This is a genomic window from Bradyrhizobium monzae, assembly GCF_021458635.1.
Lineage (GTDB): Bacteria > Pseudomonadota > Alphaproteobacteria > Rhizobiales > Xanthobacteraceae > Bradyrhizobium.
Window position 1 is genome coordinate 1,464,102 of record NZ_JAIRDQ010000001.1, and the last position, 56,781, is coordinate 1,520,882.

The 56,781-nt window shown below is 64.7% G+C and carries 54 protein-coding genes (2 of these 54 running past the window's edge); 21 read left to right on the plus strand and 33 right to left on the minus strand.

Features of this window, described 5'->3' with window-relative positions; translation table 11 throughout:
• On the plus strand, nt 1-1,590 hold the 3' portion of the coding sequence (gene treY, locus K3F49_RS07100) for a malto-oligosyltrehalose synthase (protein WP_234680166.1). It extends 1,197 nt beyond the left edge of the window; the window shows 1,590 of its 2,787 coding nt (coding positions 1,198-2,787); its start codon lies beyond the left edge, outside the window; it ends in the stop codon at nt 1,588-1,590.
• Between the two features lie 3 nt (nt 1,591-1,593).
• On the opposite strand, the gene K3F49_RS07105 is transcribed toward treY, so the two are convergent.
• Complete coding sequence (locus K3F49_RS07105; RefSeq protein ID WP_234680167.1) at nt 1,594-1,911, minus strand: polyhydroxyalkanoic acid system family protein; 318 nt, start codon at nt 1,909-1,911, stop codon at nt 1,594-1,596.
• Nucleotides 1,912-2,093: 182 nt separating this feature from the next.
• Here K3F49_RS07105 and K3F49_RS07110 point away from each other — a divergent pair, with 182 nt between their 5' ends.
• Complete coding sequence (locus tag K3F49_RS07110; RefSeq protein WP_007595743.1) at nt 2,094-2,258, plus strand: DUF3309 family protein; 165 nt, start codon at nt 2,094-2,096, stop codon at nt 2,256-2,258.
• 92 nt (nt 2,259-2,350) lie between these two features.
• Here K3F49_RS07110 and ligD read toward each other — a convergent pair whose 3' ends face one another.
• Nucleotides 2,351-5,023, minus strand: coding sequence for a DNA ligase D (gene ligD, locus K3F49_RS07115; protein ID WP_234680168.1), 2,673 nt, complete (start codon nt 5,021-5,023; stop codon nt 2,351-2,353).
• 118 nt (nt 5,024-5,141) lie between these two features.
• Between ligD and ku the strand changes: the two genes are divergently transcribed.
• Entirely contained in the window at nt 5,142-6,026 is an 885-nt protein-coding gene (gene ku / locus K3F49_RS07120; protein WP_234680169.1) for a non-homologous end joining protein Ku, read from the plus strand.
• Nucleotides 6,027-6,154: 128 nt separating this feature from the next.
• On the opposite strand, the gene K3F49_RS07125 is transcribed toward ku, so the two are convergent.
• The 6 genes from K3F49_RS07125 to K3F49_RS07150 form a co-directional block, all read right to left on the minus strand.
• Nucleotides 6,155-6,844, minus strand: a complete 690-nt coding sequence (locus K3F49_RS07125) for a response regulator (RefSeq protein WP_234680170.1) — start codon at nt 6,842-6,844, stop codon at nt 6,155-6,157.
• Complete coding sequence (locus K3F49_RS07130; protein ID WP_234680171.1) at nt 6,841-9,564, minus strand: sensor histidine kinase; 2,724 nt, start codon at nt 9,562-9,564, stop codon at nt 6,841-6,843. Before K3F49_RS07130 ends, K3F49_RS07125 begins: the two co-directional genes overlap by 4 nt.
• 40 nt (nt 9,565-9,604) lie before the next feature.
• Nucleotides 9,605-10,210, minus strand: a complete 606-nt coding sequence (locus K3F49_RS07135) for a K(+)-transporting ATPase subunit C (RefSeq protein ID WP_234680172.1) — start codon at nt 10,208-10,210, stop codon at nt 9,605-9,607.
• A 107-nt stretch (nt 10,211-10,317) separates the two neighbouring features.
• Nucleotides 10,318-12,432: a potassium-transporting ATPase subunit KdpB gene (kdpB, locus tag K3F49_RS07140; protein ID WP_234680173.1), complete on the minus strand. Its 2,115-nt coding sequence runs from the start codon at nt 12,430-12,432 to the stop codon at nt 10,318-10,320.
• A gap of 33 nt (nt 12,433-12,465) precedes the next feature.
• Nucleotides 12,466-14,169 carry a potassium-transporting ATPase subunit KdpA gene (gene kdpA / locus K3F49_RS07145; RefSeq protein WP_234680174.1) on the minus strand — a complete coding sequence of 568 codons (1,704 nt, stop codon included), beginning with the start codon at nt 14,167-14,169 and terminating at the stop codon, nt 12,466-12,468.
• Between the two features lie 112 nt (nt 14,170-14,281).
• On the minus strand, nt 14,282-14,371 hold the full coding sequence (locus tag K3F49_RS07150; RefSeq protein WP_035698142.1) for a K(+)-transporting ATPase subunit F: 90 nt from the start codon (nt 14,369-14,371) through the stop codon (nt 14,282-14,284).
• A 408-nt stretch (nt 14,372-14,779) separates the two neighbouring features.
• Between K3F49_RS07150 and K3F49_RS07155 the strand changes: the two genes are divergently transcribed.
• The 9 genes from K3F49_RS07155 to K3F49_RS07190 all read left to right on the plus strand — a co-directional run bounded on the left by K3F49_RS07155 (nt 14,780) and on the right by K3F49_RS07190 (nt 20,207).
• Nucleotides 14,780-15,244 (plus strand): hypothetical protein, encoded by a 465-nt coding sequence (locus tag K3F49_RS07155; RefSeq protein ID WP_234680175.1) that lies wholly within the window; start codon nt 14,780-14,782, stop codon nt 15,242-15,244.
• A 132-nt stretch (nt 15,245-15,376) separates the two neighbouring features.
• Nucleotides 15,377-15,625, plus strand: coding sequence for a hypothetical protein (locus K3F49_RS07160; RefSeq protein ID WP_234680176.1), 249 nt, complete (start codon nt 15,377-15,379; stop codon nt 15,623-15,625).
• A gap of 25 nt (nt 15,626-15,650) precedes the next feature.
• A complete protein-coding gene (dapA, locus tag K3F49_RS07165) occupies nt 15,651-16,568 on the plus strand; it encodes a 4-hydroxy-tetrahydrodipicolinate synthase (RefSeq protein WP_234680177.1) in 918 nt (305 codons plus the stop codon).
• Nucleotides 16,569-16,595: 27 nt separating this feature from the next.
• Complete coding sequence (locus tag K3F49_RS07170; protein WP_234680178.1) at nt 16,596-16,988, plus strand: hypothetical protein; 393 nt, start codon at nt 16,596-16,598, stop codon at nt 16,986-16,988.
• 112 nt (nt 16,989-17,100) lie between these two features.
• Nucleotides 17,101-17,292 carry a hypothetical protein gene (locus K3F49_RS07175; protein ID WP_234680179.1) on the plus strand — a complete coding sequence of 64 codons (192 nt, stop codon included), beginning with the start codon at nt 17,101-17,103 and terminating at the stop codon, nt 17,290-17,292.
• A 16-nt stretch (nt 17,293-17,308) separates the two neighbouring features.
• On the plus strand, nt 17,309-17,665 hold the full coding sequence (locus tag K3F49_RS07180) for a hypothetical protein (RefSeq protein WP_234680589.1): 357 nt from the start codon (nt 17,309-17,311) through the stop codon (nt 17,663-17,665).
• Nucleotide 17,666: 1 nt separating this feature from the next.
• The gene (locus K3F49_RS39150; protein ID WP_276575352.1) at nt 17,667-17,795 is read left to right on the plus strand and encodes a hypothetical protein; all 129 of its coding nucleotides are present in this window, start codon (nt 17,667-17,669) and stop codon (nt 17,793-17,795) included.
• Nucleotides 17,796-17,969: 174 nt separating this feature from the next.
• The gene (upp, locus tag K3F49_RS07185) at nt 17,970-18,605 is read left to right on the plus strand and encodes a uracil phosphoribosyltransferase (protein ID WP_234680180.1); all 636 of its coding nucleotides are present in this window, start codon (nt 17,970-17,972) and stop codon (nt 18,603-18,605) included.
• Nucleotides 18,606-18,638: 33 nt separating this feature from the next.
• On the plus strand, nt 18,639-20,207 hold the full coding sequence (locus K3F49_RS07190; RefSeq protein ID WP_234680181.1) for an AMP-binding protein: 1,569 nt from the start codon (nt 18,639-18,641) through the stop codon (nt 20,205-20,207).
• 26 nt (nt 20,208-20,233) lie between these two features.
• Here K3F49_RS07190 and K3F49_RS07195 read toward each other — a convergent pair whose 3' ends face one another.
• Genes K3F49_RS07195 through K3F49_RS07220 form a run of 6 tightly spaced genes read right to left on the minus strand, consistent with a single transcriptional unit; the run spans nt 20,234 to nt 27,177 of the window.
• Nucleotides 20,234-21,487: an acetyl-CoA hydrolase/transferase family protein gene (locus K3F49_RS07195; RefSeq protein WP_234680182.1), complete on the minus strand. Its 1,254-nt coding sequence runs from the start codon at nt 21,485-21,487 to the stop codon at nt 20,234-20,236.
• 6 nt (nt 21,488-21,493) lie between these two features.
• On the minus strand, nt 21,494-23,047 hold the full coding sequence (locus K3F49_RS07200; RefSeq protein WP_234680183.1) for an AMP-binding protein: 1,554 nt from the start codon (nt 23,045-23,047) through the stop codon (nt 21,494-21,496).
• A gap of 24 nt (nt 23,048-23,071) precedes the next feature.
• The gene (locus tag K3F49_RS07205) at nt 23,072-24,238 is read right to left on the minus strand and encodes an acyl-CoA dehydrogenase family protein (protein WP_234680184.1); all 1,167 of its coding nucleotides are present in this window, start codon (nt 24,236-24,238) and stop codon (nt 23,072-23,074) included.
• A gap of 29 nt (nt 24,239-24,267) precedes the next feature.
• Nucleotides 24,268-25,557, minus strand: a complete 1,290-nt coding sequence (locus tag K3F49_RS07210; RefSeq protein WP_234680185.1) for a TRAP transporter large permease — start codon at nt 25,555-25,557, stop codon at nt 24,268-24,270.
• A gap of 12 nt (nt 25,558-25,569) precedes the next feature.
• Complete coding sequence (locus K3F49_RS07215; RefSeq protein ID WP_234680186.1) at nt 25,570-26,124, minus strand: TRAP transporter small permease; 555 nt, start codon at nt 26,122-26,124, stop codon at nt 25,570-25,572.
• Between the two features lie 27 nt (nt 26,125-26,151).
• On the minus strand, nt 26,152-27,177 hold the full coding sequence (locus tag K3F49_RS07220) for a TRAP transporter substrate-binding protein (RefSeq protein ID WP_234680187.1): 1,026 nt from the start codon (nt 27,175-27,177) through the stop codon (nt 26,152-26,154).
• A 229-nt stretch (nt 27,178-27,406) separates the two neighbouring features.
• Here K3F49_RS07220 and K3F49_RS07225 point away from each other — a divergent pair, with 229 nt between their 5' ends.
• Genes K3F49_RS07225 through K3F49_RS07240 form a run of 4 tightly spaced genes read left to right on the plus strand, consistent with a single transcriptional unit; the run spans nt 27,407 to nt 30,716 of the window.
• Nucleotides 27,407-28,609, plus strand: a complete 1,203-nt coding sequence (locus K3F49_RS07225) for a CaiB/BaiF CoA transferase family protein (protein WP_234680188.1) — start codon at nt 27,407-27,409, stop codon at nt 28,607-28,609.
• Nucleotides 28,610-28,648: 39 nt separating this feature from the next.
• Complete coding sequence (locus K3F49_RS07230; protein WP_346657305.1) at nt 28,649-29,107, plus strand: MaoC family dehydratase; 459 nt, start codon at nt 28,649-28,651, stop codon at nt 29,105-29,107.
• A complete protein-coding gene (locus tag K3F49_RS07235; RefSeq protein WP_234680189.1) occupies nt 29,107-29,958 on the plus strand; it encodes an HpcH/HpaI aldolase/citrate lyase family protein in 852 nt (283 codons plus the stop codon). The genes K3F49_RS07230 and K3F49_RS07235 overlap by 1 nt, the downstream gene beginning before the upstream one ends.
• A gap of 17 nt (nt 29,959-29,975) precedes the next feature.
• Nucleotides 29,976-30,716 carry an IclR family transcriptional regulator gene (locus K3F49_RS07240; protein WP_234680190.1) on the plus strand — a complete coding sequence of 247 codons (741 nt, stop codon included), beginning with the start codon at nt 29,976-29,978 and terminating at the stop codon, nt 30,714-30,716.
• Nucleotides 30,717-30,723: 7 nt separating this feature from the next.
• Here the strand turns inward: K3F49_RS07240 and K3F49_RS07245 are convergent, their stop codons facing one another.
• Nucleotides 30,724-31,140, minus strand: coding sequence for a hypothetical protein (locus tag K3F49_RS07245; RefSeq protein WP_234680191.1), 417 nt, complete (start codon nt 31,138-31,140; stop codon nt 30,724-30,726).
• Nucleotides 31,141-31,312: 172 nt separating this feature from the next.
• On the opposite strand from K3F49_RS07245, the gene K3F49_RS07250 reads away from it, so the two are divergent.
• The gene (locus K3F49_RS07250) at nt 31,313-32,212 is read left to right on the plus strand and encodes a LysR substrate-binding domain-containing protein (protein ID WP_234680192.1); all 900 of its coding nucleotides are present in this window, start codon (nt 31,313-31,315) and stop codon (nt 32,210-32,212) included.
• 75 nt (nt 32,213-32,287) lie between these two features.
• Here the strand turns inward: K3F49_RS07250 and K3F49_RS07255 are convergent, their stop codons facing one another.
• The 8 genes from K3F49_RS07255 to K3F49_RS07290 all read right to left on the minus strand — a co-directional run bounded on the left by K3F49_RS07255 (nt 32,288) and on the right by K3F49_RS07290 (nt 41,835).
• Nucleotides 32,288-33,751 (minus strand): amidase, encoded by a 1,464-nt coding sequence (locus K3F49_RS07255; RefSeq protein WP_234680193.1) that lies wholly within the window; start codon nt 33,749-33,751, stop codon nt 32,288-32,290.
• Nucleotides 33,752-33,767: 16 nt separating this feature from the next.
• A complete protein-coding gene (locus K3F49_RS07260) occupies nt 33,768-34,565 on the minus strand; it encodes an FAD binding domain-containing protein (RefSeq protein WP_234680194.1) in 798 nt (265 codons plus the stop codon).
• Between the two features lie 14 nt (nt 34,566-34,579).
• A complete protein-coding gene (locus tag K3F49_RS07265; RefSeq protein ID WP_234680195.1) occupies nt 34,580-36,967 on the minus strand; it encodes a xanthine dehydrogenase family protein molybdopterin-binding subunit in 2,388 nt (795 codons plus the stop codon).
• A gap of 2 nt (nt 36,968-36,969) precedes the next feature.
• A complete protein-coding gene (locus tag K3F49_RS07270; RefSeq protein WP_234680196.1) occupies nt 36,970-37,461 on the minus strand; it encodes a (2Fe-2S)-binding protein in 492 nt (163 codons plus the stop codon).
• Between the two features lie 20 nt (nt 37,462-37,481).
• Complete coding sequence (locus tag K3F49_RS07275; RefSeq protein WP_234680197.1) at nt 37,482-38,588, minus strand: ABC transporter ATP-binding protein; 1,107 nt, start codon at nt 38,586-38,588, stop codon at nt 37,482-37,484.
• 13 nt (nt 38,589-38,601) lie between these two features.
• A complete protein-coding gene (locus tag K3F49_RS07280) occupies nt 38,602-39,492 on the minus strand; it encodes an ABC transporter permease (RefSeq protein ID WP_234680198.1) in 891 nt (296 codons plus the stop codon).
• A complete protein-coding gene (locus K3F49_RS07285) occupies nt 39,489-40,391 on the minus strand; it encodes an ABC transporter permease (RefSeq protein ID WP_234680199.1) in 903 nt (300 codons plus the stop codon). Before K3F49_RS07285 ends, K3F49_RS07280 begins: the two co-directional genes overlap by 4 nt.
• Nucleotides 40,392-40,473: 82 nt before the next feature.
• Nucleotides 40,474-41,835 (minus strand): ABC transporter substrate-binding protein, encoded by a 1,362-nt coding sequence (locus K3F49_RS07290; protein ID WP_234680200.1) that lies wholly within the window; start codon nt 41,833-41,835, stop codon nt 40,474-40,476.
• Nucleotides 41,836-42,063: 228 nt separating this feature from the next.
• Between K3F49_RS07290 and K3F49_RS07295 the strand changes: the two genes are divergently transcribed.
• On the plus strand, nt 42,064-43,569 hold the full coding sequence (locus K3F49_RS07295; RefSeq protein WP_234680201.1) for a glycosyl hydrolase family 79 N-terminal domain-containing protein: 1,506 nt from the start codon (nt 42,064-42,066) through the stop codon (nt 43,567-43,569).
• 6 nt (nt 43,570-43,575) lie between these two features.
• Here K3F49_RS07295 and K3F49_RS07300 read toward each other — a convergent pair whose 3' ends face one another.
• Nucleotides 43,576-44,877, minus strand: a complete 1,302-nt coding sequence (locus K3F49_RS07300; protein ID WP_234680202.1) for an MFS transporter — start codon at nt 44,875-44,877, stop codon at nt 43,576-43,578.
• Nucleotides 44,878-45,116: 239 nt separating this feature from the next.
• On the opposite strand from K3F49_RS07300, the gene K3F49_RS07305 reads away from it, so the two are divergent.
• Genes K3F49_RS07305 through K3F49_RS07315 form a run of 3 tightly spaced genes read left to right on the plus strand, consistent with a single transcriptional unit; the run spans nt 45,117 to nt 48,890 of the window.
• Nucleotides 45,117-46,331: an ABC transporter substrate-binding protein gene (locus K3F49_RS07305; protein ID WP_234680203.1), complete on the plus strand. Its 1,215-nt coding sequence runs from the start codon at nt 45,117-45,119 to the stop codon at nt 46,329-46,331.
• A gap of 8 nt (nt 46,332-46,339) precedes the next feature.
• Nucleotides 46,340-48,073, plus strand: coding sequence for an FAD-dependent oxidoreductase (locus tag K3F49_RS07310; protein ID WP_234680204.1), 1,734 nt, complete (start codon nt 46,340-46,342; stop codon nt 48,071-48,073).
• A gap of 22 nt (nt 48,074-48,095) precedes the next feature.
• Entirely contained in the window at nt 48,096-48,890 is a 795-nt protein-coding gene (locus K3F49_RS07315; RefSeq protein WP_234680205.1) for an IclR family transcriptional regulator, read from the plus strand.
• Between the two features lie 3 nt (nt 48,891-48,893).
• Here K3F49_RS07315 and K3F49_RS07320 read toward each other — a convergent pair whose 3' ends face one another.
• The 9 genes from K3F49_RS07320 to K3F49_RS07360 form a co-directional block, all read right to left on the minus strand.
• The gene (locus K3F49_RS07320) at nt 48,894-49,673 is read right to left on the minus strand and encodes an SDR family NAD(P)-dependent oxidoreductase (RefSeq protein ID WP_234680206.1); all 780 of its coding nucleotides are present in this window, start codon (nt 49,671-49,673) and stop codon (nt 48,894-48,896) included.
• Between the two features lie 57 nt (nt 49,674-49,730).
• Nucleotides 49,731-50,321, minus strand: coding sequence for a thiamine pyrophosphate-dependent enzyme (locus tag K3F49_RS07325; protein ID WP_234680207.1), 591 nt, complete (start codon nt 50,319-50,321; stop codon nt 49,731-49,733).
• 5 nt (nt 50,322-50,326) lie between these two features.
• A complete protein-coding gene (locus K3F49_RS07330) occupies nt 50,327-50,857 on the minus strand; it encodes a thiamine pyrophosphate-binding protein (RefSeq protein WP_234680208.1) in 531 nt (176 codons plus the stop codon).
• A 264-nt stretch (nt 50,858-51,121) separates the two neighbouring features.
• Complete coding sequence (locus tag K3F49_RS07335) at nt 51,122-51,826, minus strand: GntR family transcriptional regulator (protein WP_234680209.1); 705 nt, start codon at nt 51,824-51,826, stop codon at nt 51,122-51,124.
• A 103-nt stretch (nt 51,827-51,929) separates the two neighbouring features.
• Nucleotides 51,930-52,673: an aspartate/glutamate racemase family protein gene (locus K3F49_RS07340; RefSeq protein ID WP_234680210.1), complete on the minus strand. Its 744-nt coding sequence runs from the start codon at nt 52,671-52,673 to the stop codon at nt 51,930-51,932.
• 9 nt (nt 52,674-52,682) lie between these two features.
• On the minus strand, nt 52,683-53,948 hold the full coding sequence (locus tag K3F49_RS07345) for an NAD(P)/FAD-dependent oxidoreductase (RefSeq protein ID WP_234680211.1): 1,266 nt from the start codon (nt 53,946-53,948) through the stop codon (nt 52,683-52,685).
• A 3-nt stretch (nt 53,949-53,951) separates the two neighbouring features.
• Entirely contained in the window at nt 53,952-55,613 is a 1,662-nt protein-coding gene (locus K3F49_RS07350; protein ID WP_234680212.1) for a thiamine pyrophosphate-binding protein, read from the minus strand.
• Nucleotides 55,614-55,742: 129 nt separating this feature from the next.
• Nucleotides 55,743-56,096: a RidA family protein gene (locus K3F49_RS07355; protein WP_063681069.1), complete on the minus strand. Its 354-nt coding sequence runs from the start codon at nt 56,094-56,096 to the stop codon at nt 55,743-55,745.
• A gap of 16 nt (nt 56,097-56,112) precedes the next feature.
• Nucleotides 56,113-56,781, minus strand: the 3' portion of a protein-coding gene (locus K3F49_RS07360) for an NAD(P)-dependent oxidoreductase (protein ID WP_234680213.1). The gene runs 249 nt beyond the window's last position; the window shows 669 of its 918 coding nt (coding positions 250-918); its start codon lies off the right edge, out of view; the stop codon is at nt 56,113-56,115.

Here is a 56,781-nt window from a genome sequence, read left to right on the forward strand (position 1 = left end):
ACCTGGCGGCAGATCAGCAACCGGCCGCCGCGACTCGCGCCCTACGTCAAGGACGCCAAAAGGCGCGTGTTGGAGACGCTTCTGACCAGCGAATTCACGGTGCTGACGCGCTTGCTCGCGCGGATCGCCAACGGGCACTACTCGACCCGCGATTTCTCCGCCGACAGCCTGCGGCAGGCGCTGGAATTGTACGTGCTGCATTTCCCGGTCTATCGAACCTATTTGACGCATAGCGGCCCGACCGCGCTCGACCGAAAACTGATCGACGACACCATCGCGCGCGCTCGCGCCGAATGGTTCGCTGCCGACGAAGGCATTTTCGACTTCCTGCGCGATGCGCTCACCATGGACTTGCTCAAGTCCGGCCGCCCGCCACACAGCGCCCCGCGCGTGCGCCGTTTTGCATTGAAGGTGCAGCAATTCACCGGCCCGATGATGGCGAAATCGCTGGAGGACACTGCGTTCTACCAGTTCCATCGGCTACTGGCGCTGAACGAGGTCGGTGGCGATCCCGCAAGCCACGGCCTCACCATTCCCGCCTTCCACGAGGCGATGCGGGCTCGCGCCAGGGAATGGCCGCAAGGGATGACGGCGACGGCCACCCACGACACCAAGCGCGGCGAGGACGCGCGGGCCCGGATTGCGGCGCTGAGCGAAATTCCCGGCGAGTGGACCAGCGCGGTTTCGCGCTGGAAAGTCCTGAACGCGCCCCACCTCGCGCTCCACGGCAATCTGCGCGCGCCGTCGGCGACGTTCGAATACATGCTCTACCAGACCCTGCTCGGCGCCTGGCCGCTTGAAGAGGCGGTTGATGTCGGCTTCGTCGAGCGCATCCAGGCCTATGCGCTCAAGGCGGCGCGCGAGGGCAAGGAAGAAACGAGCTGGCTCAATCCGCATGAGGCGTATGAGAACGGCGTCAACAGCTTCATCGAGAAAATCCTCGATCCCGCGCTGTCAGGCGAATTCCTTGGGACGCTCCAGACCCTCGCCCGCCGCGTCGCGCTGCTTGGTGCACTGAACTCGCTGAGCCAGCTTACACTGAAGGCGACGCTGCCCGGCGTGCCCGATTTCTACCAGGGCACTGAATATTGGGACCTGTCGCTGGTCGATCCCGACAACCGTCGCCCAGTGGATTTTGCCGCACGGCGGGCGGCGCTGGGTTCGCTGGAAGCGCCGGACTGGGGTGGCCTGATCAAGACCTGGCCGGACGGACAGCTCAAGCTGGCCTGGACGCGGCACCTGCTCAAGCTGCGCAACGCACTCGCTGACGTCTTCGCACAGGGCGATTATCAGCCGCTGGACGTCCGTGGCGAACACGCGGACCATGTCATTGCCTTTGCCCGCAGCCGCGGCCGCGCGGCCGCGGTCGTCGTGGTCGGACGGACATTCGCGCCCTTCACGCAAGCGGGGCGGGAATGGCCCGTGCTCGAAGGCCTTGACGCAACCGTCGACATCAGCGGCTATGCCGCGCCGAGCCTTGCGGGCAACGAATTGCCGCTCGCGCAGGCCTTTCGTGACTTTCCCGCTGCGGTCATCGAGGCCCGCGCGGCAAGCACCATCAGACATGCACGGAAACCCGCACGCGCTTGAGGCCTATTTTCCTTCGTCCTTGGTCAGCAGCAATTGCCCGCGCTTGCGGATGGTCGCCTGCGCCATCTCGGCAAAGCGCTGCAACAGCCAGGGCAGCACCACCTGCACCTTGACGTGATCGTCGGCGACGTCGACCTGGCCGCTCGCGATCTGCCCGAGCGCGCGGATGCGAAAGGTCATGCTGTCGCCGCTCCAGCGCTGCTCCTCGACCTGCATCACGGGAATGCTCGCCGCGGCGCGGCCGAGCCCGGACTTGAGCCGGCGCACGGCTTCCTCGCGGCCGAGACGATGCGGAATGGAGACGACAAGCGGTGCTGACATGGCCCTGCCCTGCGGTGATCGATCCTCACATAGTCATGCCGGGCGGACAGGCAAAGGTTCCATGCACGTTGAACGTGTTCGCCGTGTTTCAATGACGGAACTTTAAAACCTGCGGCAAGTTGCCCTCGCACAACGGGACAGGTTGCAACGACCCTTTCAACAAAGGGCTGGAGGAGACTAGCATGTCTATCGGTACGATCATTCTGATCATTTTGGTCATCGCGCTGCTTGGCGGCTTTAGCGGCATCGGCGGCGGGCCGTTCTACGGCACCGGCTATTACGGCGGCGGCGGCCTCGGGCTCGTCATCGTCATCCTGCTGATATTGCTATTGCTGGGACGGATCTAACGACACAACGAGGATCTCATAGGGTGGGCCAAGGCGCAACGCGCCGTGCCCACCCTCTTCGGCCCGAAAGTAAAGTGGGTGGGCACGCCACCCTACTTCGTTTTCGCCGCCAGCTTCTTCATCGACGCCTTGATCGACGCGGCGGCATCATCATAGCCATCCCACGCCTTCGATCTCGCCAATAGTTCCGGCACACTCCGCACCGTATATCGCTTCGGATCCAAGTCGCCCTTTACCTGCGCCCAGGTCACCGGCATCGACACGGTCGCGCCATCGCGTGCACGCGGCGACAGCGGCGCTACCGCCGTCGACAGGCGATCGTTGCGCAGATAATCGAGAAAGATCTTCCCGTTGCGCAGCTTCTTGGACATGTTGAGCAGATAGCGCTCGGGATCGTCATCGGCCATCCACTGGCAGACGCCTTGCGCGAACGCCTTGGCCTCCTTCCAGCTCACTCTGTCGCGCGCGCCGTGAAGCAGCGGCACCACCACATGGAGGCCCTTGCCGCCAGTGGTCTTGCAAAAGCTCTCCATGCCGACATCGGTGAGCCGCTGGCGCATCTCCTTGGCGGCCTCGACGACATCGGTAAACTTCACGTCCGGCGCGGGATCGAGATCGAACACCAGTCGGCCCGGCGTGTCATAGGCGTCCGGCGCACAATTCCAGGGATGCAGCTCGACACCGCCGATCTGCGCAACCGCGGCAAGCCCCTCGACGCGGTCGATCTGCAGATATGGCTTGCGATCGCCGGACACCTTTGCGAGCTCAAGCAGGTTCGACGTGCCCTGCATGGCATGCCGCTGGAAGAATTTTTCACCGCCGATGCCATCGGGCGCGCGCAGGATCGAGCATGGCCGGCCCTTGATATGCCCGATCATCCAGGGGCCGACCGCCTCGAAATAACGCGCGAGATCGAGCTTTGTGACGCCCTCGCCGTCGCCGCCGTCCGGCCATAGCTGCTTCTCCGGCTTCGAGATGACGACGCCCATCACCTCGGCGGCCCCTTTCGCTTTGGCAGGCTTTGCGACGACGGGCTTTCTGGCGGAAGGCTTGGCGAGCTCGGTATCCGCAGGCGTTTCCGCCTCGACCTCCTCGGCCGGCTTATCTTGCCGCAGACCCTTGAACGCGGCCTGGCGAATGTTGCCATCGGCGGTGAAGCCGGCGAATTCGATCTCGGCGACCAGCTCCGGCTTGACCCAGTGCACATCGCGCGTTTTCTTCGGTGCATTCTTGCCGCCGAAAGGACTTTCACTCGACGCCGCCTCTTTAAGGAACGGCATGATGCGCTTGACTTTGTCGGCGCCAAAGCCGGTGCCGACAATGCCGACGTAAGCGAGATGATCGCCGCGATAGACGCCCGCCATCAGCGAGCGGAATTTCCCGGCTGTCGTCTTCCAACCGCCGATCACCACTTCATGCCCGGCGCGGCACTTTGCTTTTGTCCAGCTCTCGGTACGACCCGACCGGTATGGCGCTTCGAGCTTCTTCGAGACAATACCCTCAAGCTCGAGCTTGCAGGCCGATTGCAGCACGGCGTCGCCGCCGCTCACGAAATGCTCAACATAGCGGATCTGGCTCGATTTCTTCTTGCGCGTCTCCAACAGTTCCTTGAGACGGTCCTTGCGCTCGCCGAGCGGCAGACGGCGATAGTCGAGGCCCTCGGCGAACAGCAGGTCAAAGGCGAAGAAAATCAAATCCTCGGTCTTGCCGTCGGACAGTGCAGCCTGGAGCGAGGAAAAATTCGGCGCACCGTTTTGATCGAGTGCGACGATCTCGCCGTCGATCAGCGCGTCGGGCAACGCAATGGCCTCTTTCGCGATCGCCGCGAACTTGTCGGTCCAGTCGAGGCCCTTGCGCGTCTTCAGTGTCGCCTCGCCATCCTCGACGCGGAGCTGCACGCGGTAGCCGTCGAACTTGATCTCGTGGCACCAGCCATCGGCGGCCGGTGGTCGCTCGACCGGGGTGCAGAGCTGCGGCGCTACGAAGTCCGGCATCTCCGAGACCTTCTTGGCCGTCGTTGCGGTCGTCGCCTTCTTTTTGGGGGTCTTGCCCCTTGCAGCCGTGCTGGCCTTCAATGCCGCGCGAGGCGCCGGCTTGACGGTCCGTCCCTTGGTCTCCTCGGCGCGGTTGGACTGCCAGACCGCGTCCGCCTTTCCCTTGCCCTTCGCCAGCATGAACGGCTTTGGTGCGCGGCCCTTGCCGCCGGCGATCTGCTCCATCGCGCGGCCGGAGGCGACGGACTTGTCTTCCGCCAAAATGTCCTCGCTTTCGCTGGCATATTCGTCGCGGTGCTTGATCAGCAGCCAGTTGGTGCGTTTGCCGCCGCTGCGGTCATGCCGCATCCGCACCAGCACCCAGCTTCCATGCAGCTTCTCGCCGTGGAGGGTTAACTTGAGATCGCCTTTCTTGAAACCGGCCTGGGGATCATCGGATTCCCAGGTGCCGCGGTCCCACAGCATCACCGTGCCGCCGCCATACTGGCCTTCCGGAATCGTCCCTTCGAAATCGCCGTAGTCGAGCGGATGGTCCTCGACCTCGACAGCCAGCCGCTTGTCGCGCGGATCAAGCGAGGGGCCTTTCGTCACCGCCCAGGACTTGAACACGCCGTCGAACTCAAGGCGCAGATCGTAATGGAGACGTGTGGCGTCATGCTTCTGGATCACAAAGCGCCGCTGCTCCGAGGGCGCCACGGCCGTTTGGCCAGACGGCTCCGGCGTCTTCTCGAAATCCCGCTTTTGTCGGTAGGTGGAGAGTTTTCGCAGCACGAACGGTCCCGCATTCTCTGATCGCGTTGAAGCCTATCACGGCAAAAGTCCCGCCCGGAACCAAAACCCTGCCGGACGGTTGGAGTTCCAAAACGCCTTGAAATCACTGGAGAATGGAATGGCCCCGCGCGCCTATTGGAAGGGAACGTTGAAGCTGTCGCTGGTCAGCTGCCCGGTCGTGCTCTATCCCGCGACCACCGCGGCCGAGAAGACGCGGTTTCACATGATCAACCGCGACACCGGCAACCGGCTCAAGCAGCAGATGGTTGATGCCGAGACCGGCGACGTCGTCGAGAGCGACCAGAAGGGCCGCGGCTACGAGCTGCGCAAGGGCAAATATGTCGAGATCGAGCCGGAGGAGCTCGAAGCCGTCCAGATCGAGAGCAACCACACCATCGACATCGAAAGCTTCGTGCCAAGCGAGGAGATCGACCAGCGCTATCTCAATCATCCCTATTACATCGCGCCCGAAGGCAAGGCCGCGGCGGATGCGTTTGCGGTGATCCGCGACGCCATGAAGGACCAGGACCGCGTGGCGCTCGCAAAAATCGTGCTGACCAACCGCGAGCACATCATCGCGATCGAGCCGCTCGGCAAGGGCCTGCTCGGCACCACGCTGCGCTTCCCTTACGAGCTGCGCGACGAGGATGAGTTTTTCGACGACATCAAGAGTCCGAAGATCACCAAGGACATGGTCGAGCTCGCCGGCCACATCCTGCACACCAAGGCGGCGCATTTCGACCCGAGCAAGTTCAAGGACGAGTACGAGACTGCGTTGAAGGCGCTGGTGAAGCGCAAGGCGAGCGGCAAGACAATCGAGCTGCCCGAGCCGGAGGAGCGGCCGAGCAACGTCATCAGCCTGATGGATGCGCTGAAGCAGAGCCTGAAGGGACGCGGCGGCAAGAAGACGGCGGCGAAGTCGCATGCAAGGCGGGCGACCGGCGGGCGGCGAGCTGCGAAGAAGACGCAGCGGTCGACGGTGCGGCACAGGAAGGCGGGTTGATTTGCTCCGTCATTGCGAGGAGCTCTCGCGACGAAGCAATCCAGTCTGCCCCCGCGGAGAGACTCTGGATTGCTTCGCTCCGCTCGCAATGACAATGTGGATGACCGATCGCGCCCTTAAGAGGGGTGTCAATCCCCGGCCTTGAGCCGGTATCCGATCCCCGTCTCCGTCAGCACGTATTGCGGCCGCTCCGGATCGGCTTCGATCTTCTGGCGGAGCTGACGGACATAGACGCGGAGATATTGCGCATCGGTGAGCTCATCCCATAGCTCTTTCAGCAGGAAACGATGAGTCAGCACCTTGCCGGCGTGCTGCACCAGCACACGCAGCAGGTCGTATTCCTTTGGCGAGAGTTTAACGTCGCGCTCGCCGAGCTTGACGATGCGGCGCACGAGATCGACGGAGAGATCGCCGGTGCGGAACACGGGGCGTTCGCCCTGCACCTGCAACTGGTGCCGCAGCGCGGCGCGCAGGCGTGCCAACAGCTCGTCCATGCCGAAGGGCTTTGTCAGATAATCATCGGCACCGAGATCGAGCGCCTGCACCTTGCCCGCCTCGTCACCGCGGCTCGACAGCACCACGATCGGCACGGCTTCATTGCGGGCGCGGATGGTACGCAGCAACTCGTGGCCCTGGATGTCGGGCAGGCCGAGATCGAGGATGATCAGCGCGGGATCTTCGATAAGCTTCTCCAGCGCGATCTTGCCATTCGACGCTTCCAGGATCTCGTAGCCCTGCGTCGAAAGGCCCATCCGCAACAATTTGCGGATCGGCGGCTCGTCGTCGATCACCAAGACCTTGATCGAAGCAGCACTCATGCGGCGGTATCCAATGCTTTGGTCTGTGCCGGAACAGGCAGACGGATGGTGAGGACCGCACCTGTCCGGTCGCTGCGGTTGGCGGCCGCAATCGTGCCGCGCATCGCCTCGACGAAGCCGCGCGAGATGGCGAGCCCGAGCCCGGTGCCGGGACGAACGTGGTCGCCCTTCTGCACGCGATAGAACTTGTCGAACACGCTTTCGAGCTCGTCAGGCGGGATGCCGGCGCCCTCGTCGGCGATCTCCAGCACCACCTGATCACGCTCGCGCCGGCTCTTGATCACAATCGTGGTCTCGGGCGACGAGTATTTCGCGGCATTGTCGAGCAGGTTGAACAGCACTTGCTCGAACAGCACGGCATCGAGTTCGAGCATCGGGAGATCCGCGGCCAGAACCAGCTCGACCTTGTGCGCGGTCAGGATCTTTGATGCCCTCCGCAGCGCGCTGCCGACGATCTCGCCGAGATCGTGCAGCGCCGTGTTGGGCACGATGGCGCCGGACTCCAGTTTGGTCATGTCGAGCAGATTGGCGATGAAGCGGTTGAGCCGCTCGGATTCGTCGATCACGGTGGCGAGCAGATCGCGTTTCTCGGTGTCGGACAGCGCGCCGGCGAGATCGCGCATGGTCGAAGCCGCACCGAGCACGGAAGCGAGCGGCGTCTTCAGATCGTGCGAGATCGAGGTCAACAGCGCGGCGCGCAGCCGTTCGGATTCGACGGTGCGCTTGACGCGGTCCATGTCCTCGACCAGCAGCACGCGCTCGATCGCCAGCGCGCCCTGGTCGACCAGCGCGTCCAGCAGCCGGCGCTGGTCCGGCGTCAGCAGCGGCCCGGTGCGGTCGTTGTCGATGCCGATGACGCCGGTCGCGCCGCGCCCGGTGCGCATCGGCAGGAACAGGCGCTTGGCTCCCGGCAGCGTATCCGAACCGCGGCCGGCGGAGCGATCGTTGCTCCAGGCCCAATTGGCGGCGGCGAGATCGGCCTGGTCGAGCTGGTCCTCCGGCGGATAACCTGACTTCACCGTCAGAAGCCCATCCTCCGGCAGCAGCAGCACGACGCGAACCTTCAGCATCAGCGCGATCTGATAGGCCGAGGCCCACAGCACGTCGTCGAGTGTCGCGGTGCCGGCGAGCTTGCGGCTGAACGCATAGAGCTGCTCGGTGGTGCGGATGCGGCCGATCGCGGTGTCGGCTTGCGTGCGGACGCGCGCGGCGACATTCGACACCAGGATCGCGATCAGCATGAAGAAGAAGAACGCCGCGACGTTGGTCGGATCCGTGATGGTGAAGGTGTAGACCGGCGGCAGGAAGAAGAAATTATAGGCGAGCGAGGCTGCGAGGCTCGCGAGCAGCGACGGCCACAAGCCGTAACGTACCGCAACGGCCACCACTGCGGTGAGCAGCACGAGGTCCACGTTCTCGATGCCGAAGCGCGGCTGCAGCAGTACCGCGGCGCCGAGGCCGACCAGCACGATTCCGAGCGCCTTGAGATAAGGCAGCGGATTGAACGGCTCGGACCGCGCCGCGGTCTCCACCGCCGTTTTAGGCGCCACCTCGTCCGGCAGCTCGTCGCCGGGGATAACGTGAACGCTGATATTGCCGGCACGGCGCACCAGATCATGCACGACGGATCCGCGCGCCATCTCGAACCAGCGCGAGCGCGTCGACTTGCCGATCACGATCTGGGTGACGTTGTTGCCTTGCGCGAAGTTGATGACGTCGTCGGCGATGCGCCGGCCGACGGCCGGAATGGTCAGCGCCTCGCCGCCGAGCGACTCCGCGAGCCGCAGCGTGTCGGCGAGCCGGTCGCGCTCCTGGTCCGAGAGCTGCAGCGAGCGCCGCGTCTCGATCGAGATCGCGGTGAACGGCGCATGCAACCGGTCGGCCAGGCGCTTGGTGTAGCGCACGAGCCCGGCCGCACGCGGGTCCTCGCTGACGCAGACGAGAATGCGCTCGCCCGCGGCCCAGGGACCGGCAATGGCGTTCGCCTGCATGTGAGTGAGCAGCTGCTCGTCGACCCGCTCCGCCGTGCGCCGCAGCGCGAGCTCGCGCAGCGCAGTCAGATTGCCCGGCGAGAAATAATGCTCCAGCGCCCGCTCGGCCTGCTTGGGGACGTAGACCTTGCCTTCACGCAGGCGCTGGATCAGGTCGTCGGGCGTGAGGTCGATCAGCTCGATCGCATCGGCGCGGTCGAAGATCGAATCCGGCACGGTCTCGCGCACCCGCACATGGGTGATCTGGGTGACGACATCGTTCAGGCTCTCGATATGCTGGATGTTGACGGCGGTGTAGACGTCGATGCCGTGGGAGAGCAGTTCCTCGACGTCGAGATAGCGCTTGGGGTGGCGACTGCCGCCCGCGTTGGTGTGGGCGAGCTCGTCGACCAAGGCGATCTTCGGGCGCCGCGCGATCACCGCGTCGAGGTCCATCTCCTCGACGACCTGGCCGCGGTAATCGAGCCGCTTGCGCGGGACCACTTCAAGCCCGCGCACCAGCGCCTCGGTCTCGGCGCGGCCATGGGTTTCGACGAAGCCGACCACGACATCGATGCCGGCCTTGCGTCTGGCATGGGCGCTCTGCAGCATCTCGTAGGTTTTGCCGACGCCGGGGGCGGCGCCGACGAAGATTTTCAGCTTGCCGCTCGCGCTCTCCTCCCGGCGCGCGGCTTCCAGCAGCGCCTCGGGAGACGGACGTTGTTCGGGATCGCGGCGCTGTTGAACCATCAGGCCAATATAGTCATCCGGGCATTCCCAGCCTAGGGCGCTACTTCGTGGACGCACGATCCAATGCTAGGTTCAGGGCAAGAACGTTAACCCGGGGTTCGCCGAGCAAGCCGAGCAGACGGCCCTGGGTGCTGGAGGCGACGATCTGCCTGAGCTGATCCTCCGAGATACGTCGTGCCTTGGCCACGCGAGGCACCTGGAATTGCGCAGCTTCGGGGGAAATGTCGGGATCGAGACCGCTGGCCGAGGCCGTAACCAGATCGACCGGAACGGCAGCGTTCGGGTTCTCGGCTTTCAGTCTATCGACGTCCTCCTTCAGCCGGTCGGCCAGCGCCTTGCTGGTCGGGCCGAGATTGGAGCCGCCCGAATTGGCGGCGTTGTAGGGCGCCGAGACCGTCTTGGTCGAATCATTCGGGTCCGGCGCCAGCGTCGCCGAGGGACGGCCGTGGAAATATTTGTCGTCCTTGAATTCCTGCCCGATCAGGGCGGAGCCGACCACCTTGCCGTCTTTCTCGATCAGGCTGCCTTGCGCCTGAGCGGGGAAGATCGCGCCGGCAATGCCGGTCATGGCGAGCGGATAGGCCAGGCCCGTTATGGCGGTGAGCACCAGCAGGAGGACGATGGCGGGGCGGATTTCTCTGAGCATGTGTATCTCCTAATTCTCCGTCATTGCGAGGAGCGAAGCGACGAAGCAATCCAGGCTTCCAGCCGAGGAGGCATTTCTGGATTGCTTCGCTTCGCTCGCAATGACGATCACGCAAGATGCAGGGCAGTCACGACGAGGTCGATCGCCTTGATGCCGATGAAGGGAATGACGATGCCGCCGAGGCCGTAGATCAGCAGGTTGCGCCGAAGCAGCGCGCCGGCACCGACGGCGCGATAGGCGACGCCCTTCAGCGCCAGCGGGATCAAGCCGATGATGACGAGCGCGTTGAAGATGATCGCCGACAGGATGGCGCTCTGCGGGCTCGACAGGTTCATGACGTTGAGCACGTTCAGCTGCGGATAGAACGCCAGGAACATCGCCGGGATGATCGCAAAATATTTTGCGACGTCGTTGGCGATCGAGAAGGTCGTCAGCGCGCCGCGCGTCATCAGCAGCTGCTTGCCGATTTCGACCACCTCGATCAGCTTGGTCGGGTTGGAATCGAGGTCGACCATGTTGCCGGCCTCGCGCGCGGCCTGGGTGCCGGTGTTCATGGCGACGCCGACATCGGCCTGCGCCAGCGCCGGCGCGTCGTTGGTGCCGTCGCCGCACATGGCGACCAGCTTGCCCTTGGCCTGCTCGTCGCGGATCAGCTTGAGCTTGTCCTCGGGTGTGGCCTGGGCGAGGAAATCGTCGACCCCCGCCTCTGCTGCGATCGCGGCCGCCGTCATCGGGTTGTCGCCGGTGATCATGACGGTGCGGATGCCCATGCGCCGCAATTCGGCAAAGCGCTCGCGGATACCGCCCTTGACGATGTCCTTGAGCTGGATGACGCCGAGCAGCCTGCCATCCCTGGCCACCGCGAGCGGCGTACCGCCGGCCTTCGAGATCTCATCCGCGATGGTCTGGATCTCACGGCCGATATCCGAGAGCCCGGCGGGCTGAATGGCGCGCGCGGTGTTGCCGGAAGCAACGGCCAGCGGCGCACCGCCGCCGACATAGTTGAGCATCGCGTCGACCGCGCCCTTGCGCACCGACGAGCCGCCGGCGTCGACGCCGCTCATGCGGGTCTGCGCCGTGAACGGGATGAAGGTGGCGCCGAGCTCGGCCATGTCGCGGCCGCGAATGCCGTACTTCTCCTTGGCCAGCACGACGATGGAGCGGCCTTCCGGCGTCTCGTCGGCGAGCGAGGCAAGCTGGGCGGCATCGGCGAGCTCCTGCTCGCTGACGCCACGCACCGGGCGGAACGCGGTCGCCTGCCGATTGCCGAGCGTGATGGTGCCGGTCTTGTCGAGCAGCAGCGTGTCGACGTCACCGGCGGCCTCGACCGCACGGCCGGACATCGCCAGCACGTTGAACCGGACCAGGCGGTCCATGCCGGCGATGCCGATCGCCGAAAGCAGCGCGCCGATCGTGGTCGGGATCAGCGTCACGAACAGCGCGACCAGCACCACCACCGAGATCGAGCCGCCGGCGTACGCCGCATAGCTCGGAATGGTGACGGTAGCGAACACGAAGATGATGGTGAGGCCGGCGAGCAGGATGTTGAGCGCGATTTCGTTCGGCGTCTTTGCCCGCTCGGCACCCTCGACCAGCTTGATCATGCGATCGATGAAGGTCGAGCCTTGCGCCGCCGTGATGCGGACGCGGATCCAGTCGGACAGCACTTGCGTGCCGCCGGTCACCGCCGAGCGGTCGCCGCCGGACTCGCGGATCACCGGCGCGGACTCACCGGTGATGGCGGCTTCGTTGACGGAGGCAACACCCTCGATCACCTCGCCGTCGGACGGGATGGTATCCCCCGCCTCGACCAGCACGATGTCACCGACCTTCAGGCTCGTACCCGGCACGAGCTTGAAGTCCTGGCCCGCGCCGGTCAGGAGCTTCGCCTGGCTTTCGGTGCGGGTCTTGCGCAGCGAATCGGCCTGTGCCTTGCCGCGGCCTTCGGCCACCGCTTCGGCAAAATTCGCAAACAGCACCGTGAACCAGAGCCAGAGGATGATCTGGAAGGTGAAGCCGAGGTTGGCGCCACCCGTGACGAGGTCGCGCAGAAAAATCACGGTGGTGAGCGCGGCCACGATCTCGACCACGAACATCACGGGGTTCTTGATCATCAGCCGCGGATCGAGCTTGGTGAAGGATGCGCGGATGGCGGGCACGACGATCTTGGGATCGAGCATTGCCGAGACCGAGGCGCGCTTTTGCAGTTTCATGGTATCCATGGAGATCGCTCCAAACAATCAGAAGACGTTCGATCAGAACACTTGGCTTGCGTTCATCGCGAGATGCTCGACGATCGGGCCGAGTGCGAGCGCCGGGAAGAAGGTGAGGCCGCCGATGATGAGGATCACGCCGACGACGAGACCGACGAACAGCCCGCCGGTGGTCGGGAACGTGCCCGCCGACGGCGGAATGGATTTTTTCGCGGCCAGCGAGCCCGCGATCGCCATCGCCGGTACGATCATGAAGAAGCGACCGACGAACATCGCGCTGGCGAGCGTGAGGTTGTAGAACAACGTGTTGCCGGTGAGGCCCGCGAAGGCCGAGCCGTTGTTGCCGGTCGCAGACGTATAGGCATAGAGCACCTCGGTGAAGCCGTGCGGACCGGCATTGGCCATGGAGGCGACGGCGGGCGGATAGACCACGCCGACCGCAGTCCAGCCGAGATACATCAGCGGCAGCACCAGGATCGCGAGCATGGCCATCTTGACCTCGCGTGCCTCGATCTTCTTGCCGACATATTCCGGCGTGCGACCGACCATCAGGCCGGCGACGAAGATCGCGAGCACGACGAACAGCAGCATGCCATAGAGGCCGGCGCCGACGCCGCCGATGATGATCTCGCCAAGCTGCATGTTCATCAGCGGAATCATGCCACCGAGCGCGGTGAAGCTGTCGTGCATGGCATTGACCGCGCCGCAGGAGGCGGCCGTGGTGATCACGGCGAACAGTGAGGATGCGACGATGCCGAAGCGGACTTCCTTGCCCTCCATGTTGCCGCCGGTCAGACCCAGCGCATGCATGGTCGCAGTGCCATTGGCTTCCGCCCAATAGGTAACGGCGACGCCGGCGACGAACAGCACGCCCATCACGGCCAGGATCGCCCAGCCCTGGCGCTGGTTACCGACCATGCGGCCGAACACGTTGGTCATGGCCGCGCCGATCAGGAAGATCGACAGCATCTGCACGAAATTCGACAGCGCGGTCGGGTTCTCGAACGGGTGCGCGGCGTTGGCATTGGAGAAGCCGCCGCCATTGGTGCCCAGCATCTTGATTGCGACCTGCGAGGCCACCGGACCGACCGCGATGGTCTGCTTGGCGCCTTCGAGCGTGGTGGCCTCGACATAGTCGCCGAGCGTCTGCGGCATGCCCTGCGAGATCAGGAACAGCGTGTAGACCACGCAGATCGGCAGCAGCACATAAAGCGTGGTGCGGGTGACGTCGACCCAGAAATTGCCGACGGTGCGCACCGAGGCGCGCGAGAAGCCGCGGATCAGGGCGACCGCAAGCGCAATGCCGGTGGCCGCCGACAGAAAGTTCTGGTGCGTGAGGCCGACCATCTGCACCAGATAGGAGATCGTGCTCTCGCCGCCGTAATTCTGCCAGTTGGTGTTGGTGATAAAGGAGATCGCGGTGTTGAAGGAGAGATCTTCGGCGACCGCACCCTGCCCCGCCGGATTGAAGGGCAGCACGGCCTGCAGCCGCATCACGCCGTAGATGACGAGGAAGCCGCCGACGTGGAACAGCAGCATGGCGACCGTGTAGGTCAGCCAATGCTGCTCGCGCTTCTCGTCGACGCCGGAGATCCGGTAGATACCGGCTTCGATCGGACGAAGCACCGGCGAGAGAAATGTCCTTTCGCCATTGAACACGCGCGTCATGTACCAGCCGAGCGGCTTTGCGAGCGCGACGATGATAACGCAGAAAAGAATGATCTGGAGCCAACCGATCACAGTCATGGCATTAACCCTTCAGGCTCGGTGTCCGGCGCAGCAGCGGCAGGAGCACCACAAGCAGGCAGCCGACGAGCGCGACGTCGGCCAGCAGCAATTCGACGAGCAGCAGCACGGCTCAGAACCGTTCCGGCCGCAGCAAAGCGTAGGTGAGGTAGATCAGGAGACCGAACGAGACGGCACCGGCGAGCGCATAATCGAAGATCATGGTTTGCTCCCTCACAGCCGTTCGCAGGCGTAGGTGTAGCCGATCGCAAGGGCAAAGAAGCCGAAGCCCAGCGCCAGCATCAGAATGTCCATCATGGGATTGCTCCTCGTTGCGTCCCTCTATCGGAAGCAACACTTCTCGGGGACCCGGCGGAGCTCGTGGAGAGAAGCGCAACGCATTTCCACGGCCCAACCGGGACTTTTGACCGTGCTGAAGTGCCACCACGGGCATAGGTTTTCGAGACGGGGGCTATGGCGAAGTTATAGGAATCTCATAAAGGGCGGCATGGGCTCCGCATTTATGAGATTCCTATATCTCCCATCCCCTGCCCATCTCGTTTTCCAATGCCCTTCTCGCCATCCTGAAGAGGCCGGCCGACTGACCGACGCCAATTCCAGGAGGCCTGAGATGACCGCTCTACGACTCTACGATTTGCCCTTTCTCAGCGACCATTTGCGCAATGCGCAGGGCATGACGCGACCGTTGCTGCTCGAGATCATCGACAGAGCCTGCCGCCGCTTTCCCTCGCTCGGACAGACGGAGCGCACCGCTCGCCTCATGCGCCTGATCGACGCGGAGGCCTGGGCCGACGCGGCGCTGGCGCTGATGGAGCTCGAACTGCCGCTGTGGCACGTCCGCCGGATCGCCTATGACGAAGGCGAATGGCATTGCGCGCTGTCGCGCGAACGCGAGCTGCCGGATTGGCTGGACGCCGCTGTCGAGGGATGCCACGGCGACCTCGCGGTCTCGCTGCTGTCGGCCTTCGTCGAAGTCCAGGCATTGGCCGTGGAAGCGTCGCGACCGAGCGTTCCCAACGTACGCCCAGCTCCGGACCAGCTGTACGAGCCGGTCGCCTGCGAGAATTTCAGCTGAACGCGAAGCTTATGGCGTTCTTATGAGATCGCCGCACGCCCTGTCTCGAAATCCTATCCCTTCGAAAAGATATTGATGCGGCGGTTGCGGGAGGAGATCCCGCCGGCCGCGTCAATTGGAAGGACCAAATCCGTGAAACTCGTCGAACCTCCTTCGTGCAGCTCCCCCTCCAGCATCGTCTTCATAGGCCAAAACCATCGGGGCCAATGGATCGCGCAAGAGCAGAACGGCCTCTATGGAGGCCTGTTCGTCAGCCGCGCCCAGGCCATCAAATACGCGCTGTTCGAGAACGGACAACACCACGAGACCGTCGTTGAGCTGCCGCGCGAGATCGAGCTTGACATGGGCAAACACCCCGATCTCTCGCAGCGCGCCGCCTGAGCCGGCCGCATTCGGCAAGCAAGCCATGTTCATTCCTCCCTCAGCCTGGTTCACCGGCTTCATTCCGGATCTGCCGACGCCGTTCGACACGGCTGACACGATCGACCTCAAGGCGTTCGCCACACTCTGCGAGCGCCAAATTGCGGCCGGCGTTCCCGCGCTCGTGGTTTGCGAGACGGCGGGCGAGGCACCGACACTCTCGGCCGCCGAGCAGGAGCTCGTCATTCGCACCGCGGTCGACGTCGTCCGCGGCCGATCACGGGTCATCGCGGGCGCGATGTCGAATGCGACCAGCCGCGCCGTCGAACTCGCGCGGCGCGCAGAAGCGGCCGGCGCCGACGCCATCATGGCGGTGGTGCCCGCCTACAACAAGCCGATGCAGGAAGGGATACTCGCGCATTTCCGCACCATTGCCGGCTCAACCGGACTGCCGGTGATCTTGCACGACGTTCCCTCCCGGACACTGCGTCCGCTTGCCGACGAGACGCTGCTGCGCCTCGTCGAGTCTCGCCAGTTCGTCGGCCTGCGCGATGGCTGCGGCGACATCACCCGCCCGATGCGGCTGAACCGACTGCTGCCGGCAGGCTTTCGCCTGCTGTCCGGCGAGGACGCGACTACCTTCGGCTACCTCGCCGGCGGCGGCGACGGCGCGATCTCGGAAGTCTCCAACATCGCACCGGATCTGTGCCGCACGATCTTTTCACAGGTCAGGCAGGGCCGCCTGCAAACCGCGCACTATCTGCACAAGCGCCTGGTTCCGCTGATTGGCTGCCTCTCCAGAGAGACCCCAGCTGCGCTCAAATACGCGTTGAGCACGCTCGGCCTGATGTCACCGGCCACAAGGCTGCCGATCGTGCCGCTGAACAAAGCGGCTCAAGCCGAGGTCGCGAGAGCCTTCACCGCGATTGCCGACGAGGAACTAATCGACGGCATCGGCGCCTGACGCGTCAGGGGCAGTTCAGGACATCGCATGCCGCCATCGGAAGAATCTAACAGGCTGCTTCTCGCCTGGAAATTGGCGCTGCTGCGCTTTGCCGTGACGCACGATAAGTCCGATCGTCTCAATGTCGCCGCCCTCGCAGCCGAACTTGATCGCCCCGGGGGCCGGCGTGACGCGGACGACACGCTGCACTTCTTCCGGCGAACCAGTTCACAGCTTTGCGCGGCGATCAGCGGGCAGCAGCCGGACGCTCAAGCGATGTTAGAGAATTTTTGCAAGCAGACCGAAGAACCGCGGCTGAGACTCGCGTTTGCCGCGGCGATGGGGATGACATCTTCGGGCCCAGCACCGGCTCAGCCTCGACCGAAGCGAAACCCCGAGCTGTTCAGAGGACTGCCGCCGCGTCGGTCGGCGTCTTTATGACATTCCTATTCGGCAGCCCCGGCGTCCGTCTCGCAATCCTACGCGACGATTGTCATCCTAGAAGGCGCATTGGCGCGGCCGTTTCGCCGCACCGCAGACAGGGACTGCTGAAATGTCGATTGTGTCACATGGCTTTGAACGACCTCTTGACTGGGTGGCACGCCGGCCGCGGATGTCGGCGGCACGCAAGGACCAACTCAAGCGCGTCGCGCTGCGTGCACTTGCGGCGTTTACGATGGGCAGCGTGCTCACTGCGGTGATCGCGCTGAAGACCGCGATCTTCGTCTGGCGTCTCCACGCCTGAGACCTCGGTGACCGCCATGACGTTGCAGATGTGTGAGGAGGCCGCCATGGCCGCCATTGCTCTTCAAGCCACTCGCCGCCAGCCGCGACAGGTGCCGGCGGCGGAACTCAGGCCGCTCGATCCCGATGAGATCAGCGACGCCATCCCCGCCTTTTTTATCGGCCGCAACCAGGCCGGCCTCTGGGTCGCCCGCGAGGCGCACGGACGCATCGGCGGTCTCTTTTTGTTCAAGAGCTCGGCCGTCGATTTCGCCCACCGTCAAAGCGCGCCGACACGGTGCGCGCTGGTGTTCCCCACCGAGACCTTCGAGCTCGACATCGAGAACCGCGGCAATCAACTGATCGCGCTGGCCGCACGCCTGCTGAGGGATTAGCGTGCAGCTCTTCAAAGGACATCTCGAACACGCGGTCACCACGACCATCCTGACCATGACGCTAAGCCTGGTCTGGGGTGCGGTTCTGACGATCGTGATCACGCTCGCAGCACGCGGGCTCGGCGTCTAGATCCCTCATCTCACCGCTTCTGTAGGGCGATCGATCGCGAATTGACCGTGGCTGCCTACGCGGCAAGCAACCGGGCGCGAACGGCGGTCGCACGGCCCGACTGGGCCGCCCCTCCTTTGCGGAAAACGCCCGGCCGATCTGGCGCAGTTTCGTGGAACCGTGTAGATCGGTTTCATGAGCACAAGCAGCGTCAACGTCGTCGCCCACCCCCTGGTCCAGCACAAGCTTTCCCTGATGCGGGAGAAGGATCGCTCGACCAAGAGCTTTCGCGAGATCCTGAACGAGATCGGGATGCTGCTCGGCTACGAGGTGACGCGCGACCTGCCGCTGGAGCTGGTCGAGATCGAGACGCCGATCTCGCCGATGCAGGCGCCCAAGATCGCCGGCAAGAAGCTCACGCTGGCGCCGATCCTGCGCGCCGGCGTCGGCTTCCTCGACGGCATGCTGGCGCTGATGCCCTCGGCCCGCATAGCGCATATCGGGCTCTACCGCGATCCCGAGACATTGCAGGCGGTGGAATATTACTTCAAGGCGCCGCAGGACCTGTCCGACCGCACCGTGATCCTGATGGACCCGATGCTTGCGACCGGCAATTCGGCCTGCGCCGGTGCCTCCCTGCTCAAGGACCGCGGCGCCCGCGACATCCGTTTCGTCTGCCTGCTGGCGGCGCCCGAGGGCATCGCGCAGTTCCAGAGCGAGCATCCAGACGTGCCGATCTGGACCGCCGCGATCGATGAACGGCTCAACGATCACGGCTACATCGTGCCGGGCCTGGGCGATGCCGGCGACCGGATGTTCGGCACCAAGTAGACAGGTTTGCGCGATCGGGCTACTCCGGCTGTCATGCATGCCGACGATGTTTCACTGCAATCGCTGATCGGATCGGAGACCGCCGCCGATCCCGCCTTCGTGTTCGACGGCACACCCGTGTCGCGCGCGGAGTTTTCCGGGATGGTCGCGCAGACCACGGCCTGGCTCGCGGCGCAGAGGATTGGCAAGGGCGACGTGGTCGCGGTCTGGCTGGTCAACCGGGTCGAATGGATCGCGCTGCTGTTCGCCGCCGCCCGGCTGGGTGCGGTCGTTGCCGCCGTCAATACGCGCTACCGCAGCGCGGAAGTCGCGCATCTCTTGAAATTATCCGGCGCAAAGCTGTTGGTGGTCGAAGCGGCGTTCCGTTCGATCGATTTCGCTTCCATTCTCGCCGACATTTCCAAGGACGACGTACCTGCGCTGCAGAGGCTCGCCGTGGTCGGCGCGGATACGATTCCCGCGCAATGGCCCTGCATTCGGTTCGATGCGTTCGATAAGCCCTATCCGCCCGCTCCCACCCAAGATGATGTCGACCTGCCGGTGCTGCTCTATACCACATCCGGCACGACCAAGGGACCCAAGCTCGTCGCGCATTCGCAGCGAACGCTGGCGACCCACGCCAACTCCGTCGCCGAGGCGCTCCAGCTCTCGCCGCATCGTCATTCGCTGCTCGCCATGCTGCCGTTCTGCGGCACCTTTGGCATGACCAGCCTGCTTGGCTTCATCGCAGCCGGCGCGAGCGTCCACGTGCTCGACGCCTTCGAGGCGGCACCGGCGTTGAAAATCCTCAGCGCGCACACGATCACGCACGCCTTCGGCTCCGACGAGATGTTCCGCCGCATCCTTGCTCTGACCGACGCGCAGCGGCCTTTCCCGCATCTCGAAGCCTGCGGCTTCGCCGCATTCCAGCCCGGCTGGCGCGAGCTGGCCGCAGAGGCCGAGGCGCGCGGCTTGCCGCTCTTCGGTCTCTACGGCTCGAGCGAGGTGCAGGCATTGTTCTCGATCGCCCGTCCCAGCGACGCCTTCGCCGATCGCATCGAGGGCGGTGGCTGGCCAATGTCTCCCAAAGCGAAGGTCCGCGTGCGCGACACCGAGACCGGCGAGCTTGCAGCGCAAGGCGCCTCCGGTGAGATCGAGATCAGCGCACCGTCATGCTTCCTCGGCTATTTCAACAACCCGGACGCGACGCGCGATGCGATCACCGCGGACGGCTTCTTCCGCACCGGCGACATCGGCCGGCTGCGCGACGGCGCTTTCGTCTATGAGACCCGCGCGGGGGATGCGATGCGGCTCGGCGGGTTCCTGGTCGCACCCGGCGAGATCGAGGACGAGCTCAAATCCTGCGCCGGCGTCGCCGATGCCCAGGTCGTCGCGGTCGATCTGAAAGGCCAGGCGCGCTGCGTCGCCTTCGTCGTCCCGGCCGGCACTTCGCCACAACAGGAAGTGCTGACGGCACGCCTGCGCGAGCGGTTGGCCGGCTACAAGGTCCCGGCGCGGATCTATGTCGTGGACGCCTTCCCCGTGACCGACAGCGCCAACGGCGTCAAGATCCAGCGCGCAAAACTGCGCACCATGGCGATGGAGCGGATCGCGGCCGAATAGGCCGGCTCGATTGCGATGCCGAGCGATCAGCGGTCGCCGGCGGAGCTGCGAAGCCGAGCCTCCAGCGCGTCGCGGTGCTCCGGTGCCGCGATCGCGATCATGCGCCGCGCGCGCTCGGCAAGACCGCAGCCGCGCAGCTCGGCGATACCCCATTCGGTGACGATGGCGTCGACATCGGCGCGAGGCGTCGTCACCGTCTCGACATGGGCGACGATCCGGCTGGTACCGTCCGATGCCGTCGCCGGCAGCGCGATGATCGCCCGTCCCCCGGGAGACGCATTGGCCCCACGCACGAAATCGAGCTGCCCGCCGACCGCCCCGATCGCAACGCCGTTCAGTGTCTCGGAGTTCACGCTGCCGTCGAGCCCGACCTGAAGCGCCGAATTGATCGCGACCAGCCGGTTGATCCGCGCCAGCACGTCCTGGCCGTGCGTGTAGGACGTTGGCCGCACGGCGACCGCCTTGTTCTCATGCACGAAACGATAGAGCCGCTTCGTGCCGATCACCTGGTTGGTGACCGTGATCCCGGCATCGATCCCCTTCTCCGCATTCGTGACCGCGCCGCACTCGATCAGTTCGACCACGGCATCGTTGATCAACCCGGAATGAATGCCGAGATTGCGTGCATGCGAGAGCGAGGAGAGGATCGCGTCCGGAATACGCCCCACGCCGAACTGGAGCGTGCTGCCGTCGGCAATCAGGCCTGCCGCGTTCGCGGCGATGCGCCTCGAAACATCATCGAGCAGCGGTGAGGCCAATTCAACGGGCGGACGGCGAGCCGTCACCCGCTTGTGGATCGCGACATTATCGGGCCATTCGGCCCCGAACGTGAAAGGTGCATCCGGATTGATCTCCGCGATCACAAGGCGCGCGCCGCGCGCGGCATCAATGACGTAATCGTTGGAGAGGCTGGCACTGAGCCGTCCCCCGGCTTCCGCAAGCTGCACCAGGACGATATCGGCCTGATGGCGGCGCGAGGCGAAGTCGGCACAGAAGGCGCTGTAATTGCTCGGGATCATTTCGAGCCGCCCCGCCTTGGCGAGCCGCCGCGCATGGCCGATCACGCCATAGCTCCTAAACGACACGTTGGGCGCGCAGGCCGCGGAGAACGTCTCCGAGAAGATCGGCCCAACCATCATGCGGAATGCCGGCAGATGTCGGGCCTGCGCCATCAACGCTTCGGTCAGCGTGACCGGCTCCGCCGTCGCCTGGCCGCACACCACGAGATCGTCCTCACGGATCAGGCCGGAGAAGTCGATTGGCGCGGGGAACTCGGACATTCCCGCTCAGTCTATCGGCATGAGGCACGTGGAGGACTCAGCCAGCAACCTACGCAGCTCCGTCTTCACGATCTTGCCGTAGCTGTTCTTCGGCAGCTCGCCGGTGAGATAATAGTGCTTCGGCCGCTTGAAGCGGGCGATCCAGGCATTGCATATCTGATCGAGTTCGTCCCGCGTGGCCGCCTTGCCCACGACAGGAACGACGACCGCCACCACCTCCTCGCCCCATTCCGGATGCGACCGACCGATCACAGAGACTTCGGCGACAGATTCGTGCCGCAGCAGCACCTCTTCTACCTCGCGCGGATAGATGTTGGTGCCGCCGGAAATGATGACGTCCTTGGAACGGTCCTTCAGCGTGAGGAAACCGTCGCCGTCGAAAGCGCCCATGTCGCCGGTGTAGAGCCAGCCGTCGCGGAGCGTATTCGCGGTCGCGTCCGGATTTTGCCAATAGCCGGACATCACGGTGTCGCCGCGCACGATGATCTCGCCGATCTCATCCGGCGCAACGTCCCGCCCCGCCTCATCCACGGTACGCACCTGCACAACGGCTTGCGCGATACCGACCGAGGCCAGCCGATCCTCATGGCGCGGATTTTCGGCATCGACATGCATGGATTTCGGCAAGTAAGTGATAGTCATCGGCGTCTCGCCCTGACCGTAGATCTGCACGAGTTTCGGGCCGAATACGCCGAGCGCTGCCTTGCAATCGGCGACGTACATGGGGCCGCCGCCATAGATGATGGTCTTTAGTCCGGGCGCGCTCGCGCCTGCCGCTTCCGCCGCGACCGTCAGGCGCCGCACCATCGTCGGCGCGGCAAAGAAGGAGATGCCGCTGCGCTTCGCGGTCAGCTGCAAAATCTCGTCCGGCTCGAAGCGGCCGCTCTCCGGAATGATCTGTGCGCCCATGCCGAGCACATGCGGCACCATGTAGAGCCCTGAGCCGTGCGACATCGGCGCGGCATGCAACAGCGCCTCGCCCGGGACGACCGGGTTGATCTCGGCGAGATAGTTCAACGACATCGCAAGCAGGTTGCGATGGCTGAGCACCGCGCCCTTGGGCCGGCCGGTGGTGCCGCTTGTATAGAATATCCAGGCGGGATCGGTGATTCCGACATCCGCGATGGCGATGCCGTCAGTCTTCTCCATACCGCGATATTCGGCCGAGCCGATCTCGACGATACGCGGCGTGGCCGGACCGAGCGCCAGCGCTTCCGACGCGACACTCGCCATGTCCTCCGTCACGAACACGACCGCGGCGCCGGAATTGTCGAGAATGAACGCAACCTCACTTGGGTGAAGCTTTACGTTGATGGGAACGGCGACCAGCCCGGCATGCCAGCAAGCATAAAGGCAGGCCACATAGTCGGGCACGTTCTTCATCAGCAGCGCGACGCGATCGCCCCTGGCGAGGCCAAGGCGCCGCTGCAGCGACGCCGCCAGCGATGCCACCGTCATGGCAAGCCGGCCATAGGTCGCGACCGGCGTCAGCCCCTTGAGCAGCGCCGGCGCGGATGCATCGGCCCTGGCCGCGCGCAGGAGATGATGAGCGAGGTTCATGGTGATCCTCCTCGGACGCCGAGCCTAATATGATTTCGCCAAGCCCAGCACCTTCTCGGCGATAAAACTGAGCGCGAGCTGCGGGCTGACCGGCGCGATGCGCGGGATCAGTACTTCGCGTAAGTAACGCTCGACATGGAACTCCTTGGCGTAGCCAAAGCCGCCATGAGTCATCACCGCCTGCTCGCAGGCATGGTACCCGGCTTCGCCTGCGAAATATTTCGCGGCATTCGCGCCTGCGCCGCACGGCAAGCCCTCGTCGTATTGCCAGGCCGCCTGCATCACCATCAGCCAGGCCGCCTCGAGCTCGACCCAGTTCACCGCGAGCGGATGCTGGATGCCTTGATTCTTGCCGATCGGCCGATTGAACACGACGCGGGTCTTGGCGTATTCGGTCGCGCGCGACAGCGCGAGTTTTCCCAAGCCGACCGCTTCGGCTGCGATGAGAATTCGCTCTGGATTCATGCCTTCAAGGATGTACTGAAACCCCTTGCCTTCTTCGCCAATGCGATCCTCCATCGGGATCTCAAAGTCCTCGAAGAACAATTCGTTGGAATCGACGATCTTGCGGCCCATCTTCTCGATCTCGTGGACCTTGATCTTGTTGCGGTCGAAATCCGTATAAAACAGGCTGAGGCCGTGGGTCGGCGAGCGCACCTCCTCCAGCGGCGTGGTGCGCGCCAGCAGCAGGATCTTGTGCGCGACCTGCGCGGTCGAGATCCACACCTTCTGGCCGTTGACGATGTAGCGATCGTTCTTGGCGACCGCGCGAGTCTTGAGCTGCGTGGTGTTGAGGCCGGTGTTGGGCTCGGTGACCGCGAAGCACGCCTTCTCACGGCCCTCGACCATCGGCGGCAGCATGCGCTTGCGTTGCTCCTCGGTGCCGAACACGACGACGGGATTGAGCCCGAACACGTTGATGTGCACCGCCGAGGCGCCCGACATGCCGGCACCGGATTCCGCGATCGTACGCATCATGATCGCGGCTTCGGTGATGCCAAGGCCGGAGCCGCCATAGGCTTCCGGCACGCAGATGCCGAGCCAGCCGGCGTCAGCCAGCGCCTTGTGAAAGTCATGCGGGAATCCGCCGTCGTGGTCCTTCTTCAGCCAATAGGCATCGGGAAAGTCCTCGCAGATCTTGGCGATGGCATCGCGAATGGCTTCCTGCTGATCGGTGAGCGCGAAATCCATGATGGTCTCCTTGTGGAGGCTCTTTGTGCCTAGCGCCCCATCTGCGAGGGCAGCCAGAGGATGATAGACGGAAACGCCACCAGAATCGCGATTGCAATCAGGTGGGCGATGAAGTGCGGGAAGGTGCCGTGGAACACTTCGGCCACCGGCCGCTTGGCGTAGCGGGCGACGATGAAGCAGTTCAGCCCGACCGGCGGCGTGATCATGCCGACCTCGGCGGTGACGATCTTGATGACGCCGAACCAGATCGGATCGAAGCCGAGCGTCTTGATCAGCGGCAGTACGATCGGCACCGTCAGCACCAGGATCGCGATCTGATCCATGAAGGATCCGAGCACGATATAGCCGCACAGGATCAGCGTGATGATGACCCAGCGCGATGTCGGCAAACTGCCGATCCAGGCGACGAGATCTTGCGTCACATGGGTGAGCGTGAAGAAGTAGCCGAAGATCGAGGCACCGACCAGGATCATGATGATCATGCAGGTGCCGTGGGAGGCGCGCAGCAGCGTCTTGTAGAGCGAGGCCGGCGTGATCTTGCCCTTGACGATCGCGAGCAAAAAGGCGCCGAACGCACCGAAGGCGGAGGCTTCCGTCGGCGTCGCGACGCCGAGATAGATCGTGCCTGTGACGATCGAGAACAGCACCACCATCGGCGAGACCTGCCATAGCAGCGCGAATTTTTCCCGCCACGGCACCGATTTCGCGGCCGGCGCGCGCGAGGGATCCTGCCAGACCAAAAAGTAGATCGTGGCCATGATGGTGAAGGTGACGAGGATCGCGGGGATGATGCCGCTGATCAACAGTTTTCCGATGTTCACCTCGGCCAGCAGGCCGAAGATGACGAGCGCGACGCTGGTTGGCAGCAACATCGACAGCGTGCCCGAGATCGCAACCACGCCGGCGGCCATCTTCGGCTCATAACCCTGGCGGATCATCGCGGGAAGGCTGGTCGAGGACAGCGTCGCCGCCGAGGCCGTCGACGTGCCGCAGATCGCCCCGAAGCCTGCGCCGGCAAGCGCGGTGGCCATGCCGAGCCCGCCGGGAACGCGGCCGACCCAGGCCGAGGCTGTCTTGAACAGATCGTCCGCAACGCCGGACAGCAGCACGAGATCCGCCATCAGCAGAAACATCGGGATGGTGATGAGCTCGTAGGAGGAGACGGTCGAGAGCGGCGCGGTCTCCAGGATGCCGAACAGAGTCGGGAAGCCGCCGACCATGACGAGGCCGACCGAGCCGGAAAAGGCCATGGCAAAACCGACGGGCGTGCCGAGCGCGAGCAGGCCGAACAGCAAAGCGAGAACGATGAGAGGTGTCATGGATATCCGCCGTTACTCGAAGCCGCGCGCTTCGCCGACGCCGGTCACCGGCGGCAGCGGATAGAGGTCACGTCCGCTGACGAGGCTCAGCACATTGCCGACGAGCTGGAGCGCCAGCCGCAGCACCAGCACGCCGCAGCCGAACGGCACCAGCGCCGCGGAGATCCAGGTCGGCCAGGGAATGGCGCCTGAGAGAACGTCGTGCTGCTCGTAATTCTCCAGCGCGCGCGCGAAGCCGACCTTGCAGATAAGAACGAACACGAACAGGCCCGCGAGCGCGGTGACGATCTCGGACAGCCGCCGCCCCGTCGGCGAGAACCGCGACAGCAGGATGTCGACGCCGACATGGACATGCTCGCGCAAGGCATCCGACAGCGTGAAGAAGAACACGCCCGCGAGCAGATAGAGCCCGATCAGATCATAGGTGAAGGAGAACGGGCTGTTCAGCGCATAGCGCATGAACACGTCGGTCACGACCAGCACCATGATCACGAACATGAACGCTACCGCGATCATCGTCAGCGCGCGCTCCAGCGCGCCGAGCACCTGCCCTGCCCGTTCGATCACTTCGCTCCTCCCTCTTCGATTTGCGGATTACTTGCTGCCGGCAGCCAGCAGGTCTTCGAACTCTTTCAGCGCGGCAGAGGCCTGCTTGCCACGGCTGTCGAGACCGGCCGCCCATTCATGGCTCACGCCCTTCAGCTTGTCCTTCATCTCAGCACGCGTGGCTTCCGGGAGCGGGTCGAAGCTGACGCCCTCGTCCTGCATGTGTTTCTTGGTGGTTTCGCCTTCCTTATCGACGTCGACGCAGGCCTTGGGCGTAATCGCTTCCGAGGCGTCATTCATCGCCTTCTTCACGTCGTCGGGCAGCTTGTCCCATACCGACTGGTTGATGGAATAGGCGACGATGAAGCTGCCGAAGCTGACGCCTTCGGTGGCGTGCTTGACCAGCTTGTCGAGGCCGTAGGACACGACGCTGTCGAGCGGAAACAGCAGGCCGTCCATCGTGCCGCGCGAAAGCGACTCATAAGCATCGGGCGCGGCCATGCGCACCGGCACGGCGCTGAGCGCGCGCAACGTGAGGTCCTGCGCGCCGCCGGTGGTGCGCAACTTCAGGCCCTGCATGTCCTTGGTGGTCTCGACCTTCGACTTGACGGTCCACACCTGATAGGGCGGCAACACCACAGCCATCAGCAGCTTGATCTTGTTCGGCGCGTATTCCTGCTTGGCCAGCACGCCTTCGCGCGCGGTCTTCCAATAAGCGAGCGTGCCCTGGCAGCTGGTCGCGAACGCGCCCGGCAATTGCGCGACTTCCGACAGCGGCATCTTGTCGGAGACGTAGGACGGCCCGATGTAGCCGATATCGACCACGCCAGACTGCGTCAGCCGCAACATGTCGGCGGCTTTGCCGATCTGCTGGTTCGGATAATAGGTGAAGGTCACCGCGCCATTGGTGCGCTTGGTGACGTCGTCCATCCAGGGCTTCAGCATCAGGCGGACGAGATAATGTCCGGCGGGGAAACTGTCGGCGACCTTCAGCTCGAGCGCCTGCGCCGGCAGTGTCGAGACCGGCAGCAACAACGCGAGCACGGCTGCGGCTCGGACCAGATTCTTCTTCATTTCATTCTCCCTGACGCGTCCGCACGCCGAAGGCGACAGCCGCTTGCTGCCAAGCCGTTCGACCCCTCGCTCCACTTCTCGCTTGAGGAAAATGTACATATATGTGAATTTATATGTCAAGTATATGAACTACGCATGGCCCTATGCGCTCAGAGCCAGCAACCTCGAATTGACAGGGCATATTTCTGAACCCTAACTCCACGTATATGAATTCATCTCACGAGGCCCCATGGGACCGCTCGCCGGCTTCACCATTCTCGACCTGACTTCGGTGCTGATGGGCCCCTATGGCACGCAGGTGCTGGCGGACATGGGCGCTGACGTCATTAAGGTCGAAAGCCCCGAAGGCGACATCGTTCGCCAGATCGGCCCCGGCCGCACGCCTGGCATGGGCGGGATGTTCCACAATGCCAATCGCGGCAAGCGCAGCATCGTGCTGGACCTCAAGAAGCCCGACGGACGCGACACGCTGCTGCGGCTGGCGAAGAGCGCCAATGCGCTCGTCTATAATGTGCGCCCGCAGGCCATGGCGCGGCTCGGCCTCGACTACGAGACGCTCGCCGCGATCAATCCGTCGCTGGTCTATGTCGGCGCGTTCGGCTACGGCCAATCAGGCCCTTATGCTGCCAAGCCCGCCTACGACGATCTGATCCAGGGCGCCGCCACTATTCCGACGCTCCTTGCGGCGGCCGGCGACGGCACGCCGCGCTACGTGCCCGTCACCATCGCCGACCGCATCGTCGGACTGATGATGGTCAATGCGATCATGGGCGGGCTGATGCACCAGCAGCGCACCGGGGTGGGCCAGCGCATCGACGTGCCGATGTTCGAATCCATGACGGAGTTCGTGCTGGTCGATCATCTGGGCGGCCTCACCTACGATCCACCGCTCGACCACGGCGGCTACGCCCGTCTGCTCTCGCGCTATCGCCGGCCCTACAAGACCAGCGACGGCCATCTCTGCGTGCTCATCTACAACGACAAGCACTGGCGCAGCTTCTTCGAGGCGATCGGGCAGCCGCATTTCCTCGAGCAGCCGCGCTTTGCCAACCACGCCGCGCGCACGAAACACATCGACGAGATCTACGAGGAGATCGGCCACATCTTCCTGACGCGCACCACCGCGGAATGGCGCGAACTGCTGGAGCGCGCCGACATCCCGGTGATGCCGATGCACACGCTGGAGACGATCCTCGAGGATCCGCATCTCAAGGCGATCGACTTCTTCAGGACGGTGGATCACCCCGTCGAGGGCCGCATCCGCCAGATGCGCGTGCCCTCGACCTGGAGCGTGACCCAGCCGGGACCCGCCGGGCCGGCGCCGACGCTCGGCCAACATGGCCGCGACATTTTGCACGACGCCGGCTTCTCGACAGAAGAGATCGAACGGCTGGCGGACCAGAAGGCAGTTCACCTGGCGGCGCCGCCCTAGAGGCAGGCGCCGGCCAAATCGCAGGACAATAGGGAGGAAATCGCGATGGCCGGACTTTATTTCGAAGACTTTTCCGTGGGCCAGGAGTTCAGGCATCCGCTGACGCGGACCGTCACGGAAATGGACAACACCATGTTCAGCCTGCTGACGCTCAACCCCCAGCCGCTGCACATCGACGCGCATTTCTCCGAAAAGACCGAGTTCGGCCAGCGCATTTTCAACAGCCTTTACACCCTCGGCATCATGATCGGCATGACCGTCTATGATACGACCATGGGCACCACCGTTGCCAATCTCGGCATGACCGACGTGACTTTTCCGAAGCCGGTCTTCCATGGCGACACCTTGCGGGCGACGACGAAGGTGCTTTCGTTGCGGGAATCCAAATCGCGCCCCAAGGCGGGCATCGTTGAATTCGAGCATCACGCCCTGAACCAGAACGACGAGATCGTCGGCAAATGCCGCCGCATGGCGATGATGCACAAGAGGCCGGTCTGATGCGTTCGATGCTGTTCGTGCCGGGCGATTCCCCGCGCAAATTCGAGAAGGCGACCGAAGGCAAGGCCGACGCGCTGATCATCGACCTCGAGGATTCCGTCGTCACCGACAAGAAGCCGGAGGCGCGCGGGCTGACGCTGGCGATGCTGAAGGGCCGCCGCGGGACACACCAGCTCTATGTCCGCGTCAACGCGCTCGATACCGGCATGACGCTGACCGATCTCGCCGCGGTGATGCCGGGCAAGCCCGACGGCATCGTGCTGCCAAAATCGCAAGGCGGCGACGACGTGCGGCAGGTCGCGACCTGGCTCGAAGCGCTGGAAGCCGCCGCCGGCATCACGATTGGCACGACGCGCATCGTCTGCGTCGCGACGGAAACTGCAAGCTCCATCTTCGGTCTCGGCAGCTACAAGGGCTGCTCCCCTCGCCTCGCCGGATTGATGTGGGGCGCGGAAGACCTTTCGGCCTCGCTCGGCGCCACCGAGAAGGCGTCCGGCGGCGTGTTCCACAGTCCGTATCGCCTCGCACGCGATCTCTGCCTGATGGCGGCGGCCGCCGCGGAAGTCGCACCGATCGACACGGTCTACACCGACATCGACAATCTCGCGGGCCTCGAGCAGGAAACGCGCGCGGCGCGGCGCGACGGGTTTTCAGCGAAGGCGCTGATCCATCCAAAACATGTCGACGTGGTCAATGCGGCTTTCGCTCCGACGGACGCCGAGCGTATATGGGCCGAGAAGGTGATCGCGGCGTTCGCCAGCAATCCGAACTCCGGCACGCTGCGGCTCGACGGCCAGATGATCGACAAGCCGCATCTTCGCGCCGCGAAGAAGATCCTCGGCCAGCCCTAGATTGGAACGCCGTTACCATGATCGTTCGCCAAGCCGCAAACGTCCTGGAGATCATGGAATTCTTCGCGCAAACGAGGAAACCGGCGACGCTTGCCGAAATCGCCGATCATTTCGGCTGGCCGCGCTCGTCGACCTTCAACCTGCTCGCAACGCTGTCGGAGAAGGGCTATCTCTACGAACCACGTCCGCGCGCCGGCTTCTATCCGACACCACGGTGGCTGGCGATGGCGCGGATGATCTCCGAGGTCGAACCGCTGCCGCCCTGGACGCATACGCTGATCGCCGATCTCTCCGCCGAGACCGGCGAGACCGCGTCCATCGTGGCACCGGCCGGCGTCAGTGCCGTGTTCATCGACGTCGTCGAGTCGCAGGCGGCGATCCGCTATTTCGCGACCATCGGCCACCGCGTGCCGATCCACGCCACCGCGAGCGGCCGCGCGCTGCTGCTGCAATATTCTCCGGAGGAGCGCGACTCCGTCTATCGCAAGATCGAGTTCAAGCAATACGGCCCGTCGACCCCGATCAGCATCGAGGCGGTGGAGGCCGAGCTGCGCAATTCGATCGAGCGCGGCTACTGCCAGAGCTTTGCCGATTACAGCCGCGACCTCGCGGGCGCGGCGATCCCGCTGCCGATCGGCGACCGCAGGCTCTCGGTCGTCGTCGCGGGTCCGGAGTTTCGGATTGGGCCTAAGGTGGCAGAAGTCGCGTCGCTGATCGCGCGGACGGTCGACCGGCTACGGCCGAAGACCACGGCCTAGACTGACCTCAGTCGAATCCTTGAACCGGCGGCGGCGTCGTCTGCGCAGGCTCCACAGGAGCAGCTTGAACAGGCTGCACCACAGGCGCGGCCTGAACCGGCGGATTGCTGGCAGCCCTCATCTGGCCGTTGGCCTCCATTGGCTCGCGGGTGCGTGGCGGAGCGTTGGCCGCGGTTGCGCGGTATGCCTCGCGACGCGGCGGCTGCCGATGTCTTGCTGACTGCGAACCTCTCATGCCCCACGACCTGGCGATCGAAGGTCCGGCGGTATAGCCGATCACCGCGCCTGCGACGGCGCCGACCGGACCGAGCACGACGGCACCGGACACGGCGCCTAATGCCGCAGAACCAGCGCGCTCCTGCGCAGCGGCGCTTGCCGGCACGCCAGCCAGCAGCACGATGGCAGTGATCAGAGCTTTGTTCATCGGAGCGCCTCCTTCACGGAGATCACTCCGACTCAAATATGGCCGCAGCGGGTTTGTTCGTGGTCTAACACGGGGCAATCGCGATGGAACTCCGGCAATTCAAAGCGTGCGTCTCGGGCCAAGTGAGCCCTAGCATGGAACTTGCATAAATTGTGGGCGATATGGACGCCGCATGAACCTCATCAGTCTCGACATCCGCATGCTCCGGTCGCTGATCTCGGTGGTCGAGACCGGCAGCATCACCGAGACCGCGCGACGGCTGGGCCGCACCCAGCCGGCGATCACGCTGCAGTTGCAGCGGCTGGAGGAGCTCACCGGCAAGCAGCTGTTCGAGCATGCCGGCCGCAGGCTGATCCTGACCGACGACGGCACCACGGTCCTCACCTACGCCAAATCCATCCTCAGGCTGCATGACGAGCTGATTTCGCAGCTGGCGTCACAGGAGATCGAGGGCCAGGTCGTGCTCGGCACGCCCGACCTCTACGCGGCATTCATGCTGCCGCAGATTCTCAGCGTGTTTCGAAAATCGTTTCCGCGCGTGCAGGTCGAGCTCAACTGCGCGCTGTCGACCCCACTCGTCGGTCTCGTCAAGCGCGGCGATGTTGACATCGCGCTCGTCACGCGCATGAATGATTTCACCGGTGGCCAGGTGGTGCGGCGCGAGCAGCTGGTCTGGATGACCGGCGAGCAATCCGCTGCGCACCAGGAGCGCCCGATCCCGCTCGCGCTGCTGCCGCCCGGCAACATCTATCGCGACTACGCCATCGATACGCTGGAGCGCGCAAACCTGCGCTGGCGCATCGCCTGCGTCAGCGAGAGCGTCGGCGGGCTGCAAGCGGCGGCCTTCGCCGGCATGGCCGTCACCGTGCTCGGGCGCAGCGCGCTGGTGCCGGCGATGCGCGAGATCGGCCCGAACGAGGGCCTGCCGCCGCTGCCGAAGATCGAGCTGCTGCTCTACAAATCGAGCGGTGCCACCTCCAAGGCAGCGACTGCGCTGCACGACTATCTCGCGCATTATCTGCGCCTCGACGAAGAGCTCAGCGGCCGCGGCGCGCCGATCGAGCTGGGCTAGGCCCGCACAATGTCGAAAACAACCCCATGCACAGTAGAACTGCCCTTGTTTGCAAAGGAGTTTTTCGCGCGCCCTTTAACGTAACGTCATCTGTGGCCAGAACTTGGCCCAGGGCTGCGCCTGCTCGAACGCGGCCGCGATGCGGAAGATCGTGGGCTCGTCGAGCCAGGGCGCGATGATCTGAAGCCCGATCGGCATGCCATCGCGATCAAAGCCGCAGGGCAGCGTCGCGGCCGGAAGGCCGGCGAGATTGATCGGCCAGGTGAACGGCGACCAGCCGAGATGCGGATCGACCGTGCGGCCGTCAATCGTGTCGACGCCGATCTGGCCCGCCTCGAATGCGGTCACCGCGACCGTCGGCGTCACCAGCGCATCGACGCGCTCGAACAATTTCAGGAACGCGTTGCGGGCCTGGCCGCGCCGGTAGTTGGCTTCGATATAATCCGTGCCGCTGTAGTGCCGGCCGGCACTGACGACATCGCGATAGTCGGCTTCGGAGCCTGCGAGATCGGCCGTGGTCTTGCTCGCAACCGCCGCCGCCTGTTCGGTGAAGGCGATCGGCTTCAGCGTGTGCTCCAAAATACCGGGATCGAGGCCCGGACCATCCATGGTGACTTGCGCGCCGCAGGAATCGAGAACGGCGATCGCCCTGTTGAACGCTGCGCGCACATCGGGGCTGATCGCGGCATAACCGAGATCGGCGCTGGCGCCGATGCGAGTGCCATTCAACGGCGCAGCATTGGTGTCGAAGCGACGGGACGGCACGGGAAGACTTGCGGCATCGCGCATGTCGTAGCCGGCAATGATCTCCAGCGTGAGCGCGGCATCCGCGACCGTCCGCGTGATCGGCCCGGTGTGCGCGAGCGAGGCCCAGGACGGCGGCGAGAAACCGGGCGAGCGCGGCACAAGGCCAAAGGTCGGTTTCAGCCCGAACACGCCGCAAAAGGACGACGGCACACGGATCGAGCCGACGCCGTCGGTGCCGATCGCGATCGGGCCGCAACCGGCGGCGACGCCCGCCGCCGCGCCGCCGCTCGACCCGCCGCTGGTCCGGCCGGGATTCCAGGGGTTGCGCGTTGTCCCCGTGACCGGGCTGTCGGCCGTCAGCTTGTAGCCGGACTCGCAAGTGGTGGTCTTGCAGGTGACGATCGCGCCGGATGCCTTCAGCGCCGACACCACGGCGGCATCGACATCGGGCACGAACGCCTTGTTCATCGGTGAGCCGGCATAGGCCGGCACGCCCGCGACAAACACGAGGTCCTTGATCGTGACGGGCACGCCGGCGAGCGGACCCATGGCGTCGCCCGCGCGCATCTCCCTGGTGACGCGGTCGGCCTCTGCCCTCGCCTGCTCGTACATCGGTGTCACCACCGCGTTGCAGGCTTCATTCGTGGCTTCGAGCGCGGCGATGGTATCGTCGACGACATCGCGCGGGGTGAACGCCTTGCGCCGGTAGCCCGCCATGATCTCGATTGCAGAAAGCGCGCCAAGGCCAGTCGGCGCCGGCGGGAAGGCCGCTCGGCCGGAACCATCAGTCATCATCAACCCTAAAGAGCTAGCTGAGCGCCGCATCGACGGCGCGCTTGGCCATCACCGTGACGAGATGCGCACGGTAGTCGGCTTCGGCATGGATATCGGAGGTGAGGCCGTCGTTGTCGATCTTGATCGCCGCGATTGCGGACGGATCGAAATTCTCCGACAGCGCCGCCTCCATCGGCGGCACGCGGAACACGCCGGGACCCGCGCCGGTTACGGCGACGCGGACGCCATCGGCGAATTTCGCGACGAACACGCCGACCAGCGCATAACGCGACGCCGGCGCCTTGAACTTTGTGTAACCTGCCCTCAGCGGTACGGGAAAGCGGATCGCGGTGATGATCTCGCCGGTTTCAAGCGCAGTCTCGAACAGGCCAAGGAAGAACTTGTCGGCCGCGATCTCGCGCGTGCTGGTGACGATGGCGGCACCGAGACCGAGCACGCCGGCGGGATAATCCGCGGCCGGATCGTTGTTCGCGACGGACCCGCCGATGGTGCCGCGGCTGCGCACGGCGGGGTCGCCGATCATCGACGCCAGCGCCGCGAGCCCGGGGATTTTCGCCTGCACGAGCTTCGAGGCTGCCACCACAGCATGCGGCGTCATCGCGCCGATGGTGATGGTGGCACCGTCGTCGGTGATACCTTTGAGGTTTCCGAGTCTGGAGAGATCGACCAGCGCGGGCGGATTGGCCAGCCGCTGCTTCAGCGTCGGGATCAGCGTCATGCCGCCGGCGACGAGCTTGCTGTCCTCGATCGAGGTCAGGAGCTTGGCCGCGTCCGGGATCTGGTCGGGCTGGTGATAGGCAAATGGTTTCATTGTTGATGTCCTCCCTATTCCGCGGCGACCGGCAGTGACGCGTTTTGCAGCAGGCGCCAGATCCGGTTGGGCGTTGCCGGCATGTCGACATGGGTGACGCCGAGATGCGACAGCGCGTCGACCACGGCGTTGATGACGGCGGCCGGCGAGCCGATGGTGCCGACCTCGCCGCAGCCCTTCACGCCCATCGGGGTGTGCGTGCAGAGCGTGGAATGGGTCGCAACCTTCATCATCGGCATGTGGTCGGCCCGCGGCATGCAATAGTCCATCAACGAGCCCGACAGCAGCTGGCCCGAGCCTTCATCATAGACCGCGTTCTCGAACAGCGCCTGGCCGACACCCTGCACGATGCCGCCGTGCAGCTGGCCCTCGACGATCATCGGATTGATCACCGTGCCGACATCGTCCACCGCGGTGTAGCTCACCAGCGTCACCGTGCCGGTCTCCGGATCGACCTCGACCTCGGCGATGTGGCAGCCGCCCGGATAGGTGAAGTTGACGGGATCGTAATAGGCCTGCTCCTCAAGCCCGGGCTCCAGCACCTCGAGCGGATAATTGTGCGGTACGTAAGCGGCCCCCGCGATCTCCTCGAACGACTTGATGCGGTCCGTGCCCGCGACCGAGAAGTTTCCGGCCTCGAACTGGATATCGACTTCGGCGGCCTCGAGCAGGTGCGCCGCGATCTTCTTGCCTTTCGCGATCACCTTGTCGGTCGCTTTCGACAGCGCCGCGCCGCCGACCACCAATGAGCGGGAGCCGTAGGTGCCCATGCCGAACTGGACGCGGTCGGTATCGCCGAACACGATGTCGACATCCTCAAAGGACACGCCAAGCTTCTCCGACACAATCTGTGCAAACGTCGTTTCGTGGCCTTGGCCGTGATTGTGCGTGCCGATCATGACCGTCACCTGGCCGGTCGGATGCACGCGTACCGTGGCGCTCTCGTAGAGACCGCCACGCGCACCGAGTCTTCCCGCGAAGCGCGACGGCGCAAGGCCGCAAGCCTCGACATAAGTGGAATAGCCGAGCCCGCGGAACTTGCCCTTGCTGGCGGAAGCAGCCTTGCGCACGCCAAAGTTCTTGACGTCGGCGGCTACAAGCGCGCCGTCGAGGCAGCCCATCGGATCACCGGAATCGTACTGCACCAGCACCGGCGTCTGATAGGGATAGGCCTCCTTCGGGATCATGTTGCGGCGGCGGATCTCGACCCGATCGATGCCCATCTCGCTGGCTGCGACATCGACGATGCGCTCCAGCACGAAAGTCGCCTCGGGCCGGCCCGCGCCACGATAGGCGTCGACCGGAACGGTGTTGGTGAAGACCACCTTCACGTTGCAGTAAATTGCAGGCGTGGTGTAGACACCGCCGAGCAAGGGACCATAGAGATTGGTCGGGATGTTCGGTCCGAAGGTCGAGAGATAGCCGCCCATATTGGCGAGCGTATTGACGCGGAACGCCAGGAACTTTCCGTGTTCATCGAGCGCCAGCTCGGCTTCGGTGACGTGATCGCGGCCGTGGCGATCCGACACGTAGCCCTCCGAACGGCTCGCCACCCATTTGATCGGCCGCTTTACACGCTTGGCGGCCCAGGTGATCACGGCCTCCTCGCCATAGTGGAACTGCTTGACGCCGAAGCCGCCGCCGACGTCGGGCGCAACCACACGCAGCTTGTGCTGCGGAATGTTCAGCACCAGCGCGCCCATCAGGAAGCGCACGACGTGCGGGAACTGGCTGGTGGTCCATAGCGTGAAGCGATCGGTGCCCGGCTCGTACTCCGCGATCGCCGCGCGCGGCTCCATCGGGTTGCCGATCAGGCGGTTGTTGACGAGGCTGAGCTTGGCGACATGCGCTGCTTTCCGGAACGCGGTTTCGACCGCGCCCTTGTCACCGAGCTCCCAGTCGCAGCAGATGTTGTTCGGCACGTCGTCGAACAATTGCGGCGCGCCGGGCCTGACAGCCTCGAGCACCCCGACCACGGAGGGCAGCACCTCGTAGTCGATCGTCAGCAGCTCGGCCGCAGCATTGGCCTGCTCCGGGGTCTCGGCGATGACGAAGGCGACCATGTCGCCGACGTAGCGCACCTTGCCCTGCGCTAGCATCGGGAACGGTGGCTCCTTCATCGGCACGCCCTTCGCGTCCGAGATACCCCAGCCGCAAGGCAGCCCGCCCAGCCCCTCGACCTTGACGTCATCGCCGGTCAGAACCGCGATGACGCCGGCCGAGGCCAGCGCCGCGCTCTTGTCGACGCCACGCAGCACCGCATGCCCGTGCGGCGAGCGCACGAACACGCCCGCCGTCATGCCCGGACGCTTGATGTCGGAGACGTAATTTCCGCGGCCGGTAAGGAAGCGCTGATCCTCTTTCCGCTTCGGAGCAGCGCCGATGCCGATCACATTGCCCATGGTCACTCTCCCTTGGCGGCGTTCATGGCGGCGGCGCCGGCCATCACCGAGACGACGATGTTCTGGTAGCCGGTGCAGCGGCAGATATTGCCTTCGAGGCCATGACGAACATCGGACTCGGTCAGATCAGGCTTCTCCGCGGCGAGCGCGATCGCGGTCATCAGCATGCCCGGCGTGCAGAAGCCGCATTGCAGGCCGTGATGCTCGCGGAACGCCTCCTGCATCGGATGCATCTGGTTCGAGCCGGGTGCACCTTGCAGACCTTCAATGGTAAGAAGCGTCGCGCCGTCGAGCGCGGGCGCCAGCAGCGTGCAGCTCTTCACCGGCAAGCCGTCGAGATGCACCACGCAGGCGCCGCATTGGCTGGTGTCGCAACCAATATGGGTGCCCGTGAGATTGAGCTGCTCGCGCAGCAGCTCGGCGACGAGCGTCGCGGGTTCGACATCCACGGTGGTGGGCCGGCCGTTGAGTGTGAAGGATATCTGCAAGGTCATACTCCTGCGCGATGGGGCTTTTAGGCGAGTGGAAGCGCGCTGCCGGTGGCCCATGTGGCCATGACGACATCGCCGACGGTGAAGGGATCTGCGAAAAAGGTCTTCTCCGGCACGTACGCGACGAACTCGTCGTCCGGCACGGTGTCGAGCATGACCTTGACGAAATAGCCCTGGTATTCGATCGCGAGCACGCGGCTCGGCAGCGACGTGGTATAGCCCGGCGGCAAGTCCCTGCCCGGCCTGACCAGCGCGACGTCGTCGCGGCGCACGGCAATATCGACCTTGTCGCCGACGCTAACGCTCGGGCGCGCCTGAAGCGGCACTTCTATGCCCGACGGCGCCGCCTGCGCCAGCGTGAAGCTGGCGCCGTTGACCTTCTCGACCCGGCCGGAGAGCACGTTCTGGCCGCCCATGAACGCGGCGACATAGCGATCGTGCGGATGAGCGTAGACGTCGCGCGCTGCGCCCGCCTGCTTGATCTTGCCCTGCTCCATCACCACCACGAGATCGGCGAGCGCGATCGCCTCGAGCTGGGTGTGGGTGACGTGGATGAAGGTGATGCCGAGCTCCTGCTGCATCCGGCGCAGCTCCTGGCGCATCTGAACACGGAGCTGCTCGTCGAGCGCCGACAGCGGCTCGTCGAGCAGCAGCACGCGCGGCTCGGTGATCGCGGCGCGCGCCAGCGCCACGCGCTGCTGCTGGCCGCCGGAGAGCTGCGCCGGCAGGCGGTCGGCGAATTGCGTCAGCCGTACCTTTTCGATCATGGCGTCGGCGGCGCGCAGGCGGTCGGTCTTGGATTGGCCTCGCACACGCAGCGCAAAAGCGATGTTCTCGCGCACCGTCAGATGCGGGAACAGCGCGTAGGACTGGAACATCATCGCGGTGCGACGCTGCACCGGCGCGAGCCCGACGACGTTCTGGCCGCCGATCACGATCTCGCCCGCAGTCGGGTCCTCGTGGCCTGCGATCATGCGCAGGATCGTGGTCTTGCCGCAGCCGGACGGGCCGATGAAGCAGCAATAGGCGCCATCCGCGATCTTGAGATTGACGCCGTCGACCACATTGGTGACGCCATCAAAGCTCTTGCAGACACCCGCCAGTTCGATATCGCCGCGATCGTTCTTCATTCCTGACCCTTGCTCAACCCTTTGCGCTGCTGCCGCGCTTCTTCTGGATCAGCACGATGGTGCCGAGGCTTGCACCTATGACGACGAAGGAAACGATGGTGGTCACCGTGCCGAGCGCGTAGAGCGATGGCGAGGTAACGTTCAGCGTCATGCTCCAGATTTCCAATGGCAGCGTGTTCAGCGAGCCCGCGGTCTGGAGACTGCGGGCGAACTCGTCATAGGAGAGCGTGAAGCCGAACAGCGCGACCGCAACGAGGCCGGGCGCGAGCACTGGGATCATCACCAGCCGGATCGACTGCCAGCGGCTGGCGCCGAGATCGTAGGCCGCCTCCTCCCAGACATGGTTGAAGCGCGACATCACCGCGAACATCACCAGCACGCCGAACGGCAGCGTCCAGGACAGCTGCGCACCGAGCGCCGAGGTGTACCAGCTCGCATTCAGGCCCAGCGCCTGGAACAGCAGCCCGGTGCCGAGGCCGAGCACCAGGCCCGGCGCGACCAGGCTGCCGATCATCATGTAGAAGACGACGGTGTCGCCGTGAAAGCGCTTGCGGAAGCCGAGCCCGGCGAGGAACGACACCACCACAGTGATGACGGTGACGATGATCGCGAGCTTGATCGAGCGGTCGAACGAACCCTTGACGTCGCCGGTCCGCACCTGAGTGAAGAGGTCGACGAACCAGTGCAGCGAATGGCCCTTCATCGGAAACACCAGGCCGCCGCGGATATCCTGGAACGACAGGATGTAGATGCAGAACATCGGGCCATAGAGCGCGATCACGTAGAGCCCGAACAGCGTCGCCAGCAGGTAGAACGTCCAGGGCCGGCCGCCCTTGCTCGGAGCGATCGCCTTGGTCGTCGCGGGCGCAACCGTTTCGGGCATGTCGGCGAGAACCGCGCTCATCGCGCGATCTCCTGCCGGATATCGACGGTGCGCAGGATCAGCGAGACGATCGCCACCAGCACCAGCGTCAACAGCACGGCGCTCGCCGCCGCGGTCGGATATTGCAGCACGCCGACATCCTCGTAGAACGCGCTGACGACGGAGGCCGAGCCGCCGCCGGACATCACCTTGACCACGAAGAAGTCACCCATCACGATCGACACCACGAAGATGGTGCCGAGCGCGATGCCGCTCTTCGACATCGGCACCACGATCAGGCGCATGATGTCGAACCGGCTGGCGCCGGCGTCGATCGCGGCCTCGATCAGCTTCTTGTCGATCCGCGCCATGGAATTGAAGATCGGCACGATCATGAAGATCGTGAGCTGGTGGACATAGGCGATGACCACCGCGAGGTCGGAGAACAGCAGCACTTCCAGCGGCTGATGGATCACGCCCATCGCCAGCAGCGCTTGGTTGATCAGGCCTTCCTTGCCGAGCAGCGGGATCCAGGAAATCATCCGGATGATGTTCGAGGTCCAGAACGGCACGGTGCACAGCAGGAACAGGCCGATCGCCAGCAACTGGTTGCGGACATGAAACACCAGAAAATAGGCGACGAAAAAGCCGATGATCAGCGTGAAGACCCAGGTCAGCACCGTGAACTTGATGGTCGCCAGATACAGTTTCAGCGTCAGCGCCGAGTGCAGCACCTCGACATAGCTCGTGAGCGTGAAGCCCGGCGTCAGCCCGCCAAAGCCGTCGGTGGCGAAGAAGCTCGCGGCCAGCACCACCAGGATCGGCGCCACGAAGAACGGCACGAGCACCAGGACCAGCGGCGAGACGTAGAGCCAGCCGGCGAGATTGGCGCGTGCGGGACTTGAGTTTGGACTTGAGCTTGGACTTGGACTGGGCTGCATGTCAGCAATTGCCTCGAAGTCGGTCTTGTCGCACCGGCGCGTGACGGCGCCGGTGCTTCGTTTCAGTCAGGGAAAGCAGGTTTCAGGCCACCTTGAAGTCGTTCCAGCGCTTGTTCATGTACGCCGCCTCGTCCATCAGCGTGTTCCAGCACGAGATGTTCTTGACGCGGTCAAGGAACGAGCCGCCGTCGCGCTTGGTGCCGGCCTTCTCCATCGGCACGCCATAGGGATCGTTGATGACTTCAGGCGCCGGCTTGCCGTCGTACCAGAAGTCCCATTCGGCCGCGGTCAGGAACTTCTTCGCGGTCGACGGCACCGGGCTGTAATAGCCGTAGCGTCCGACGAAGCCGCCCTGCCAGCCCGACAGGTACCAGTTGAGATATTCGTAGGCGGCGTCGAGCTTCTTGCCGGAGAGGTGCTTCATCAGCCCCATGCCGTTGCACCAGCCGCGATAGCCTTCCTTGCCGTTCTTGACGTTGACCGGCGCGTAGACGCAGGGGATTTCCTTGACGCGCACCGCGGCGACGGCCGGCGACCACATTGACTGGATCACGACTTCGCCCGCGGCCATCAGTTGCACAGACTGGTCGAAAGTGGTCCAGGTCGCGCGGAACTGGCCCTGCTTCTTCAGCTCGATCAGCTTGTTGCAGGTGAAGTCGATCTCCTCCTTGGTCATGTTGCCCTTGTTGCCGTACTTGATCAGCCCGGCGCTTTCGAAGCAGAGCGCGGCATCCATGATGCCGATCGCGGGCACGTCGAGGATCGCGGCCTTGCCCTTGAACTTGGGGTCGATCAGATCCTTCCACTCGGTCACTTCGTGGCCGACGAGGTCCGGGCGGTAACCGATGGAATCGGCGTTGTAGACCTGCGGCAGGAAGGTCGCCCATTCCGTGACGCCGTCATTCAGATCGGTTGAATCGGACTTGGCGATGTACATCGCCTCGTAGGGCGAGATGCCCTGGCGCGGGATCTTGTGGCCGTCGATCTCGCCCTTGGTGAAGATCGGCAGGATGTTGTCGAACTCCTTGATCTTCTTGACCTCGATGCCCTGGATCACGCTGCGCTTGGCGGCCAGCTTGGCCTGCCAGCCTTCGAGATCGGCGATATCGACCGTATTAGGCTGGCTTATGAAGCGGTTGATGGCGGCGGAGGTGTCGAGGTTCTGCATCGTCACCTTGAAGCCGAGATCCTTGGCGGCCTGGTCCCCGATCGCCTTCACGACGGAATAGGACACGCCGACATGACGCAGCTCGATGTCCTTGATTTCCTGCGCCCAGATGGTCGGAAATCCGCGGATCGCATCCGACCCTGCGGCGGCGCCGGCAATTGCGGCCGCCCCCTTCAACAGCGTGCGCCGGCTCAGCTTTTTCGTCGACTTGACGTCCGTTTTGGCTCCCGTTCCCGCCGGATCGGAAGTGAACGTCCCCTTAGTCCCATCAGACATGGCAACCCTCATTGGTTACGATGAACGCTCGCACCGATCGCCATTGATCGGCTGCTTAGGTGATCATTGCGCGAGGCTAGGGGCGGAACTTTGCGAAGTAAAATTGGAAGTAAAAATTCGCCGTATAAACGCGGCTAATGGATCAGGCCGGTGCACCAGCTTTTGGCAGCTCGCATAAGAAGACATCAGCGCCTGCATACAAGGAGGCGCGACCGACGGCGCAGGCCGTTGCGCGCGGCCGCGCTGACGACGATTGCGCTGCTCGTTGTCGCGACATTATGCACGGCGCGCGCCGACGATGTCTCCATCGCGCCGGCGACGTTAAAGGCGATCGGCACCGTCGATGCGCGCTTTCAATCCTACAACGTCGAGATGGTGGAGGTAACCGGCGGACGGTTCTGGAAGCCGTATCGGCGCGACGCACGCACCTTCGATACGCGCGATCGCTACAGCTTCAGACCGCCGATCGATCTCGCCAACGCGCGTCTGCGCATGCTCGCAGCCGCCTTGTCACCCGCCTATATGCGCGTCAGCGGCACCTGGGCCAATGCGACGTTCTTCTCTGATACCGTAACCGCCCCGGCAAAGCTGCCGGCCGGATTCGACTCCGTGCTCACCCGCGCGCGGTGGCGCGACGTTGTCGACTTCGCTCGCGCGGTCGATGCGGAGATCGTTACCTCCCTCGCCGTCAGTCCCGGCAGCCGCGACAAGGACGGAACATGGCGGCCGGATCAGGCACAACGCCTGATCGATTTCACGCGTTCGCTCGGCGGCGGCATCGCGGCTATCGAGTTCATGAACGAGCCGACGCTGGCAGGCAGCAACGGCGCACCGCCGGGATATGACGCGAAGGCTTATGGCCGAGACTTCAGGATCTTTCGCGCCTGGATGCAGCGCGCCGCGCCGGGGGCGCTGATCATCGGACCGTCCTCTGTCGGCGACACCGCGTCCTCATCCGCATCAGGTATCACCACGCGCGATCTGCTGGCCGCATCCGGCCCCGGCCTCGATCGCTTCTCCTATCACCACTACAACACGCTCTCGCCGCGCTGCGGTGGCCGCGATGATCCAGCGCTGGCGATCGAGGAGCAATGGCTTGCCCGTACCGATGCGACGCTCGCGATCTACCGCGCTCTGCGAGACGCGTACGAGCCGGCCAAGCCGATCTGGCTGACAGAAACGGCGGATGCGGCCTGCGGCGGCAATCGCTGGGACAAGACGTTTCTCGACACCTTCCGCTATCTCGACCAGCTCGGACGGCTTGCGCGAGCCGGCGTTCAGGTGGTGATGCACAACACGCTCGCCGCCAGTGACTACGGCCTGCTCGACGAAAAGGCGTTTCAGCCTCGCCCGAATTACTGGGCCGCACTGCTCTGGCATCGGCTGATGGGACCGACCGTGCTCGACGCGGGCGCAGCCGCGGCACCCGGTCTCCACATCTACGCGCATTGCCATCCGCAGCTGCGCGGCGCAATTACCTTGCTCGCGATCAACTTCTCGCGCGACATTTCGCGCTCGCTCGCGCTACCGCTTCCATCCGAGCGCTACTCGCTCGGCTCGGCGCGGCTTCAAGGTGCAGCGGTTCAGTTGAACGGGCGCACGCTCGCGCTGGCGGCGGATGATCGATTGCCTGACATCATCGGCCTCCCGATGGCGACCGGCGCGGTTCGCCTCGCGCCGGCGACGGTCACCTTCCTCGTGATCCCCGGCGCCGCGAACCCAGCGTGCCCATAGGTCTGCTCACGATCCAAGCGCCTCGCGCGCGGTCTCCGGCGCCATCAGCGTCGAGACGATCGTGATCACCGAGAGCGCGATGATGTAGAGCGACACCGGCCAGTAAGTGCCGGACCAGGCGAGCAGCGCGGTCGCGATCAGCGGCGAGAAGCCGCCGCTCAACGCGGCCGCGACATTTGCGCCGAGCGAGGCGCCGCTGTAGCGCACCGGGGTGCGGAACAGCTCCGGCATGAAGGCCGCTTTGGGTCCGAACAGCAGCGCGTGCGTCAGCGTCATCGTGACGACGAGCGCGAGCGTGATCAGCACCGGCTCTTTGGTGTCGAGGAACCAGAACAGCGGAAACGCCAGCGCCACCGAGAACACGCCACCGGCGAGATAGAGCGCCTTGCGGCCAAAGATATCGGACAGCCAGCCGGCGAGCGGCAGCGTCGCGAATTCGACGATCGCGGCGTAGACCACCGCATTCAGGATCACCTGACGCGGCAGGCCGAGCCTTGTCGTGGCATAGACCACGGTGAAGACGGTGAGGAGATAAGCGAGCCCGACTTCCGACACCGTGATGCCGATCGCCAGCAGGAAGCTGCGCCAGTCGTGGCGCAGCACCTCCCACACCGGTTGCGCCAGCACCTCCTTGCGCTCGACCACCTCCTTGAAGTGCGGCGTCTCCGCGAGCTTGAGCCGGACGATGAAGCCGATGCCGACCAGCAAAATGCTGATCAGGAACGGCACGCGCCACCCCCAGCTCAAAAACTCCGCTTCGGGCAGTTGCGTCATCAGCCCGAAGATGCCGGTGGAGGCGGCGACGCCGACGGGAAAGCCGATCTGCACCAGGCTGCCATAGAAGCCGCGGCGATTGCCGGCGTGCTCGGCCACCATGACCACAGCGCCGCTCCACTCGCCGCCAAGACCGATGCCCTGGATGAAGCGGAGAATGACGAGGAAGATCGGCGCCCAGACGCCGATCTGGCTGTAGGTCGGCAGGCAACCGATCAGGAAGGTGCCGAGCCCCATCGCGATCATGGTCGCGACCAGCATCCTCTTGCGGCCGAGCCGATCGCCATAATGCCCGATGATCGCGCCGCCGATCGGCCGCGCCACGAAGCCGACCGCGTAGGTCGAGAATGCCGCCAGCGTGCCGACGAAGGAATCGAAGCTCGGGAAGAACAGCTTGTTGAGCACGAGGGCTGCGGCGGTGCCGTAGATCAGGAAGTCATACCACTCGATCGCAGTGCCCAGCGCGCTCGCCCACACCACATGCGCCGTCGTCGATCGCTCCGTTTCGCCGGAGACCCCCGCTGCTGCCGTCATTGCCATCCGCGCCCCAAGAATTCCAGAGGGCATCATGGCCAATCGCACCGAGGGTTGCAACCTGCGGAGGTGTTGGCTGAGATCGAGATTACAATGCGAGATTTTGGCGCCGCTGCCTCCTCACCGTCGTCCCGGCGAAGGCCCCATCATTCGCGATTGACAAACTTATTCGATAATATCTAATTTATTGCCAGAATAACCGGCCGCGCCGAGTGGCCCATAAAAGAGAGGGAACGACGATGAGAGGGCTTTTGGCCTGCGCCATGATCGCGGCCATGACATCTGCTGCCATGACCACAGTCGCGAGCGCGCAAGTCTCCGACGATGTGGTGCGGATCGGCGTGCTGACGGATCTGTCGAGCTGGGGCCGCGACAACTCTGGGCCGGGTTCGGTCGAGGCCGCCAAGATGGCGGTGGAGGAGTTCGGGCCGACCGTGCTCGGCAAGCCGATCGAGATCATCAGCGCCGACCATCAGATGAAGACCGACGTCGGCGTCAATATCGTGCGCGGCTGGTTCGACAACGGCAAGGTCGACGCCGTCGTCGACATCCCCAATTCCGGCATCGCGATCGCCGTGCACAACATGGTGCGCGAGCGCAACAAGATCGCCCTGCTCTCCGGTCCCGGCGCGAGCTCGCTCACCGACGAGCTGTGCAGCCCCAACACCGTGCACTTCACCTACGACACCTACGCGCTGTCCAAAGTGACCGCATCCGCCGTGATCAAGGAAGGCGGCAAGTCCTGGTACTTCATCACCGCGGACTACGCCTTCGGCCAGCAGCTCGAGAAGGACGCCACGCGCTTCATCAACGAGATGGGTGGCAAGGTGCTGGGCGGCGTCAAGCATCCGACCAACACCGCCGACTTCTCCTCCTTCGCGCTGCAGGCGCAGAGCTCCAAGGCCGACGTCGTCGCCTTCGCCAATGCCGGCCAGGACACCGACAACGCCATCAAGCAGTCCGGCGAGTTCGGTCTCGTGCAGGGCGGCCAGAAGCTCGTCGGCCTCCTGATGTTCGACACCGACGTGCATGCGATCGGCCTGAAGTCCGCGCAAGGCACCTACATGACGACGGCGTCGTACTGGAACATGGATGAGGCGACCCGCGCCTGGTCGAAAAAATTCTTCGCGCGCACCAATGTGATGCCGACCATGATCCAGACCGGCGTCTACGGCTCGGTGCTGCATTATCTCAAGGGCATCAAGGCCGCCGGCACCGACGATCCGGCCAAGGTGATGGCCAAGATGCGCGAGCTGCCGATCGAGGACACCTTCGTTCATGGCGGCAAGTTACGCGAGGACGGCCGCGTCATCCGCGACATGTATCTGGCCAAGGTGAAGTCGCCCGAGCAGTCCAAGGAGCCCTGGGATTATCTGGAGATCGTCAAGACCGTGAAGGGCGAGGACGCCTATCGCCCGGTCTCCGAATCCAAATGTCCGCTGCTTAAGAAGTGAGGTGAGACATGACCGGCAACGCGCGCAACGCAATTGAGACTTACGAGTGCGATGTGCTCGTGACCGGATCGGGTGCCTCTGGCATGTCGGCCGCGATCACCGCGCGCTATCGCGGTCTCGACGTGCTGATCGTCGAAAAGGAGCCGCGCTTCGGCGGCACCACCGCCCGCTCCGGCGGCTGGCTATGGATTCCCGGCACGTCGCTGGCAAAGGCCTACGGCATCGAGGAGACGGCGGAGCAGGCGCGCACCTATCTGCGGCACGAGGCCGGCAACAATTTCGACGCCGCGCGCGTCGATGCATTTCTGTCCGCCGGACCCGAGGCGGTCGATTTTTTCACCAGCAAGACCGCGCTTCGCTTCGACATGCCGCTGGTGTTTCCAGACTACCATGCCGAGGCGCCCGGCGGCGCGCAGGGCGGCCGCTCCATGGTGACGCGCCCGTTCGACGGCCGCGAGCTCGGCGACCAGATCAAGACGCTGGGCGTGCCGCTGCCCGAGCTCACCGTGTTCGGCATGATGCTCGGATCCGGCAAGGAGATCATCCACTTCATGCGCGTGACCAAGTCGCTGACTTCGGCGGTCTATGTCGCCAGGCGCCTGTCGCGGCATCTGATGGACGTGCTGCGCTACGGCCGCGGCATGACCTTGACCAACGGCAATGCGCTCGCCGGGCGCCTGGCGAAATCCGCGCAGGATCTGAAGATCCCGATGTGGCTGTCCTCGCCGGTACGCGAGCTGACGGTCGAGAACGGCACTGTCACCGGCGCGATCGTGTCGCGCGAGGGCCGCGACGTGCGCGTTCGCGCACGACACGGCGTCGTGCTCGCCTGTGGCGGCTTCCCGCACGATGTCGAACGTCGCAAGAAGATGTTTCCGCACGCGCCGACCGGCAACGAGCATTTTTCGCCCGGCCCGACCGGCAACACCGGCGACGGCCTGCGTCTCGCCGAAAGCGCCGGCGGGCATGTCGAGGATCGCCTGCCGAACGCGGCGGCCTGGGTGCCGGTGTCGCTCACCACGCGCAAGGACGGATCGAAAGGCGTGATGCCGCATTTCATCGACCGCGCCAAACCCGGCGTGATCGCGGTGATGCGCGACGGCAAGCGCTTTGCCAATGAAGGCAATTCCTATCACGACTTCGTCCAGGCCATGATCAAGGCGGCCAAGCCCGGCGAGGAGATCGCGGCCTATCTCGTCTGCGACCACCCGACGCTGCGCAAATACGGCCTCGGCTGCGTGCCGCCGTTCCCGATGCCGCTGGGTCATCACCTCAACACCGGCTATCTCATGCGCGGCGAGACGCTCGATGCGCTCGCGGCGAAAGCCGGCATCGACGCGGCGGCGTTCACCGAAACCGTCAGGCAGTTCAATGCGACTGCGCCGCAGGGCCACGACGCCGCCTTCGGTAAAGGTTCAAAAGCCTATAACCGCTACCAGGGCGACGCCATGCACGGCCCCAATCCCTGCATCGCGCCGATCGAGAACGGCCCGTTCTACGCCATCAAGATGCTGGTCGGCGATCTCGGCACCTATGCCGGCATCGTCACCGACGAGAACGCCCGCGCGCTCGACCCCGAGGGCCGGGTGATTCCCGGGCTCTATGCCGCCGGCAACGACATGGCGAGCATCATGGGCGGCAATTATCCCGGCGCGGGCATCACGCTTGGGCCGGCGCTGACCTTCGGCTACATTGCCGGCCGTCATCTCGCCGACAGCGCCGCCAAGCGCGACGCGGCGTAAGAGCAGCGACGCCAGGAGGCGCATGAAGAGGGAAAGCCGCGGCATCCAGTCGATCGAGGTCGGCGGAGAATTGCTCCGAGCGCTCGCCAGAAGCGGCGAGCCGATGATGCTGCGCGATCTCGCGCGCGAAGCCGGCATGACGCCGGCCAAGGCGCATCCTTATCTCGCGAGCTTCTCCCGCATCGGCTTGATCGAGCAGGACGAGACCACCGGCCGCTACGAGATCGGCGCGCTGGCGCTCGAGCTCGGCCTGATCAGCCTGCGACGTCTGTCCGGCGTACGCATCGCCCAGCCGAAGATCGCGGCACTCGCGAGCCAGATCGGCCACGCCGTCTCGCTGGCGGTCTGGGGCACCCATGGACCGACGGTGGTGCAGCTGGAGGAGCCCGGCCAGCCCGTGCACATCGTGATGCGCGCCGGCTCGGTGATGGCGCTGCTGGAAACCGCGACCGGCCGCGCTTTCGCAGCCTTCCTCCCGGAGAAGACCATCAACGCCGCACTCGAAAGCGGGCTCGATCGCCACGGCGTCGGCTACAATCCGAAGCGGCCGGTGAAAGGCGCCAAGGTTGCCGAGATGCTCACCGAGGTCCGCAAGCATGGCCTCGCCCGCGCGCTCGGTGATCCCCTGCCCGGCGTCAATGCGTTCTCCGCGCCGGTGTTCGACCATGCCGGCCATGTCGCGCTGGTCATCACCGCGATGGGGCCGGAAGGCACATTCGATGCCCGCTGGGACAGCCCCATCGCCCATGCCCTGCGCGACTGCGCCGGCCACATCTCGAAGCGGCTCGGCTATGGTATGACGATCGCGGCGGAGTAAGCCTTACTTGTCCTTCACTGGCACCGTGTAGTTCAGGATCAGCCGGCCGCCATCCGGATAAATCGTCTGCCCGGTGATGTAGGACGCATCGTCGCTGGCCAGGAACGCGACGACGGAGGCGACCTCGCTCGGCTCGCCGCCGCGACCGGCCGGCGTACGCGACATCACGGTCTTGCGGGCATCCTCCGAGGTGTAGATCGAGGACGCCACCATGTCGGTCAGGATCGTGCCGGGGCCGACCGCGACGACGCGGATGTTGTGCGGGGCCAGCGCGACAGCGGCGACCGACGTCAGCTGCTTCATGCCACCCTTGGACATCGCGTAGGTCGCAAGCGTCGGGATCGCCAGCAGCGCGTTCACCGACGACATATTGATGATGACCCCGCCGCCGCCCTGCGCGATCATCTGTTTCGCCGCAGCCTGGACGCCGAAGAACGCGCCCTTCAGATTGATGCCGATAACGTCGTCGAAATCCTGCTCGGAGATATCAAGGATATCCTGGTTGCGGGCGACGCCGGCATTGTTGACCATGATGTCGAGACGGCCGAACTCGCGCACCGCGGTCGCCACCGCACGATCGACCTCCGCACGCCGTGCAACGTGACAATGCACGGCATGCAGATTCTTGGGCTTGCCCAGCTCGTTGACCGTCTTCTCGAGCTCATCCGTATCGACGTCGCAGATGACCACCTTGACGCCGTCGTCGAGGAATCGTTTCGCGCAGGCCTTGCCGATGCCGCGCGCCGCGCCGGTGATGACGGCGACCTTGCCGGATAGTTTCATGGGGCTCACTCCAGAATAGCTGCTTGGGGCAGGCCAACCTGGAGCGAAAACTCCGGATCAAGCCGCCGCGAAGCCGAGATGAGCACGGAACCGGTTTTTGATAAAGACGGCATCGCGCGAGGGCAGCGAACGCGGCGGATTTTCAGCCTTTACCTTGATGACAAAAAGCCGCGGACCATCGGCCGGCTCCGCGATTTCCGTGGCGAGCTTTTGCACCTCCTCCGGCGTCCGCAACGTCGCGGTCGCGGCAAAGCCGCAGGCAGTTGCGATCGCGGTGAGATCGACACCACATCCGGTGTGGCTCGCCTGCATCCCGGTCTCGCCAAAATGCTGGTTGTCGATCACGACGATATCGAGATTGCGCGGATGGGCGACGCCAATGGTGGCGATGCCGCCGAGGCCCATCAGCTGCTCGCCGTCGCCGGTGAGCGCGAGGACACGCTTGCCCGGCTGCGCCTGGGCGAGCCCAAGCCCGATCAGCGCGGCACCGCCCATGGCGCCCCAGAGATAGAAATTGTCGTCGCGGTCGCCGGTCGCATGCAGATCGTAGGTCGGCGAACCCAAGCCGGAGACGACGAGCTTGTCCTTGCGGTTCTTCAGGAGAGCCGCAACGGCGGCGCGGCGATCGAGCTGGGAGGGAACGGACATCGACATCACCACTTCTTCTTGCCGATCAGGCGCTGCCCGATCAGAACCGCGATCTGCTGGTCGGACTCGTAGGCGAACGACGCCGCGGATTCGACGGTCTCGACGAGGTCGTCCGCCGTCTCCGCGCGCATCACCTTCAGCCCAATCGCCTCCAGCGAGGGTTGCGTCGCCCGGCTCATCGGCACCTGCCAGGGATTGAACTCGGCCCATTCGCCACGCATCGTCACCAGCATCAGCAGCGGAAAGCGGCCGATCGCCGACAGCGACAGCATGTTGATGCAATTGCCGACGCCGCTCGACTGCATCAGCAGCACGCTGCGCTGGCCGCCAAGCCAGGCGCCCGCGGCAATGGCGATGCCCTCCTCCTCGGTCGTCAGCACATTGGTGGTGACGTCGCGGTCGGCCGAGAACATCCGGATCAGCTGGCTGTGGCCGGCATCCGGCACATACGACATCTGCTTGACGCCGGCGGCTTTCAGGATGCGGTAGAGCTCGGACGGCCAGTCGGTTTCGGGGGTGGGCTTTGGGCTATGCACCGCGTGTCTCCGTGAATTTCGAGGAGCACGCTAGCGATATTGGCGCGCGAAAGCTCTGACCGTCTGGCATGAGCAGGTATTGAAGGATTGTATAGCTGCGAGCTCGGAGCCACGGACAGTTGCTCCGGCGTCATGGCCGGGCTTGTCCCGGCCAGCCACGCCTTGCCACGCAGCACGAAAGAACGTGGATGCCCGGGACAAGCCCGGGCATGACGACCTTTTCAAATGCGCTGACCTTGCCTCAAACGGGGCGAGGTGAAGTCCTCAATTCGTCGCAGCTCTCGCCGCCGCAGGCATGTAGATCTGCGCGTAGCCTTCCTTGATCGCGGAGGTGATGCGATCCAGGCGACGGTCGATGTGCTTCTCCAGCACCGAGACGCAAGCGTCCTCGTTACGCGCCTTCAAGCCCTCGACCACCGCGCGGTGCTCGGCTTGTGTATTGGAGCGGTTGATGCTGTCCATGTCGATCCAGCGCACGAAGCGGATGCGGGCGTTGACGTTGCGCAGCACGCGCAGCATCTCGGCGTTGTTCGACATCCCCATCAGCCGCTCGTGAAAGGTCTCGTCCAACTCGACCAGCTCCACCGAGGACCGCTCGCCGGGATCGGGGCCGGTGGCTTCGAGGAATTTCAGCAGCGCGTCGATGTCCTCGTCCCTGGCGCGCTTGATGGCGAGGCGGATCGAGGCGACCTCGATCGACTTGCGCAGCTCGTAGAGATCGAAGATCTCGTGCGCGTCGAGCTCGCGGCAGAAGAAGCCCTTGCCCGGCGTGAAGCGCAGAAAACCTTCGGTGTTGAGACGATTGAGCGCCTCGCGCAGCGGCGTGCGACTGACGCCGAGCCGTTTGGCCAGCTCACCCTCGTTGAGACGTTCGCCCGGCTTGAACTCATAGCTCACGGCCATCGCCTTGAGCTGTTCATAGACGCGATCGACGATACTATCGGAAGCCAGTTCCACGTTGCTCATCATCAGCTGCATTCATGCCCGCACACACCCCAATATACCGGGGCGTTGGGAGCGATTGCAATGCAAACGAGAGCATAGGTTGTGAAAGAGCTTGCGACAGCCGGACTCAAGCGAAGGCGCGCGGGCGCAGTCCAGCATGAAACCAGGTGATCATGGAATAGATGTCATAGACCGGCAACCCGACCTCGGCCTGCAGCGCGGCGGCATAAGGTGGCATGTTGGTGCATTCGAGCACGATGGCGCCGACGTCAGGGTTCTTCGCCACGAGCTGCTTGCCGGCCTCGACCACGTCGCGCTCGGCCTGGACGACGTCCATGTCGTCCTTCTCGGCCTTGATCAGGACGCGAAAGAACTCCTTGCCATTCTCGGTGCCGACCAGCGGCGTGTCGAGCGGCACACCGGCGCCTTCGAGATGGGCCGGCGTCAGGCTCGAGCCCGACACCGTGACGAGGCCGACGCGCTTGCCCGGCGGCAGGGTCGCCTGCACCCACGGCACCTGCATCAGCGACGAGGTCGCGACGGGAACGCCGACGGCGGCCGCGATCTCCTTCTGGAACAGCGAGAGGAAGCCGCAATTGGTGGTGATGGCCTCGGCCCCCAGTCGCACCAGGTCCTTGGCCGCATCGATGAAATCAGGCAGCAGGCCAGCCGCGCCCTTCAGCACCACTTTCTCCGGCGAAGCGCCGCTCACCACGCGATAGAGAACCGGGAAAGGCCAGGTCGTGCCATTGCCCATGTCGCCGGGAATGCGGGGGAAGCGCGCTTCCAGCATCAAGATGCCGAGCGGTGCGCCGTAGATGGCCTTGCCGCCACGGGCGATACGGGAGGACGAGCTGGCTGCGTTGGTCATGATGCGATCTCAGAGGAAGCGAGTGGGCGCGAACGGTGCGAGCGGAATTTCGGGAGCCTTGCCGCTCAGAAGCTGGGCGACGAGACGGCCAGTGCGGGCCGAGCTGACCAGCCCGATGTGGCCGTGGCCGAAGGCATAGACGATGTCGCGTGACGCGCGTGCGTATCCGATGCAGGGAATGCCGTCCGGCATGCTCGGCCGATGCCCAAACCAGGTTTTGATGCGCGAGGCCGGGATGTCCTTCGGCAGCTTCGGGAACATGCCCAGCAGGTTGTTGCGCAAGATCTCGGCGCGCTTCCAGTTCGGCGCGGCCTCGAGGCCTGCGATCTCGACCGTGCCCGCGGCGCGCAGGCCCTTGTCGGTCCAGTTCACCACCATTTTTGCGTCGGAGGCCATCATCGAGCTGCGCGGCCCGGATTCCGGGTTCTCGATCATGACGTGATAGCCGCGCTCGGTTTCCAGCGGCAGCGGATCGCCAACCGAAGCGGTCAGCCGTTTCGAATGCGCGCCGGCGGCAACGACCGCGGCGTCGCAAGGGATCTCGCCGGTCTCGGTGAGGACGGCGACGAGCTTGTTGCCGGAAAGCTTGAGGCCCGTCGCCTTGGCGCGCACGAGTTTTGCGCCGTTCGCCAGCGCGTGCTGGGCAAGAGCTGCAACATAGGCGCCGGGATCGCGGCAGCGGCCGGCCTCTTCCACCACCACGCCAAAGGTGTAGCGCGGATGCAGATCCGGCTCGCGCTGACGCATCTCGTCGGCGTTGAGCTCCATCCACTCGACGCCGACCTTCTTGCGCAGCCGCCAGCCGAGATCGTTGTCGAAATTGCCGCGCGACGGGAAGACGTGCATCACGCCGTTGCGCTCGACCAGTTCAGGCACACCCGCCTCTTCGGCAAGCTTCCGGTGCAGCAGCGGCGCGTCCTTCAGCAGGTCGCGCAGCGCAAAGGCGGTCTTCTCGACCCGCGCCTCGGTCCAGCCCGACAGCAGATATTTGATCAGCCAGGGCAGCGCCTTCGGCAAGTAAGACCAGCGGATCGCAAGAGGCCCGAGCGGGTCCATCAGATAGCCCGGCACCTTCTTCCAGATGCCCGGCTCGGCCGGCGGGATCACCGAATGCGACGACAGCCAGCCGGCATTGCCGTAGCTTGCCGCCTGTTCGCCACCGGGCTCGCCTGCGTCGATCAGCGTGACGCGATGACCCTCGCGCAGCGCCTCGATGGCGCTGATCACGCCGACAGCGCCGGCTCCGATGATGGCGACATGGCGGCGTCCCGACATCGGCTACGCCTTCACTGCCGGCGCAAAATCCTTGCCAACCGAGATCGCCCTGGAATCGATGATGCAATGGAGGATCGACGGCTTGCCCGAGGCGAGCGCGCGCTCGAACGCCGGCGCGAATTCTTCGGTGCGTTCGACACGCTCACCGTGGCCGCCAAACGCCTTCGCATACATCGCAAAATCGGGGTTCTTGAGCTGGGTGCCGACGACGCGGCCGGGATAGTCGCGCTCCTGGTGCATGCGGATGGTGCCGTATTGCGAATTGTCGACGACGATCACGATCAGCGGCGCATCATACTGCACGGCGGTCGCGAATTCCTGGCCGTTCATCAGGAAGCAGCCGTCGCCGGCGAAGGCAACGACGACGCGATCCGGAAATTGCCGCTTGGCGAGCACGCCCGCCGGCACGCCATAGCCCATCGAGCCCGAGGTCGGCGCGAGCTGCGACGCAAAGCTGTGGAAGCGATGATGGCGATGGATCCATCCGGCATAGTTGCCGGCGCCGTTGCAGACGATCGCGTCCTTTGGCAGGCGGTCGCGCAGCCAGGTCATGACCTGACCGTACTGGAAATTGCCCGGCAGCTCGCGCGCCTTGCCGGTCCAGGCGAGATAATCGCCATGCGCCTTGGCGGCCTCACCCTTCCAGGCAACGGCGCCTGATGGCTTCAGCGTCTCGACGGCGGCGGCAAACGCGGCCGGTGTCGCCTGGATCGCGAGCGCCGGCTGATAGATGCGGCCGAGTTCTTCGGAGCCCGGATGCACGTGGATCAGCTTCTGCTTCGGCGTCGGAATGTCGAGCAGCGTGTAAGACGACGACGGCATCTCCGACATGCGGCCGCCGATGAGAAGAATGACGTCGGCGTTATCGATGCGGGCCTTCAGGCCGGGGCTCGGCCCGATGCCGAGATCGCCGGCGTAATGCGAGTGATCGGCGTCGATCAGCGAGGCCCGGCGGAACGAGGTCGCGACCGGCAGGTCGAACCGCTCGGCGAAGCGCGCGATGCTCTTGGTGGCTTCATCGGTCCAGCGCGAGCCGCCGAGAATGACGAGCGGCGCCTTGGCGCTCGCAAGCATCGTACCGACCTGCTCGATATCGGCAGGCGCGGGCCAGCTCACGGCGGGCTCGATGCGCATGGCGTCGGCGACGGCCGCGGTCTCGGTCAGCATGTTCTCCGGCAGCGCGATCACGACGGGACCGGGGCGGCCCTGCATGGCAACGCGGAAGGCGCGCGCGACCAGCTCCGGAATGCGATCGGGACGATCGATCTCGACCGCCCATTTCGCCATGGTGCCGAACACCGCCTTGTAGTCGAGCTCCTGGAACGCCTCGCGCTCGCGCATGCCGGTGTCGACCTGGCCGACGAACAGGATCATCGGCGTCGAATCCTGCATCGCGATGTGGACGCCGTGGCTGGCATTGGTCGCGCCGGGGCCGCGGGTGACGAAGCAGATGCCCGGACGTCCCGTGAGCTTGCCATAGGCTTCCGCCATCATCGCCGCACCACCTTCGGCGCGGCAGATCACGACGTCGATCGGGCTGTCATGCAGCGCGTCGAGCGCCGCGAGATAGCTCTCGCCCGGCACGCAGGTGACGCGATCGACGCCCTGGGCGACCAGCTGATCGATCAGGATCTGGCCCCCGGTGCGGGTGTTGCGAATGGTCATGACAGCTCCCTGCAGGCTTTGGCGAAGCGCTTCACGGCCTCGCGCAAGTTTTGTTCCGAGGTGGCGTAGGACAGGCGGAAATAAGGTGCAAGGCCGATGCAAACAGTGCAGAGGGCATCGGCATGCATGTCAGCTACGCGCGGCGATTGCGATCACCTCGATACGATACGCGGGGTCGGCGAGCTCGACTTTGCCGCAGGCGCGAGTCGGCGCGTTGCCGGGCACGACCCAGGCATCATAGACCGCGTTCATGGCGTCGAAATCGTCCATCGTCTTGAGCCAGACCTGGACGCTGAGCAGGCGCGACTTGTCGGTGCCGGCGCGCGCCAGCATGTCGTCGACCTTCGCCAGCGCCTCGCGGGTCTGCTGGGTGATGTCGGCGGTCTTGGTGTCCGCGACTTGTCCTGCGAGGAAAACGAGATCGCCGAACACGGAGGCGCGGCTGCGGCGGGCGTTCTGGTCGATACGGGTGATATCCGACATGGGATGTCCTTATGTCTTACTTGCCGGTGGCGATGATGCGGCGGCAGTGATCGAGCGCTGCGCCAATGAGATTGTCGCTCGCCTCGGGCGTACGGAACGCCGAATGCGCCGACAGCGTCACGTTCGGCAATTTGGTCAGGGCATGACCTGCCGGCAGCGGCTCGACGGTGAAGACGTCGAGGCCAGCATGCGCGATATGGCCGGAGCGCAGCGCCTCTAACATCGCGTCCTCGTCGACGACTGCGCCGCGCGCGGTGTTGATCAAAATGCTCCCCTTGCGCATCTGAGCGATGCGCTCGCGCGACAGGAAACCCTTGGTCTCGTCGTTGAGCAAAAGATGCAGCGAGATGACATGGCTCTCCGCCAGCAGCTTCTCCAGCGACACGAACGCGACACCCGGATGCGTCTTCGGCGTCCTGTTCCAGGCAATCACCTTCATGCCGCAGCCGGCCGCCATGCGTGCGGCTTCGGCCGCAATGCCGCCGAAACCGATCAGGCCGAGGGTCTTGCCGGTGAGCTGCACGGCGTCGCGGCGCAGCCAATTGCCCTCACGCATGCCGCGATCCATCTCGCCAAAGCTTTTGGCAGACGCCCACATCAACGCGATCGCGCATTCGGCCACGGCCGTGTCGCCATAACCCTTGATGGTGTGCACGGCGATGCCACGTTGGCTAAGCTCTTCCGG

What these genes read in the sequence shown, in the direction of transcription:
- K3F49_RS07175 (WP_234680179.1), top strand. Translation starts at nt 17,101, where the DNA reads ATGTCGATTGTGTCACATGGCTTTGAACGACCTCTTGACTGGGTGGCA.
- K3F49_RS07210 (WP_234680185.1), bottom strand. Translation starts at nt 25,557, where the DNA reads ATGACACCTCTCATCGTTCTCGCTTTGCTGTTCGGCCTGCTCGCGCTC.
- K3F49_RS07280 (WP_234680198.1), bottom strand. Translation starts at nt 39,492, where the DNA reads ATGAGCGCGGTTCTCGCCGACATGCCCGAAACGGTTGCGCCCGCGACG.
- K3F49_RS07345 (WP_234680211.1), bottom strand. Translation starts at nt 53,948, where the DNA reads ATGTCGGGACGCCGCCATGTCGCCATCATCGGAGCCGGCGCTGTCGGC.
- kdpB (WP_234680173.1), bottom strand. Translation starts at nt 12,432, where the DNA reads ATGGATACCATGAAACTGCAAAAGCGCGCCTCGGTCTCGGCAATGCTC.
- K3F49_RS07270 (WP_234680196.1), bottom strand. Translation starts at nt 37,461, where the DNA reads ATGACCTTGCAGATATCCTTCACACTCAACGGCCGGCCCACCACCGTG.
- K3F49_RS07285 (WP_234680199.1), bottom strand. Translation starts at nt 40,391, where the DNA reads ATGCAGCCCAGTCCAAGTCCAAGCTCAAGTCCAAACTCAAGTCCCGCA.
- K3F49_RS07260 (WP_234680194.1), bottom strand. Translation starts at nt 34,565, where the DNA reads ATGAAACCATTTGCCTATCACCAGCCCGACCAGATCCCGGACGCGGCC.
- K3F49_RS07320 (WP_234680206.1), bottom strand. Translation starts at nt 49,673, where the DNA reads ATGAAACTATCCGGCAAGGTCGCCGTCATCACCGGCGCGGCGCGCGGC.
- K3F49_RS07190 (WP_234680181.1), top strand. Translation starts at nt 18,639, where the DNA reads ATGCATGCCGACGATGTTTCACTGCAATCGCTGATCGGATCGGAGACC.
- K3F49_RS07135 (WP_234680172.1), bottom strand. Translation starts at nt 10,210, where the DNA reads ATGCTCAGAGAAATCCGCCCCGCCATCGTCCTCCTGCTGGTGCTCACC.
- K3F49_RS07235 (WP_234680189.1), top strand. Translation starts at nt 29,107, where the DNA reads ATGCGTTCGATGCTGTTCGTGCCGGGCGATTCCCCGCGCAAATTCGAG.
- K3F49_RS07325 (WP_234680207.1), bottom strand. Translation starts at nt 50,321, where the DNA reads ATGTCCGTTCCCTCCCAGCTCGATCGCCGCGCCGCCGTTGCGGCTCTC.
- K3F49_RS07200 (WP_234680183.1), bottom strand. Translation starts at nt 23,047, where the DNA reads ATGAACCTCGCTCATCATCTCCTGCGCGCGGCCAGGGCCGATGCATCC.
- upp (WP_234680180.1), top strand. Translation starts at nt 17,970, where the DNA reads ATGAGCACAAGCAGCGTCAACGTCGTCGCCCACCCCCTGGTCCAGCAC.
- K3F49_RS07110 (WP_007595743.1), top strand. Translation starts at nt 2,094, where the DNA reads ATGTCTATCGGTACGATCATTCTGATCATTTTGGTCATCGCGCTGCTT.
- ku (WP_234680169.1), top strand. Translation starts at nt 5,142, where the DNA reads ATGGCCCCGCGCGCCTATTGGAAGGGAACGTTGAAGCTGTCGCTGGTC.
- K3F49_RS07315 (WP_234680205.1), top strand. Translation starts at nt 48,096, where the DNA reads ATGAAGAGGGAAAGCCGCGGCATCCAGTCGATCGAGGTCGGCGGAGAA.
- K3F49_RS07125 (WP_234680170.1), bottom strand. Translation starts at nt 6,844, where the DNA reads ATGAGTGCTGCTTCGATCAAGGTCTTGGTGATCGACGACGAGCCGCCG.
- K3F49_RS07310 (WP_234680204.1), top strand. Translation starts at nt 46,340, where the DNA reads ATGACCGGCAACGCGCGCAACGCAATTGAGACTTACGAGTGCGATGTG.
- K3F49_RS07250 (WP_234680192.1), top strand. Translation starts at nt 31,313, where the DNA reads ATGAACCTCATCAGTCTCGACATCCGCATGCTCCGGTCGCTGATCTCG.
- K3F49_RS07205 (WP_234680184.1), bottom strand. Translation starts at nt 24,238, where the DNA reads ATGGATTTCGCGCTCACCGATCAGCAGGAAGCCATTCGCGATGCCATC.
- K3F49_RS07300 (WP_234680202.1), bottom strand. Translation starts at nt 44,877, where the DNA reads ATGACGGCAGCAGCGGGGGTCTCCGGCGAAACGGAGCGATCGACGACG.
- K3F49_RS07305 (WP_234680203.1), top strand. Translation starts at nt 45,117, where the DNA reads ATGAGAGGGCTTTTGGCCTGCGCCATGATCGCGGCCATGACATCTGCT.
- K3F49_RS07290 (WP_234680200.1), bottom strand. Translation starts at nt 41,835, where the DNA reads ATGTCTGATGGGACTAAGGGGACGTTCACTTCCGATCCGGCGGGAACG.
- K3F49_RS07245 (WP_234680191.1), bottom strand. Translation starts at nt 31,140, where the DNA reads ATGAACAAAGCTCTGATCACTGCCATCGTGCTGCTGGCTGGCGTGCCG.
- K3F49_RS07105 (WP_234680167.1), bottom strand. Translation starts at nt 1,911, where the DNA reads ATGTCAGCACCGCTTGTCGTCTCCATTCCGCATCGTCTCGGCCGCGAG.
- K3F49_RS07255 (WP_234680193.1), bottom strand. Translation starts at nt 33,751, where the DNA reads ATGACTGATGGTTCCGGCCGAGCGGCCTTCCCGCCGGCGCCGACTGGC.
- K3F49_RS07180 (WP_234680589.1), top strand. Translation starts at nt 17,309, where the DNA reads ATGACGTTGCAGATGTGTGAGGAGGCCGCCATGGCCGCCATTGCTCTT.
- dapA (WP_234680177.1), top strand. Translation starts at nt 15,651, where the DNA reads ATGTTCATTCCTCCCTCAGCCTGGTTCACCGGCTTCATTCCGGATCTG.
- K3F49_RS07340 (WP_234680210.1), bottom strand. Translation starts at nt 52,673, where the DNA reads ATGACCAACGCAGCCAGCTCGTCCTCCCGTATCGCCCGTGGCGGCAAG.
- K3F49_RS07220 (WP_234680187.1), bottom strand. Translation starts at nt 27,177, where the DNA reads ATGAAGAAGAATCTGGTCCGAGCCGCAGCCGTGCTCGCGTTGTTGCTG.
- K3F49_RS07355 (WP_063681069.1), bottom strand. Translation starts at nt 56,096, where the DNA reads ATGTCGGATATCACCCGTATCGACCAGAACGCCCGCCGCAGCCGCGCC.
- K3F49_RS07225 (WP_234680188.1), top strand. Translation starts at nt 27,407, where the DNA reads ATGGGACCGCTCGCCGGCTTCACCATTCTCGACCTGACTTCGGTGCTG.
- K3F49_RS07150 (WP_035698142.1), bottom strand. Translation starts at nt 14,371, where the DNA reads ATGATCTTCGATTATGCGCTCGCCGGTGCCGTCTCGTTCGGTCTCCTG.
- K3F49_RS07130 (WP_234680171.1), bottom strand. Translation starts at nt 9,564, where the DNA reads ATGGTTCAACAGCGCCGCGATCCCGAACAACGTCCGTCTCCCGAGGCG.
- kdpA (WP_234680174.1), bottom strand. Translation starts at nt 14,169, where the DNA reads ATGACTGTGATCGGTTGGCTCCAGATCATTCTTTTCTGCGTTATCATC.
- K3F49_RS07170 (WP_234680178.1), top strand. Translation starts at nt 16,596, where the DNA reads ATGCCGCCATCGGAAGAATCTAACAGGCTGCTTCTCGCCTGGAAATTG.
- K3F49_RS07275 (WP_234680197.1), bottom strand. Translation starts at nt 38,588, where the DNA reads ATGAAGAACGATCGCGGCGATATCGAACTGGCGGGTGTCTGCAAGAGC.
- K3F49_RS07350 (WP_234680212.1), bottom strand. Translation starts at nt 55,613, where the DNA reads ATGACCATTCGCAACACCCGCACCGGGGGCCAGATCCTGATCGATCAG.
- K3F49_RS07155 (WP_234680175.1), top strand. Translation starts at nt 14,780, where the DNA reads ATGACCGCTCTACGACTCTACGATTTGCCCTTTCTCAGCGACCATTTG.
- K3F49_RS07335 (WP_234680209.1), bottom strand. Translation starts at nt 51,826, where the DNA reads ATGATGAGCAACGTGGAACTGGCTTCCGATAGTATCGTCGATCGCGTC.
- K3F49_RS07265 (WP_234680195.1), bottom strand. Translation starts at nt 36,967, where the DNA reads ATGGGCAATGTGATCGGCATCGGCGCTGCTCCGAAGCGGAAAGAGGAT.
- K3F49_RS07240 (WP_234680190.1), top strand. Translation starts at nt 29,976, where the DNA reads ATGATCGTTCGCCAAGCCGCAAACGTCCTGGAGATCATGGAATTCTTC.
- K3F49_RS07195 (WP_234680182.1), bottom strand. Translation starts at nt 21,487, where the DNA reads ATGTCCGAGTTCCCCGCGCCAATCGACTTCTCCGGCCTGATCCGTGAG.